At 58.8% G+C, this 56,403-nt stretch carries 52 protein-coding genes and 2 riboswitches (1 of these 54 only partly in view); of the genes, 25 read left to right on the plus strand and 27 right to left on the minus strand.

Annotation, left to right across the window (positions count from 1 at the left end; translation table 11 throughout):
* Positions 1 to 235: 235 nt before the first annotated feature.
* The 9 genes from LC354_RS09925 to LC354_RS09965 form a co-directional block, all read right to left on the minus strand.
* Positions 236 to 1,168, minus strand: a complete 933-nt coding sequence (locus LC354_RS09925) for a 2-hydroxyacid dehydrogenase (RefSeq protein WP_223423400.1) — start codon at positions 1,166 to 1,168, stop codon at positions 236 to 238.
* On the minus strand, positions 1,165 to 1,575 hold the full coding sequence (locus tag LC354_RS09930) for a VOC family protein (protein ID WP_223423402.1): 411 nt from the start codon (positions 1,573 to 1,575) through the stop codon (positions 1,165 to 1,167). The genes LC354_RS09925 and LC354_RS09930 overlap by 4 nt, the downstream gene beginning before the upstream one ends.
* A 75-nt stretch (positions 1,576 to 1,650) precedes the next feature.
* The gene (gene rodA, locus LC354_RS09935; RefSeq protein WP_223423403.1) at positions 1,651 to 2,790 is read right to left on the minus strand and encodes a rod shape-determining protein RodA; all 1,140 of its coding nucleotides are present in this window, start codon (positions 2,788 to 2,790) and stop codon (positions 1,651 to 1,653) included.
* Positions 2,787 to 4,730, minus strand: coding sequence for a penicillin-binding protein 2 (gene mrdA, locus LC354_RS09940; RefSeq protein WP_223423405.1), 1,944 nt, complete (start codon positions 4,728 to 4,730; stop codon positions 2,787 to 2,789). Before mrdA ends, rodA begins: the two co-directional genes overlap by 4 nt.
* Positions 4,727 to 5,266, minus strand: a complete 540-nt coding sequence (locus tag LC354_RS09945; RefSeq protein WP_223423407.1) for a rod shape-determining protein MreD — start codon at positions 5,264 to 5,266, stop codon at positions 4,727 to 4,729. The genes mrdA and LC354_RS09945 overlap by 4 nt, the downstream gene beginning before the upstream one ends.
* Positions 5,263 to 6,153, minus strand: a complete 891-nt coding sequence (gene mreC, locus LC354_RS09950) for a rod shape-determining protein MreC (RefSeq protein WP_223423409.1) — start codon at positions 6,151 to 6,153, stop codon at positions 5,263 to 5,265. The genes LC354_RS09945 and mreC overlap by 4 nt, the downstream gene beginning before the upstream one ends.
* Positions 6,154 to 6,241: 88 nt before the next feature.
* On the minus strand, positions 6,242 to 7,288 hold the full coding sequence (locus tag LC354_RS09955) for a rod shape-determining protein (RefSeq protein ID WP_223423410.1): 1,047 nt from the start codon (positions 7,286 to 7,288) through the stop codon (positions 6,242 to 6,244).
* Positions 7,289 to 7,552: 264 nt separating this feature from the next.
* Positions 7,553 to 8,389 carry an amino acid ABC transporter substrate-binding protein gene (locus LC354_RS09960; protein ID WP_223423412.1) on the minus strand — a complete coding sequence of 279 codons (837 nt, stop codon included), beginning with the start codon at positions 8,387 to 8,389 and terminating at the stop codon, positions 7,553 to 7,555.
* Between the two features lie 125 nt (positions 8,390 to 8,514).
* Entirely contained in the window at positions 8,515 to 10,071 is a 1,557-nt protein-coding gene (locus tag LC354_RS09965) for a 2-isopropylmalate synthase (RefSeq protein ID WP_223423414.1), read from the minus strand.
* Positions 10,072 to 10,355: 284 nt separating this feature from the next.
* Here LC354_RS09965 and LC354_RS09970 point away from each other — a divergent pair, with 284 nt between their 5' ends.
* From LC354_RS09970 to LC354_RS09980, 3 genes are all read left to right on the plus strand, one after another.
* Complete coding sequence (locus LC354_RS09970; RefSeq protein ID WP_223423487.1) at positions 10,356 to 11,018, plus strand: SDR family NAD(P)-dependent oxidoreductase; 663 nt, start codon at positions 10,356 to 10,358, stop codon at positions 11,016 to 11,018.
* A complete protein-coding gene (locus LC354_RS09975) occupies positions 11,015 to 12,541 on the plus strand; it encodes a cryptochrome/photolyase family protein (RefSeq protein WP_223423416.1) in 1,527 nt (508 codons plus the stop codon). Before LC354_RS09970 ends, LC354_RS09975 begins: the two co-directional genes overlap by 4 nt.
* 89 nt (positions 12,542 to 12,630) lie before the next feature.
* Positions 12,631 to 13,386 (plus strand): hypothetical protein, encoded by a 756-nt coding sequence (locus LC354_RS09980; RefSeq protein WP_223423418.1) that lies wholly within the window; start codon positions 12,631 to 12,633, stop codon positions 13,384 to 13,386.
* A gap of 94 nt (positions 13,387 to 13,480) precedes the next feature.
* Here LC354_RS09980 and LC354_RS09985 read toward each other — a convergent pair whose 3' ends face one another.
* Positions 13,481 to 15,436 (minus strand): bifunctional 2',3'-cyclic-nucleotide 2'-phosphodiesterase/3'-nucleotidase, encoded by a 1,956-nt coding sequence (locus LC354_RS09985; RefSeq protein WP_223423419.1) that lies wholly within the window; start codon positions 15,434 to 15,436, stop codon positions 13,481 to 13,483.
* Between the two features lie 501 nt (positions 15,437 to 15,937).
* On the opposite strand from LC354_RS09985, the gene LC354_RS27685 reads away from it, so the two are divergent.
* Together LC354_RS27685 and LC354_RS09990 are read left to right on the plus strand one after the other, a co-directional pair.
* Positions 15,938 to 16,069, plus strand: a complete 132-nt coding sequence (locus tag LC354_RS27685) for a hypothetical protein (protein ID WP_263289375.1) — start codon at positions 15,938 to 15,940, stop codon at positions 16,067 to 16,069.
* Positions 16,070 to 16,249: 180 nt separating this feature from the next.
* Positions 16,250 to 16,789 (plus strand): GNAT family N-acetyltransferase, encoded by a 540-nt coding sequence (locus LC354_RS09990; protein ID WP_223423421.1) that lies wholly within the window; start codon positions 16,250 to 16,252, stop codon positions 16,787 to 16,789.
* Between the two features lie 120 nt (positions 16,790 to 16,909).
* On the opposite strand, the gene LC354_RS09995 is transcribed toward LC354_RS09990, so the two are convergent.
* The 3 genes from LC354_RS09995 to LC354_RS10005 all read right to left on the minus strand — a co-directional run bounded on the left by LC354_RS09995 (position 16,910) and on the right by LC354_RS10005 (position 19,975).
* Entirely contained in the window at positions 16,910 to 17,737 is an 828-nt protein-coding gene (locus tag LC354_RS09995) for an SDR family NAD(P)-dependent oxidoreductase (protein WP_223423422.1), read from the minus strand.
* A 139-nt stretch (positions 17,738 to 17,876) separates the two neighbouring features.
* The gene (locus LC354_RS10000; RefSeq protein WP_223423424.1) at positions 17,877 to 18,581 is read right to left on the minus strand and encodes a hypothetical protein; all 705 of its coding nucleotides are present in this window, start codon (positions 18,579 to 18,581) and stop codon (positions 17,877 to 17,879) included.
* Between the two features lie 5 nt (positions 18,582 to 18,586).
* Positions 18,587 to 19,975 (minus strand): MORN repeat-containing protein, encoded by a 1,389-nt coding sequence (locus LC354_RS10005; RefSeq protein WP_223423425.1) that lies wholly within the window; start codon positions 19,973 to 19,975, stop codon positions 18,587 to 18,589.
* A 262-nt stretch (positions 19,976 to 20,237) separates the two neighbouring features.
* Here LC354_RS10005 and LC354_RS10010 point away from each other — a divergent pair, with 262 nt between their 5' ends.
* Entirely contained in the window at positions 20,238 to 21,896 is a 1,659-nt protein-coding gene (locus LC354_RS10010; protein WP_223423427.1) for an NAD+ synthase, read from the plus strand.
* Positions 21,897 to 22,055: 159 nt separating this feature from the next.
* On the opposite strand, the gene LC354_RS10015 is transcribed toward LC354_RS10010, so the two are convergent.
* The gene (locus LC354_RS10015; RefSeq protein ID WP_223423429.1) at positions 22,056 to 22,985 is read right to left on the minus strand and encodes an MBL fold metallo-hydrolase; all 930 of its coding nucleotides are present in this window, start codon (positions 22,983 to 22,985) and stop codon (positions 22,056 to 22,058) included.
* 376 nt (positions 22,986 to 23,361) lie between these two features.
* Here LC354_RS10015 and gltX point away from each other — a divergent pair, with 376 nt between their 5' ends.
* A complete protein-coding gene (gene gltX / locus LC354_RS10020; protein WP_223423431.1) occupies positions 23,362 to 24,687 on the plus strand; it encodes a glutamate--tRNA ligase in 1,326 nt (441 codons plus the stop codon).
* Positions 24,688 to 24,975: 288 nt separating this feature from the next.
* Here gltX and LC354_RS10025 read toward each other — a convergent pair whose 3' ends face one another.
* From LC354_RS10025 to LC354_RS10040, 4 genes are all read right to left on the minus strand, one after another.
* Complete coding sequence (locus tag LC354_RS10025) at positions 24,976 to 25,515, minus strand: gamma-glutamylcyclotransferase family protein (RefSeq protein ID WP_223423433.1); 540 nt, start codon at positions 25,513 to 25,515, stop codon at positions 24,976 to 24,978.
* A complete protein-coding gene (locus LC354_RS10030) occupies positions 25,512 to 26,381 on the minus strand; it encodes an inositol monophosphatase family protein (protein WP_223423434.1) in 870 nt (289 codons plus the stop codon). Before LC354_RS10030 ends, LC354_RS10025 begins: the two co-directional genes overlap by 4 nt.
* A gap of 70 nt (positions 26,382 to 26,451) precedes the next feature.
* Positions 26,452 to 28,980 carry an ABC transporter permease gene (locus tag LC354_RS10035; protein WP_223423436.1) on the minus strand — a complete coding sequence of 843 codons (2,529 nt, stop codon included), beginning with the start codon at positions 28,978 to 28,980 and terminating at the stop codon, positions 26,452 to 26,454.
* Positions 28,977 to 29,666, minus strand: a complete 690-nt coding sequence (locus tag LC354_RS10040) for an ABC transporter ATP-binding protein (protein ID WP_223423438.1) — start codon at positions 29,664 to 29,666, stop codon at positions 28,977 to 28,979. Before LC354_RS10040 ends, LC354_RS10035 begins: the two co-directional genes overlap by 4 nt.
* Positions 29,667 to 29,717: 51 nt before the next feature.
* Here LC354_RS10040 and LC354_RS10045 point away from each other — a divergent pair, with 51 nt between their 5' ends.
* Positions 29,718 to 30,353: an arylesterase gene (locus LC354_RS10045; protein ID WP_223423440.1), complete on the plus strand. Its 636-nt coding sequence runs from the start codon at positions 29,718 to 29,720 to the stop codon at positions 30,351 to 30,353.
* On the plus strand, positions 30,353 to 30,967 hold the full coding sequence (locus LC354_RS10050) for an SOS response-associated peptidase (RefSeq protein ID WP_223423441.1): 615 nt from the start codon (positions 30,353 to 30,355) through the stop codon (positions 30,965 to 30,967). Before LC354_RS10045 ends, LC354_RS10050 begins: the two co-directional genes overlap by 1 nt.
* Positions 30,968 to 31,023: 56 nt before the next feature.
* On the opposite strand, the gene LC354_RS10055 is transcribed toward LC354_RS10050, so the two are convergent.
* Complete coding sequence (locus tag LC354_RS10055; protein WP_223423443.1) at positions 31,024 to 31,230, minus strand: cold-shock protein; 207 nt, start codon at positions 31,228 to 31,230, stop codon at positions 31,024 to 31,026.
* Between the two features lie 286 nt (positions 31,231 to 31,516).
* On the opposite strand from LC354_RS10055, the gene LC354_RS10060 reads away from it, so the two are divergent.
* The gene (locus LC354_RS10060; protein WP_223423444.1) at positions 31,517 to 32,839 is read left to right on the plus strand and encodes an NAD(P)-dependent oxidoreductase; all 1,323 of its coding nucleotides are present in this window, start codon (positions 31,517 to 31,519) and stop codon (positions 32,837 to 32,839) included.
* 99 nt (positions 32,840 to 32,938) lie between these two features.
* Positions 32,939 to 34,243: an NAD-dependent dihydropyrimidine dehydrogenase subunit PreA gene (preA, locus tag LC354_RS10065; protein WP_223423446.1), complete on the plus strand. Its 1,305-nt coding sequence runs from the start codon at positions 32,939 to 32,941 to the stop codon at positions 34,241 to 34,243.
* A gap of 42 nt (positions 34,244 to 34,285) precedes the next feature.
* Here preA and LC354_RS10070 read toward each other — a convergent pair whose 3' ends face one another.
* The gene (locus LC354_RS10070; RefSeq protein ID WP_223423448.1) at positions 34,286 to 34,519 is read right to left on the minus strand and encodes an N-(5'-phosphoribosyl)anthranilate isomerase; all 234 of its coding nucleotides are present in this window, start codon (positions 34,517 to 34,519) and stop codon (positions 34,286 to 34,288) included.
* A gap of 47 nt (positions 34,520 to 34,566) precedes the next feature.
* The gene (locus LC354_RS10075) at positions 34,567 to 35,175 is read right to left on the minus strand and encodes a TetR family transcriptional regulator C-terminal domain-containing protein (protein WP_223423449.1); all 609 of its coding nucleotides are present in this window, start codon (positions 35,173 to 35,175) and stop codon (positions 34,567 to 34,569) included.
* Between the two features lie 190 nt (positions 35,176 to 35,365).
* On the opposite strand from LC354_RS10075, the gene LC354_RS10080 reads away from it, so the two are divergent.
* The 7 genes from LC354_RS10080 (at position 35,366) to LC354_RS10110 (ending at position 42,544) form a co-directional block, all read left to right on the plus strand.
* Positions 35,366 to 36,616: a Zn-dependent hydrolase gene (locus LC354_RS10080; RefSeq protein ID WP_223423451.1), complete on the plus strand. Its 1,251-nt coding sequence runs from the start codon at positions 35,366 to 35,368 to the stop codon at positions 36,614 to 36,616.
* A gap of 465 nt (positions 36,617 to 37,081) precedes the next feature.
* Positions 37,082 to 38,542, plus strand: coding sequence for a dihydropyrimidinase (gene hydA, locus LC354_RS10085; RefSeq protein ID WP_223423453.1), 1,461 nt, complete (start codon positions 37,082 to 37,084; stop codon positions 38,540 to 38,542).
* A gap of 25 nt (positions 38,543 to 38,567) precedes the next feature.
* On the plus strand, positions 38,568 to 39,374 hold the full coding sequence (locus LC354_RS10090; RefSeq protein WP_223423454.1) for an ABC transporter ATP-binding protein: 807 nt from the start codon (positions 38,568 to 38,570) through the stop codon (positions 39,372 to 39,374).
* 54 nt (positions 39,375 to 39,428) lie between these two features.
* On the plus strand, positions 39,429 to 40,289 hold the full coding sequence (locus LC354_RS10095; RefSeq protein WP_223423456.1) for an ABC transporter permease: 861 nt from the start codon (positions 39,429 to 39,431) through the stop codon (positions 40,287 to 40,289).
* Complete coding sequence (locus LC354_RS10100; RefSeq protein WP_223423457.1) at positions 40,289 to 41,134, plus strand: ABC transporter permease; 846 nt, start codon at positions 40,289 to 40,291, stop codon at positions 41,132 to 41,134. The genes LC354_RS10095 and LC354_RS10100 overlap by 1 nt, the downstream gene beginning before the upstream one ends.
* Positions 41,135 to 41,183: 49 nt before the next feature.
* A complete protein-coding gene (locus LC354_RS10105) occupies positions 41,184 to 42,164 on the plus strand; it encodes an ABC transporter substrate-binding protein (protein WP_223423459.1) in 981 nt (326 codons plus the stop codon).
* A 125-nt stretch (positions 42,165 to 42,289) separates the two neighbouring features.
* Positions 42,290 to 42,544, plus strand: coding sequence for a hypothetical protein (locus LC354_RS10110; protein ID WP_223423461.1), 255 nt, complete (start codon positions 42,290 to 42,292; stop codon positions 42,542 to 42,544).
* Here the strand turns inward: LC354_RS10110 and LC354_RS10115 are convergent, their stop codons facing one another.
* Both LC354_RS10115 and ettA read right to left on the minus strand, forming a co-directional pair.
* Positions 42,545 to 43,099, minus strand: a complete 555-nt coding sequence (locus LC354_RS10115; RefSeq protein ID WP_399203323.1) for a L,D-transpeptidase — start codon at positions 43,097 to 43,099, stop codon at positions 42,545 to 42,547.
* 220 nt (positions 43,100 to 43,319) lie between these two features.
* Positions 43,320 to 44,975, minus strand: coding sequence for an energy-dependent translational throttle protein EttA (gene ettA / locus LC354_RS10120; RefSeq protein WP_223423462.1), 1,656 nt, complete (start codon positions 44,973 to 44,975; stop codon positions 43,320 to 43,322).
* Between the two features lie 362 nt (positions 44,976 to 45,337).
* Here ettA and LC354_RS10125 point away from each other — a divergent pair, with 362 nt between their 5' ends.
* Complete coding sequence (locus tag LC354_RS10125; protein WP_223423464.1) at positions 45,338 to 45,952, plus strand: nicotinate-nucleotide adenylyltransferase; 615 nt, start codon at positions 45,338 to 45,340, stop codon at positions 45,950 to 45,952.
* A gap of 47 nt (positions 45,953 to 45,999) precedes the next feature.
* A complete protein-coding gene (gene dacB / locus LC354_RS10130) occupies positions 46,000 to 47,490 on the plus strand; it encodes a D-alanyl-D-alanine carboxypeptidase/D-alanyl-D-alanine endopeptidase (RefSeq protein ID WP_223423466.1) in 1,491 nt (496 codons plus the stop codon).
* Between the two features lie 129 nt (positions 47,491 to 47,619).
* Here dacB and LC354_RS10135 read toward each other — a convergent pair whose 3' ends face one another.
* Together LC354_RS10135 and LC354_RS10140 are read right to left on the minus strand one after the other, a co-directional pair.
* A complete protein-coding gene (locus LC354_RS10135) occupies positions 47,620 to 48,852 on the minus strand; it encodes a D-amino acid dehydrogenase (protein WP_223423468.1) in 1,233 nt (410 codons plus the stop codon).
* Positions 48,853 to 48,909: 57 nt separating this feature from the next.
* A riboswitch (glycine riboswitch) is annotated at positions 48,910 to 49,020 on the minus strand.
* A 14-nt stretch (positions 49,021 to 49,034) separates the two neighbouring features.
* A riboswitch (glycine riboswitch) is annotated at positions 49,035 to 49,122 on the minus strand.
* Between the two features lie 172 nt (positions 49,123 to 49,294).
* Entirely contained in the window at positions 49,295 to 49,720 is a 426-nt protein-coding gene (locus LC354_RS10140) for a tellurite resistance TerB family protein (protein WP_223423470.1), read from the minus strand.
* 175 nt (positions 49,721 to 49,895) lie between these two features.
* On the opposite strand from LC354_RS10140, the gene LC354_RS10145 reads away from it, so the two are divergent.
* Complete coding sequence (locus LC354_RS10145; RefSeq protein ID WP_223423471.1) at positions 49,896 to 51,473, plus strand: lysine--tRNA ligase; 1,578 nt, start codon at positions 49,896 to 49,898, stop codon at positions 51,471 to 51,473.
* Between the two features lie 99 nt (positions 51,474 to 51,572).
* Positions 51,573 to 51,974 (plus strand): DUF4864 domain-containing protein, encoded by a 402-nt coding sequence (locus LC354_RS10150; RefSeq protein WP_223423473.1) that lies wholly within the window; start codon positions 51,573 to 51,575, stop codon positions 51,972 to 51,974.
* A gap of 19 nt (positions 51,975 to 51,993) precedes the next feature.
* Here LC354_RS10150 and LC354_RS10155 read toward each other — a convergent pair whose 3' ends face one another.
* Positions 51,994 to 52,392, minus strand: a complete 399-nt coding sequence (locus LC354_RS10155) for a c-type cytochrome (RefSeq protein ID WP_223423474.1) — start codon at positions 52,390 to 52,392, stop codon at positions 51,994 to 51,996.
* Between the two features lie 234 nt (positions 52,393 to 52,626).
* On the opposite strand from LC354_RS10155, the gene LC354_RS10160 reads away from it, so the two are divergent.
* Positions 52,627 to 54,909, plus strand: a complete 2,283-nt coding sequence (locus tag LC354_RS10160; RefSeq protein WP_223423476.1) for a glycosyl hydrolase family 28-related protein — start codon at positions 52,627 to 52,629, stop codon at positions 54,907 to 54,909.
* 34 nt (positions 54,910 to 54,943) lie between these two features.
* Here LC354_RS10160 and LC354_RS10165 read toward each other — a convergent pair whose 3' ends face one another.
* Positions 54,944 to 55,594, minus strand: coding sequence for a hypothetical protein (locus LC354_RS10165; protein WP_223423477.1), 651 nt, complete (start codon positions 55,592 to 55,594; stop codon positions 54,944 to 54,946).
* 105 nt (positions 55,595 to 55,699) lie between these two features.
* On the opposite strand from LC354_RS10165, the gene LC354_RS10170 reads away from it, so the two are divergent.
* Positions 55,700 to 56,170 (plus strand): DUF427 domain-containing protein, encoded by a 471-nt coding sequence (locus LC354_RS10170; protein WP_223423479.1) that lies wholly within the window; start codon positions 55,700 to 55,702, stop codon positions 56,168 to 56,170.
* 70 nt (positions 56,171 to 56,240) lie between these two features.
* Positions 56,241 to 56,403 carry the 5' portion of a TFIIB-type zinc ribbon-containing protein gene (locus LC354_RS10175; RefSeq protein WP_223423481.1) on the plus strand. The gene runs 113 nt beyond the window's last position, so 163 of the gene's 276 nt are visible here — the first part of the coding sequence; its start codon is at positions 56,241 to 56,243; its stop codon lies beyond the right edge, outside the window.

Below are 56,403 nucleotides of genomic sequence, written 5' to 3' on the forward strand. Positions count from 1 at the left end.
GCCACATACGTGCAAATCCGTTCCCGAAGGTCCAAAGAATATGGTTTGCCCATGATCCACCTCCCAACGGAAGTGAATCAGACAAAAAGCTTCCTGTGAATCCCTTTCGATTCAGATCAAACACAAAACGCTTTAGGCGGGGGATGCCTGTGTTTGGGCGCGGCGGATGCAGAATGGCGGCGGTGTCGACTTGTGTCCGGACCGTGGTCGTGCCTGTGGCGCGTTGGCCGAGTTTTTAATACCCGGCCGCTTTGTCTACCTGATGGACAAACGCCTCGCCCGCCTCGCCCCGCCTGATGTTTTCCGCCACCGTCGCACAGGAATAGGCCGCGCGTGTTTCTGATGCCACATGTGGCGTGACCGTGACATTGGGCTGGGTCCAGAAGGGGTGATCCCTTGGCAGCGGCTCGACCCGGAACGTGTCCAGCGTCGCATGACCGATCTGGCCAGTTTCCAGCGCAGCCAGCAGGGCGTCATCATCGATCAACGGTCCGCGTCCGGGGTTCAGGATGCGCGCACCCTTCGGCATCAAAGCGAGGGTTTCGGCGTTCAACGTGTTTTCCGTTTGCGCGGTCTTGGGCAACAAGAGCACACAGTAATCTGCCCGCTTCAACGCTTCTTCGAGCCCTTCCGGTCCGGACAGGCACGTGATGCCGTCGATATCCTTGGCGCTGCGGCTCCAACCCGTCACGTCGAATCCAAGCGTACTCAGCGCCTGTGCACAGGCGGTGCCCAATTCGCCCAAACCCAGAATGGTAACGCGCGTGTCAAAGGCCAGCGGCGGAGCAGTTGGCTCCCATGTGCCCGGTGCCGCGCCGATATGCGCATCCATGCCAAGATGCAGACGCAGGATGTGGCCCGTGACCCATTCGACCATCCCTTGGGTCAGAGCCGGATCAACCATCCGGCACAGCGGGATGTGCAGCGTCGGGTTTCCGACGATGGCCTCAACCCCGGCCCATAGATTCAACACTGCCTTGGCACGGGTGTAAGGCGTGAAATCTTGCAATTCGGAGTTTGGGGCGTAGACGATGTAATCGACATCGCCAGGCGGAATGTCGGTGCCGACATGTGCGGTCACACCGATCTCTGCAAGCGCCGCGCGCAAGGGGGCCTCGTATTCGGACCATCTGTTTTCCGTGGCGGCAAAAAGGACATTCACGTTCATGTCGCGAACGCCGTATCGAGGCTGGCCAGTCCCTTGATTTCGACCGGGTTGCCGGAGGGGTCGGTGAAGAACATCGTGCTCTGCTCCCCCGGTTCCCCCTCAAATCGCACCTGTGGGGCGAGGACGAAATCGACGCCCTCAGCCGTCAGATGATCCGCCAGCGCGCGCCATTCAGCCATCGGCAGCACAGCACCAAAATGTGGCATCGGCACCTTGTGCGCGCCAACCAGCCCGGTGGGCGCGCTGGCAAAAGGGTCTCCCAGATGGCATGAGAGTTGATGCCCGAAAAAGTCGAAATCGACCCATGTGTCCGTGCTCCGCCCTTCGGTACAGCCCAGAAGACCGGAATAGAAGGCACGCGTGCTGTCCAGATCGCTGACGTTGAAGGCGAGGTGAAAGATTGACATGAGAGAACTCCGTTCGGTGGTGCCTACGTCTAGCGCGACCTGTCGCCGAAGGGAATTCTGATTTACAGCTGACGGCTACCGCGGGCGGTGCACATGCGCGCTTTGTGCCAGCCCAAAGGCCAGCATCAGAACCAGCATGGCCGATCCGCCATAGCTGACCAGTGGCAGGGGCACGCCGACAACCGGTGCCAATCCCATGACCATCGACATGTTGACGGCAAAGAACAAAAAGAAATTGAGCGCGATCCCAAGGGTCAGCAGCGACGAGAACCGGTCTTTGTTGGCGAGCGCGGAAACGACGCAAAACACGATGATCAGCGTATAAAGCGTCAACAGCGAAAACGCCCCTACAAAGCCAAATTCTTCGGCCAATGTGGTAAAGATGAAATCGGTGTGCTTTTCCGGCAAAAAGTTCAGACGTGATTGCGTGCCTTGCATGAATCCCCGCCCGGTCCAGCCACCCGAGCCCAGTGCGATCTTGGATTGGGTGATGTGATAGCCTGCCCCCAGCGGGTCTGAGGAGGGATCAAGGAAGGTATCGATCCGGCGGTACTGGTAGTCTTCCAGCAGTTGCCAACTGGTGCCGCGTGATTGAAACACAGCTGTCAGCAGGCCAAATCCTGCGGCAATGACCGCCGCAAAATATGCCCAGTGCACGCCCGCCAGGAACATAAGCCCGCCCCCGGCCGCCAGCAACAGGATCGATGTGCCCAGATCAGGCTGGCGCAGCACCAACGCTACGGGCAACAGGATCAGCAGCACGGGCAGGATCACCCAAAAAAGACGCGATTTGCGCGCAGGCGGCAACCAGTCGTAATAGGCGGCCAGCATCAGAACCAGCGTGACTTTCATCAACTCGGAGGGTTGCAGGCGCATGAATCCCAGATCGATCCAGCGTTGTGCGCCCATGCCGACGGAGCCAAAGAACTCGACCGCAACGAGCAGCATCAAAGACACCGCATAAGCAAAGCCCGCGACGCTGCGCCAGAACCAGATCGGTACCATTGCCACCATCAGCATCAGCACAAAGCCCAGGGCAAAGCGTTTTATCTGTGGTTCGGCCCATGGTGTGAACGACCCGCCGGCAACGGAATAGAGCATCAGGAACCCGATCCCCGCCGTCGCCGTCAACAGCAGAGCCAGCGGCCAGTTCAGGTAGAGCAGCTTGCGCGGCCCTACCGGAACATATTTGACCGTGTACTCAAGATAACTCATGCCTGATTTTTGCCCGACACATTAGCGACGGGGCGGACGCTGCGCAGCGCGCGTTGTTGTTCGGTTATGCGGTCACGATCTTTGGTCGGATAGGCTTCGATCGGGGGTTCTCCGCCGGAAAGTGCCTGAAGCGTGATGTCGCGGGCAATCGGGGCGGCAGCCGTGGAGCCGCCACCGCCATGCTCGACCACCACGGATACCGCGTATTTGGGATTGTCATAGGGCGCGAAGTTCACAAAAAGCGCGTGGTCGCGCCGTTCCCATGGCAGATCCTGGTTGCGGGTCACTCCGCGGGCGCGTTCGGCTGCGGAGATGTTGCGCACCTGGCTGGTGCCGGTCTTGCCGGCCATGCGCATGGCGTCATCGATGATCCGGCTGCCATAGGCCGTACCGCGCCGGTCGTTGACCACATCAAACATGGCCCGTCGCATCTTGCGCAGGTTGTTCTCGTTCATACCGAGGCTTACGGCCTCCGGCGCAGGCTGTTCGATGCCGTCGATATTCTTGATCAGGCGCGGCGACACCGCATTGCCAGAAGCCAACCGGGCCGCCATCACGCACAGTTGCAGGGGTGAGGCCAGCATGTAGCCTTGCCCGATGGAGGCGTTCACGGTGTCTCCGATCACCCAGTCTTGCCCGTGGGTCCGGACTTTCCAGTCCTTTGTCGGGGTCAGGCCCTGCACCACCGCAGACATTGGCACGTCGTGGCGTTCCCCCAGACCAAAGCGGTTCGCCATGGCCGAGATTTTTTCGATCCCGACCTTGAGCGCCAGATCGTAGTAATAGACGTCGCAGGACTGTTTGAGCGAGTTTTGCAGATCGACCCAGCCATGGCCCGCTCGTTTCCAGCAATGAAACTTGCGCCCGGCAACCTCAAGGTGCCCCGGGCAATAGACCGTATCATCCGGGCCAATCAACCCTTCCTCCAAAGCGGCCATGGCCGTGATCATCTTGAAGGTCGAGCCGGGCGGATACGCGCCTTGCACCGATTTGGATGCCAGTGGGCGATACTTGTTGTCGGTCAAGGCGTTGTAATCACGCGATGAAATTCCGCGCACAAACAGGTTGGGATCGAAAGTCGGAGCCGAGGCAATCGCGACCAGATCGCCCGAGCGGACATCCATGATGATGGCGCTGGCGCTTTCATCGGCAATGCGCGCCTGAACATAGCTTTGCAGATCCGCGTCCACGGTCAATTGCAAGTCGGAGCCCGGCGTGCCCTCGCGACGGTCAAGCTCGCGCATGACGCGGCCCGTGGCGTTCACCTCGACGCGTTTGGCACCGCCTTTGCCCCGCAAAGCGGTCTCCGCCTTGGCTTCGACCCCGACCTTGCCGATCTGAAAGCGCGGGATCCGCAGCAATTGATCGGGATCCTCCAGCTTGTCGAGGTCATAGTCGCTGACGGGCCCGACATAGCCCAGGACGTGGGCAAAATCCGATCCACGCGGGTAAACGCGGCTGAGGCCCACCTCCGGCGTGACACCGGGCAGGGCAGGCGCGTTGACCGACACGCGGCTGAGGTCTTGCCATGTCACCTCGTCGGCAACGGTTACGGGCAGGAACGGAGCGGAGCGTTTCATCTCGGCGCGTGCCCGCTCTGTTTCGTCGGGGTCAAGGGTCACGACCGCGGCCAGCCGTTCCATCACGTCGTCCAGGTCGCCCGCATCCTCACGGACCATGACGATCCGGTAACTGGGCACGTTGCGCGCAAGCGGAATGCCGTTTCGGTCGAATACTTCGCCGCGGGCCGGCGGGATGATCCGGATATTGATCCGGTTTTCTTCGGCCAACATGCGAAACTGATCCGCCTGATCGACTTGCAGGAACTGCATCCGCGCCCCCAAAGCGCCGATAAACAACAGCTGAGCGCCACCCAGCAGCGCCGCCCGCCGGGTGATCTGACGATGGTTGGCTTCGGTATCGATGCGGGGCCGTTTCATGAGCGTGCTCCCTTGCCGCCAATGTCATTTGGGGTTGCCTTGCGTACACCCATAAAAGCATGTGTGATCCCCATCACAAGGGGATAGGCCGCAACGGTCACCGCGATCTGGATCAGGGCGGGGCCGATGGGTGGCATGTCGACCATCAAAATGGCCAGAACTATGCGATAGGCCAGACCAATTCCGACGATCCAGGCCGTCACGGAAGCAAGCTCTGTCGCGAGGCTGGCGTCCCGCAGGCTCCGCGATTGCAATTTGATCCGTTCGCAGGCGATCAGGGCCAGCACGGCCCAAAGGCCGGGGGGCCGCTGCAGCAACAGATCGGTCAGCAGGAACATGCCAGCGAGCAAGACCGCAGGCACATATTGCGGGCGACGGACCGACCAGGCAAGCGCGAAGGTCAGGATCAGATCAGGCCAGATCAGGCCACCCGTCGCCGTTTGCAATGGCAACAGGTGAAAGAATAGGATCGTCAGAACCAGAAGCACAAATGCGGCTCGTTTCATCCAGAGGCGGGAAGGGGTCAGCTCACTCATTCCGTGACCTCTTCGGAGAGCAGGGCGGAGGGCGTTGGCCCCAACACTTGGGTGGTATCGGAGACAGGTTCGGTGCCGTAGTGGCGCAATACGCGCAGGAATTCGAGCCGTTCGTAGTCGGCGGACAACCGGACTCGCAATCTCCCGCCCGGATCGGCGGCGACCTGCCCGATCAACAGCCCGGCTGGAAAGACACCGCCGTCCCCGCTGCTGATGACACGGTCACCGGGGCGCACCAGATCAGGGCTTTCCAGAAAGTCGATGGGCGGGGCCGCAGAGTTGTCCCCCGCTACAATCGCCGTTTGTCCGGAGGGCTGGATCACGGCCGGAATGCGGCTTGAGGCATCTGTCGCCAGAATGACCCGCGCGGTGTTTTGCGCAACACCTGAAATCCGGCCCACAAGGCCGATGCCGTCCATCGTGGCCCATCCTTCGACGATACCGTCCCGCGCACCCACGTTCAGCAACACTGATTGGCGAAAGGGCGAGCCGGAATCAGCCAACACAACACCGGTAATATAGGTCAGGCGGGGATCGAGACGGACATTGTTGAGGTCCAGGAGCCGGGCGTTCTCCTGCTCCAGCTGGAGCGCGGCTTCTTTCCACGCCTGCATCTGGCGCAACTCGCGGCGCAACTCTGCGTTTTGTTCTGCAATACGGATGTAACTCTGAAAATCCCGGAGCAGATTTACGGTTCCGGTGACCGGGGCCATCGCCCAATCCATGTTGGGGACAATCTGGTCCGTGACCTGTGCGCGAAACCGTTCGACCCGGGGACTGTCGATGCGCCACAGCAAGAAGACCCCAACAAGGCCCAAGACCAGCACAGCAAGAACCAGCCGCCGAAGCGGGCCTCCATAGTCCACGGCATTGCGGTCCTTGGCCAAGGCGATCTCACCTTACTTTGGGTCGCGTGGGGCGGATGGTCCGACATTTGGCCCCGCGGGGCAAGTCTTGCACCCCATACGCGGCGACTTAACTCTCGTAATCGATAGCGTGGCGCAATTGTTTCTCAAATTCCAAGGCCTTGCCGGTTCCCAGAGCCACGCAGCTCAACGGCGCGTCGGCAATGGACACAGCCAGACCCGTCTGCTCGCGCAGCGCCAGATCCAGATCGCCCAGCAGCGCACCGCCGCCGGTCAGCATGACGCCCCGGTCCACGATATCCGCTGCCAGATCGGGCGGCGTGGTTTCAAGCGCCGTCATCACCGCTTCGCAGATTTGTTGGACGGGTTCGGCCAGCGCTTCGGCAATCTGGGCCTGTGTCACTTCGATTTCCTTGGGCACGCCGTTCAACAGGTCGCGGCCACGGATCTGCATCGATGTACCGCGCCCGTCATCGGGCATACGGGCGGTCCCGATCGAGGTTTTGATCCGCTCGGCCGTCGTTTCGCCGACCAGCAGATTTTGCTGACGGCGCAAATAGCTGATGATCGCCTCGTCCATCCGGTCGCCACCGACACGGACAGAGCGTGCGTAAACGATGTCACCGAGCGACAAAACCGCGACTTCGGTGGTGCCGCCACCGATATCCACGACCATGTTGCCGGTGGGGTCCGTGATGGGCATGCCCGCCCCGATGGCCGCCGCAATCGGTTCGGCAATCAGGCCTGCACGGCGCGCGCCTGCGCTCAGCACGGACTGGCGGATCGCACGTTTTTCAACGGGAGTCGCACCATGGGGTACGCATACGATGATCTTGGGCTTGGAAAAGGTCGAGCGTTTGTGGACCTTGCGAATGAAATGCTTGATCATTTCTTCGGCGGTGTCGAAATCGGCGATCACACCTTCGCGCATCGGGCGGATCGCTTCGATGCTGCCTGGTGTCCGGCCCAGCATCAGCTTGGCGTCTTCGCCTACAGCCAGTACTTTCTTGACGCCATCCTTGATGTGGTACGCCACAACCGACGGTTCAGACAGCACGACGCCCTTGCCTTTGACGTAGATGAGTGTGTTGGCGGTTCCCAGATCAATCGCCATATCTGAAGAGAACAACCCTCCAAGATTTCCAAATATCGACATGGCTCAAAACCCCGAAAGCATTATTGGCACCCCGACTCGGAGCGCATTTAGCCGTTGCCTTATAAGGTCGGCTTGGCGTGGGTTAAAGGCCGTAATCAGGACAGTGTTGGCGCAAACGCGCCGATCAAAACCGAAAGCCGAAGGCTTTGACCTGACCGTTCCAGAATTTCCAGGTCAACTGTGCGGACATCCCAGAACAAATGGCCCGAACATTTCTGTCCGGGCCATGATTGTGAGGTTTGCAGTGTTACAGCTTTGAGACGCTCAGGGCAGTGTGGGCGACAGAAGAAACATCGCTTCGATCGCAAAACCCGGTCGCGCGCCTGGAATTGTGTTTTTGTATACTTCTTCAAAATCGCCCTGCTCAAACAGGACCGAAAGCCCCGCATCGACCGCCAGACGGAAATCCGTATCGCCGCGCTGCATCGCAAACCCTTGTTTTTCGACAGTGAGAATCTGGTCAAAGACCTTGAAGTCCGCGGCATCCTCTCGGGCCAGAACCAGGTTCATCAGGATCGACTGGTCCGCGAAATATGCGGTTATCTCATCGGCTTCCAAGGCTGCCATACCCTCGGTATGATCTGCGAATTCGACAACTTCGGCGTCGATGTTTGCAGCTGCAAGGGAGTTGTTGAGCGCATCAAGCGTCGTGGTGCCGCTGCGCACGCCGACCTTTTGGCCGGCCAGTGCTTCGAAGCTTTCCGGCGCGTCGACCTTGAGAGCGATCGTCGTGCCATCGACATAGGTAATCGCCGAGAAGTCGACGAGTTCGCGACGCGACAGCGTAATCGTGGCAGCACCGCAGAGCAAGTCAATCTCACCGCTTGCAACCTTTTCAAAGCGGTTTTCCGTCGTTACGGGTTCAAACACCATGTCCATCGATTCCAGACCGGCTGCCGTCGCGATGCTCGGCGCCAGACGGACGCAGATTTCCGGGGAATAGCCTTGCGGGCCATTGTCTGAGAGGAACGACAGCGGAGCGGCATCGGTGCGAAAGCCCACAACGAACTCGCCGCTCTCTTTAATCCTGTCGAGGGTTTGACTGAATGCGAGTGTCGGCAAGAGCAACGTCGCCGCAAGGGCAGCAGATAATATGCGCATGGATTTGTCCTGTTATATGTGTCTGGGAATTACTTAACGAAGATTTTTCGGGAAATCAAAAAAGATGCGACGCACAGGCGCCACATCTTTTGAGGTGTTTGGCTGGGTTTTGCCTGCTTTGGCGATCAGCTTACGTCCTTGTAGCTGATTTCGCGCCTGTCCGTGCCGGACTTGCCGCGCCGCACGATCAAGCGGTTCAGCGCATGCACATAGGCCTTGGCCGAAGCGACAACCGTATCGGTGTCGGCTGATTGGCCGGTGACGATCAGACCGTTTTCTTCCATGCGCACGGAAACCGTCGCCTGTGCATCCGTCCCTTCTGTCACCGCGTGCACCTGATACAGTTGCAAGCGCGCCTCGTGGGGGAAAAGTGCCTTGACGGCATTGAACGTCGCATCGACCGGACCGTCTCCGGTTTGGGTCGTCATCTGACGGTCGCCATCGATGACCATGACCAGATCGGCAACCTGTGGGCCTTCGGTTCCGCAGCGTACGGCGAGCTTTTCGATTTTCAACCGTTCGTCTTCGGGGTCGGCGGTGGTGCGCATCAAGGCGATCAGGTCATCGTCATAGATTTCCTTCTTGCGATCGGCGAGCGCCTTGAAGCGGACAAACACGTCCTTGAGTTGGTTGTCTCCCAACTCAAAGCCGAGATCTTCGAGCTTGGAGCGCAAGGCCGCACGACCCGAATGTTTGCCCATCACGATGTTGGTTTCGGACAGGCCCACATCTGCGGGGCGCATGATCTCGAAGGTTTCCGCGTTCTTGAGCATACCGTCCTGGTGGATGCCGGATTCGTGCGCAAAGGCGTTCTTGCCCACGATGGCCTTGTTGAACTGCACCGGAAAGCCACTGACGGCGGCCACGCGGCGTGAAATGTTCATGATCTTGGTGCTGTCGATGCCGGTTTGGTACGGCATAATATCGTTGCGCACCTTGAGGGCCATCACCACCTCTTCGAGGGCTGTGTTGCCCGCGCGTTCGCCAAGGCCGTTGATCGTGCACTCGATCTGACGCGCGCCTGCCTCAACAGCCGCGAGGCTGTTGGCGGTCGCCATGCCAAGGTCGTTGTGACAGTGCGTGGCAAAGACCACCTCATCCGCACCCGGCACGTTTTCGAGCAGCTTACGGATCAGTTCCGCACTTTCGCGTGGGGCCGTATAGCCGACCGTATCGGGGATATTGATCGTTGTGGCACCGCATTTGATCGCGATCTCGACGACACGGTAGAGATAGTCGAGCTCCGTTCGTGTCGCGTCCATCGGTGACCACTGGACGTTGTCACACAGGTTGCGCGCATGGGTCACCGTCTGTTCGATCCGTTCGGCCATCTCGTCCATGGTCAGGTTCGGAATAGCGCGGTGCAAGGGCGAGGTGCCGATGAATGTGTGGATACGTGGTTGTCTGGCGTGTTTCACCGCATCCCAGCAGCGGTCGATATCGCCCAACTGCGCACGGGCAAGGCCGCAAATCACGGAGTTTTCCGCATTCTTGGCAATCTCGGAAACGGCGTTGAAGTCGCCGTCGGAGGCGATGGGAAAGCCCGCTTCGATGATGTCGACGCCCATTTCATCGAGCAGCCCTGCAATTTCGAGCTTTTCTGCATGGGTCATGGTCGCACCAGGCGATTGTTCGCCGTCGCGGAGTGTTGTGTCGAAGATTACGACGCGATCTTGTGTCATGTGAGTTCTCTTTTTTGATCTGTTCCTGAAGCCAATGGCGCGCGGGCTATCCTCTGAGCGGGCGCGCCAACGGGCTGCGCTCAGAGGCGAATTAGGAGCAGTAGGCCACGCAGAGCGACGCCGGAAAGGCGCAGGCTTGGGATATGCGTGGCATGTGTCATGCGCCCATTTATATCCGCTGCTTTTCAAATGGAAAGAGTGGATTTCAACCCAGTGGCGCTTTGCACATCAAAAAAGACCGGTAACTGTGGAAGGGCGCATTTGGGGAGCTAGGTCCCATGCCTATGGAAAGAGTATTGATTTTAGGCGCATCGGGCGGCATCGGCGGGGCACTGGCATCGGGCTTTGCAGAGCGTGGTGCGGAAGTGGATCGCCTGTCACGATCCGGCGACGGTCTGGATGTAACGGATGCTGCGTCCGTCGCAGACCATTTGGCGGGGCGCGCGCCCTATGACCGCATTGTGGTGGCCACCGGGGCGTTGGAAATATCCGGCGCGACGCCGGAGAAAACCATCAAAGGGCTGGACCCGCGCGCGATGCTGGATCAGTTTGCACTGAACGCCGTGGGCCCCGCGCTGGTGCTGAGCCACGCGCATGAGTTGTTGCCGCGCGACCGCCCTTGCGTTTTCGCGGTCTTGTCGGCGCGCGTCGGCTCCATCGGGGATAACAGGATGGGCGGCTGGATCAGCTATCGCAGCGCGAAGGCCGCGGTGAACCAGATCGTGCGGACCGCATCGGTCGAATTGGCCCGCACGCATCGGGAAGCGGTGGTTGTGGCCCTGCATCCGGGCACGGTTGCCACGGCCTTCACCGAAAAATACGTGGGTCGCCATCCATCCGTACCGGCCGCCGAAGCGGCGCAGAACCTGATCGATGTCATGGACGGGCTTGGCCCGGCGCAAACCGGAGGCTTCTTCGATTATTCCGGTGCCGAGGTGTCCTGGTGAGCCGTCTGATCCTGGTGCTGGGTGACCAGTTGAGCGTGCAGAGTGCCGCGCTGAGGGCCGCGGACAAGGACCGTGACGTGGTGGTGATGGCCGAAGTGATGGAAGAGGGGACCTACGTCGCGCACCATCCCAAAAAGATCGCTCTCATCCTGTCGGCCATGCGCAAGTTTGCGGCCCGCTTGCGCGAAGCGGGCTGGACTGTGGCCTATTCCGAGTTGGACGACACCGAAAACACGCAGTCGATCCCGGGGGAATTGATCCGCCGGGCCGATCAATACGGCGCAAGCGTGGTGGTTGCCACGCGCCCGGGCGAGTGGCGTCTGATCGCGACGCTGGAAGACTGCCCGCTGACTGTCACGATGCTGGAGGATGACCGCTTTGTCGCCAGCCACGCAGATTTCGAAGGCTGGGCTGAGGGGCGCAAGGCTCTGCGGATGGAATATTTCTATCGTGAGATGCGCCGCAAGACCGGACTGATGATGGACGGCGATGAACCGGCGGGCGGCCAGTGGAATTATGACCACGACAACCGGAAACCCGCGCCGAAAGAAATTGAGTATAGCGGGCCGATGCAGTTCACGCCGGATGCCATCGTCGAAGATGTTCTGGCCCTTGTGGAGCGACGTTTTGACGATCACTTCGGCGATCTGCACCCGTTCTGGTTTGCCACGGATCAAGAGCAGGCCCGGCGATCTCTTACGCATTTCGTCAAATATGGACTGGCAAAATTTGGCGATTATCAGGACGCGATGCTGGCCGAAAACCAGTTCCTGTATCATGCACTGGTCGCGCCCTATCTCAACATCGGCCTGCTGGACCCGCTTGAAGTCTGCCAAGCGGTCGAAGCGGCGTGGAAAGCAGGAGATGTCCCGATCAATGCGGCCGAAGGATTCATCCGGCAGGTGATCGGATGGCGCGAATATGTGCGCGGTATCTATTTTCTGGAAGGGCCCGATTATGCCCGCCGCAACGGGTTGAACCACCGGCGCACCCTCCCGAACATGTTCTGGGGCGCGGAGACGCGGATGCGTTGCGTTCAAAAGGCCGTCGCGCAGACAAAGACCGAAAGCTACGCCCATCACATTCAGCGCCTCATGGTCACGGGAAACTTTGCGCTGCTCGCCGGGATCGATCCGGGCGAGGTTTCCGATTGGTATCTGGCGGTCTATGCCGACGCGTTCGAGTGGGTCGAGGCCCCGAATGTCGTGGGCATGTCGCAGTTTGCGGACGGGGGTGTAATCGCCTCGAAACCCTATGTGTCGTCCGGGGCCTATATCAACAGAATGTCGAATTACTGCAAAGGCTGTGCCTACAAGGTCAGCGTCAAGACGGGCGAGGGGGCCTGTCCGTTCAACCTGCTCTACTGGCATTTTCTGGATCGCAACAGAGAGCGTTTTGGAAATAACCCGCGCATGGGCAACATGTATCGGACGTGGGATCGGATGGATGCGGAAAAGCGGACAACGGTGTTGCAGGACGCGGACGCCTTTTTGACCAGGATGGAGGCGGGCGACGTCGTTTAACCAAGCCACCGCCCGCGATTTGACGTAACCGCATGCCGCACTAAAACCATTGAGACCTGAATGGCCTTTCCGAAAGTGACATTTTATTCATGAATACGACCAAACCGGTTCTGGTTCTTGGCAGCGCGCCAAATGTGATGGCCAGCCGGTATTTGCCAAAATCTTTCTTCTCATCGATCGTTGCGATCAACAATGCATGGCAAGTGCGCGACGATTGGGATTACCACATCGCACCGGATGACTTCGCGCAGGATCGCATGCCACAGGGCTTGAGCGCGGGTCAGGCGTTGATCAGGTCCGATGCTTACGTGCCTGCCAACAATGCCTATGGCGGGATCATCTATGCCGGTGCCACGATGGCGTTTACGGCGGGCTATTGGGTGCTTTCGGCTTTGCGGCCTTCGGCGATCATCTTTTGGGGCTGCGACATGATGTATCCCGCGCAAGGAAAGGGGCATTTCTATGGCGCGGGCACAGCAGACCCTCTGCGCGATGACGTGACGTTGCGCAATCTTGAGGCCAAGTCGGCACGGCTGATGCAACATGCGGCAATGCAGGGCTGTGCGTGCCTGCGCGCGCCCGAAGGCGACAGTCGGTTGGTGTTCCCAACAGTGGACGTGCGCAAGCTGAGTTCAATGACCATTCTTCCCGCCTTGCCCGATCCAAAGGCGTTTCAACGTGCACTTCAGCAAGAGGCCGAGCTTGGCTATTTCGTGCGCTCGGGACGTTATTGGGACAGTGACATCGAGTATTCCGGCGAAGCTCTGGATACGGTCGACCAAATGTGGATCGAGGCTTCGCAAAAGGGGGGCGCCGCCCTCGATGGTATGAGGGCCCGGGCCTGACGCTGACAGGCCCCGGTTGACGGTTTGTTGGGTCGAACCGGGGCCTCTTATGCCTATTTTTGGGGCATGCTTGCTTAAAATTGCATGCAGCCTGCTATAGCGAAATACGGAACCGGGCAAACCCGTCGGGGCCGTCGCCTGCTTCTTCGATATTGAGGTTCACCTGATCCAGATAGGCTTTGGCCGCCGGACCCGTATCAAACAGAACGGTCGTGCCCGCCATCGGGGCGAAGGACCAGTTGCTGTCGGCCCGCGGACTGATCGTCCCCTTTTCAACGATGTAGCGCACGATGACGTCCCGGTTGGTGTCCGGTCCTTCGAACACGGTCGTTTCCGCAGTCGCTCCGGGAAAGCTGCCACCGCCGCCGGCCCGGTAGTTGTTGGTGGCAACTATGAATTCGGCCGACAGGTCCAGAGGAGCACCGTCGTAGGTCAGATTGACGATGCGGTTTGCCGAGGCATCCATCAGTTCCCCCTTGGGGTCGTATTTCGAGGGCTGGGAGAGATCGATCTGATACGCGACTCCGTCGATCACATCGAAGTTGTAGCTCGGGAAGTCCGGGTTCAGAAGCACGACATCCTGCGCTCCGGGCGTGACCTGATTGAAGATCCCGGCAGAGCGTTCGAGCCAGTCCTTGACTTGCTGTCCGGTGACCCGGACCGCGCGGGCCGTATTGGGATAGAGGTACAGGTCGGACACGTTCTTGATCGCCACGTCGCCCTTGGGGACATCGGTGAAATACTCGGGGCCGCCGCGGCCGCCGGCCTTGAAGGGCGCTGCTGCGGACAAAATCGGCAGGCCTTCGTGCTCTGTCCCCTGCATCATCTGTTCGATGTACCAAAGCTGGGCGATGGACACGATTTGCACCGACGGGTCGTCGGCCACCAAAGCAAAATAGCTGTGCAAGGCTGCGTCGGTCTTGCCGACGGCGCGGCGCACATAGGTCAGCGTCTCGTCATGCTCTGTCTGCACCGACGCCAACACTTCAGGATCGCTTTCGACAAGCGCCGTGATTGATCGGTCTTCGTTGCGTCTTGAGATCGGGCGGGCCTCTGACATGGCGGACACGACACGCCATTCATTGCCGTCCTTCTCGACCAGCAGGTCGATGAGGCCCATATGGCTGCCCCAGAATCCGCCCATCGTGGCGGGCGTGCCCATCAGCGTGCCCGCATCCACATCGGCGCCCGCAAATTCCGCGTAGGTGGGGGATGGAAAGACCAGATGGCTGTGACCAGTCAGAATCGCATCGACACCCTCGACGCCCGCCAAGGGAACAGAGGCATTCTCCATCCCGTCCGTCGCATCGGCCGCGCCGATCCCGGAGTGGGACAGGACCACGATGATGTCCGCGCCCTGTTCCTTCATCTGCGGGATATAGGCCTTGGCAGTCTCGACGATATCGCGAGCCTGTACCTTGCCTTCTAGGTGGCGGCGATCCCAGTTCATGACCTGCGGCGGCACGAACCCGATCAAACCGACCTTGATCGGATGCGCGACCCCGGACCCGTCCGTGACGTTGTGGTCGAGGATCACATAAGGAGGGATCAGCGTTTTATCCTGCGTGGGGTCACTGCCCATTTCCAAAGCGACATTGGCATTCACGACCGGGAAATTCGCGCCCGCCAGAGACTTCATCAGGAAATCGAGCCCGTAGTTGAATTCGTGATTGCCCAAAGTGGACGCGTCAAACCCCAGCGTATTCATGGCCGCAATGACGGGATGGATGTCACCGTCCCTCATACCGCGTTCGTAGGCAATGTAATCCCCCATCGGGTTGCCTTGCAGAAAGTCACCATTGTCGATCAGCAGCGAATTGGACGCTTCGTCGCGGATACCCTGGATCAGCGCTGCCGTGCGGGCCAACCCGACTGTGTCTCGCGGTCTGTCGGCGTAATAGTCGTAGGGGAATACGTGCACATGCAGGTCCGTGGTTTCCATGATCCGCAAATGTGCCTGATTGCTTGCTGCATTGGCCGAGAACGGGTGCAGCGCGATGAAGCCTGCGGTGCTGGCCAGAAACCCGCGGCGATTGAGCGTGATGGACATTGTGGAACCCTCAAAGGTTGAATGGTCGATTGGATACCGCCAGAGTGTATTGGTTTGATGACATCTCGCAAGACAAGACATCAGGCTGACCCAGTTCTGCTGGACATTGTGATGCTGTGGGGGCTGGACCAGAGAGGCATGGGCACCCGGCAGCGGAAGCTGCGCGCCAGGGTTGGCACAAGCGCCTGTTCAATTTTTGGGAATGTTGCCCTGAAGTGGGATTTGAAATGACGCTGTGTGGGTATCGAACCGGGCTGATCATGGATGTGTCCCGGTCCAACTGGCAGAACGATGCGGATCGCCCCATTGCATAGTCCGCATGGTATCCGACCGATGATGCATTGACGACCAAACGGTCCGATCCGTCTTTCTTTGAAATGGGGGATGTGAGTCCCAATGCCGCTCTTGCCACGGCAAATGAATTTCCCTTTGTCTTGATGTCCCATGGTACCGGCGGCACGGCAGAGCGCCTTGGGTGGCTCGCAAGGGGACTAGCACGCCATGCTTGAAGCATTGCAGTCCTTTCGGACCTCATGGGCGCGTCAAGGCGATGACTTCAACGATTCGCGCATCACGTCGGTTGTCGCGCTCGCCCCGCCGCCGCCCGTGTGGGCGTTTACCGCAGCCATCTGACAAGGACCTGATCGGCAAGCTCGATATATTTTGGGATCATGAGTCCGTGGACCGAGCATAGGTGCATCGGTTCGCGGCCCGGATTGTCGTGAGGGCATTCGAGGACAGCAGCAAAGACTGTTCAGCCTGTGGTTGAGCGGGTATCAAACGAACATGAGCATCAGGGGGTCAAAGAGCATTTTGCACTTCATTTCAGGCCATAGCGGCAGAGAACAGGAAATATCCCGTCTGTTCACGGAAACATTCACCGCGTCAGACGGAGCCGATGAAGGGCTGCTGATCGGTGCCTTGGTCGACACGTTCATGCAATCAACGCCTGCTTCGGACCTGTTCGTCTTTTCGGCCTGCGTAGATCAGACACTGGTGGGTGCGATCTTTTTTTCCCGTCTGACCTACAGCGCGGATGACCGAACGGTGTTCATCATGTCGCCTGTCGCCGTCAAGACGCAGGAACAGAGGAAAGGTATCGGGGAAAAGCTTATCAATCACGGGCTTGCGCACGTGCGCGACAAGGGCGTGTCAGTTGCCGTGACCTATGGCGACCCGAATTATTATTCCAAGGTCGGCTTTCGTCCGATGACCGAAGATTTTGCCCGAGCCCCTCTGAAGCTGAGTTTTCCGCATGGATGGCTGGGACAGTCACTGACGGCCGAAGACCTGACCCCGTTGCAGGGAACGGCACGATGCGTCGATGCGCTGAACCAACACGATTTGTGGTAAAGGCCGTTTTTCCGGCAACCCGCCTTGCGAAATCGCCATGTGTTTCATCGAACTTCCGTACGTGATGCTGCCGCACCGTGCCTGCGATGCATTCAAATCCTTGCGGGGTCGCAGGGTTGATCAAATGCCAGTGGGCACGCCGCCTGTCACGGGCAGATTAATGCCGGTGACATAGTTTGCCTGCGGTCCCGCCAGGTAGGCCACGGCATTGGCGACATCTTCTGGCAAGCCTGCGTCACGCAGGGCAACGTTGGCATAGCGTTCGGTTTTGACCGCGTCGAGGGAAATGCCACGCTCTGTTGCCAGCCTTTGATTGGCCGCCGCATGCATGTCCGTCGCGATGAAGCCGGGACAAACCGTATTGCAAAGGATGCCGTCGACGCCAAATTCCGCCGCGAGCGTTTTACTAAGACCGACGAGGCCATGTTTCATTGCCGTATAGGCCCCAAAACCCGGCTCTGCACCAAGGCTGCCTGTCGAGCCGATATTGATAATCCGGCCCCCACCTATTTGGCGCATTTTCGGGATCACGGCTTGCGCCATCATCATGGGCCCCAACAGATTGACGCGAAAGCTGGTTTCCCAGTCTTCCGGTCGTGTCGACAGGAAATTGTCCGATCCGGCCAGAGACCCTGCGTTGTTGACCAGAATGTCGATGCGACCAAAGGCGGATACCGTCCGGGCAATGCACGCGGCCACATCGGTCTGTTGGGTTACATCGAGATTGACGGAAATTGCCCGGCCCTGGCCCTTGTTTATGTCTTCAACGATCCGGTTGCGGAAGTCCGACCTTGAGACTTGTGCGCCCGCGATCTCGACCATGCCGTCCATGTCAGCAACGACGACATCGGCCCCGTCACGGGCCAGCCGCAACGCAATCGCCCGACCAATGCCCCGAGGGGCCGACGCGCCTGTGACGATGGCAGTTTTTCCGGTAAGTGCGCCCATCGGCTTTCCCCGTTGGCTGGCATGTGCACCACCATCGCTAACAGAACGGTCACCGCAAACAAGGCGAGTGTCACTCAAAGGGAGGCGCAAGAGCGATAAGCGATCATTCGAGCCGCAGTGAATTGCAGGTGATGACAGGTCAATCGGTACTTTCGGATTGGCCGATGCACGCTTCAAACGCGTCTATGTTGCGGTCTTCACTGATTTTGCTACTGCAATTTGTCACTTGCTGAACGCATATCATGTCCAGTTTCGGGAATTGACAGGCGGTCATGGCGGCCATCAGGGAGCGGGACGCGATCCCTTCCCAATCCGGTCCGGCTGCGATCCCCTTCACTTTGATCCCAAGAGCCTGCGCAATCGGAAGGCCTGCGCCCTCCAAAGACCAAACGGCGTCCAACATGCTACCATCGGCAAGCCGGAAGGTGCCCGTCACGGTCTCGGCGTCGATCAGGTCGCGCAAGGTTCCCACGGTGGGGGCTTCATCCTGGCCATGCCACAGTCTGGTGCGCAACACGCGGCCATCGGTGAACCCGAATTCGACAAAGCGGCCCGGTTCTTCGCGCAGTTCGATTTCCTTGGTTTCAAAGCCATTTGGCGTGATTTCGCCAACCACGCCAGTGTCCGCAAAATCAGGAGTGCCTTCGGGCAATGTAAACAGAGCGTAAACGCGGCCGGCCGGGTTACGATAGAGGTTCAGCGTCACGCCGGTATCGCTGACGGTTTCGGCTGTGCGTAATTCGAGCTTGTTGATTGGATCGACCCAGGCTTCCCTGAATTCCCATTCCGCAAGGACAGGCAACGCCCAGAGGCACAGGAACAGGCCGAGGCTCAAGGCACGCATGTCGCTTACCCGCCCTCGGGTAGTGCGCCGTTTTCCCACTCGCCCGTCGTCGTTTCGCCCGTTGCATAGCGCATGGTGCCAGTGCCCTGACGCTTGCCGTTCTGGAAGGTGCCTTCGTAGACATCGCCATTCGCATAAATGGCAGTCCCCTGTCCGTCGATTTCACCGCGAACCCACTCCCCTTCGTATTCAAACCCCGACGCCATGACGATCTTGCCCGTGCCATGGCGCTGCCCGCTCTCGAAGGTGCCGACGTAAACAGTTCCGTCCGGATAGGTGGCGGTGCCTTGTCCCGCGCGCTGGCCCTCGACCCAATTGCCTTCGTAACGGTAGCCGTCCGAATATGTCATGACGCCCTGGCCGTGGTTTTGTGCATTCTTGTAGCTGCCTTCATAGACGACGCCATTGGCATAGGTCGCGCGGCCCTCGCCCTCGATCACGCCGGCGATCCAATCGCCTTCGTAAGTGGAGCCATCCGTATAGGTGATCTTGCCCTTGCCATGCGCCAGATCATCGCGAAACGCGCCTTCGTAGACGGCACCGTCGGGATAGGTGACGCGGCCTTGTCCCTCGATCTGTCCGGCGACCCACTGGCCGATATAGGTATAGCCGTCATTGCCGATAAAAGTGCCCTGACCCTGGCGCCGGTCATCTACGAACTCGCCGTCATAGATGTCGCCATTGGCGTAGGTTACGCGGCCTTTGCCTTCGCGTTTGCCCGAGACCAGATCGCCTTCGTAGACATCGCCGTTGGGCTGGGTCAATGTGCCTTGGCCATCAATCTGGCCTGCTTTCCACAGGCCGACATAGACCAGGCCGTCCGGCATGGTCAGCGTGCCGGTCCCGTCGCGTTCGCCCGCCACGATCTGACCGTCATAGACCGCCCCGTCGGGATAGGTAATCGTCCCCATCCCCTGCTTGATACCATCGACCCAGTCGCCTTGGTATTCGTAGCCCCCGGGGCTTTGCATCGTGCCTTTGCCGTGGTGTTTGGCGTTGCGGAAGGATCCTTCGTAGCGCACTCCATTGGCATAAAGCGCCACCCCTTCGCCGATAATCGCCCCGGCCTGCCAATCGCCCTCGTAGACGCCGCCGTCAGCAAAGACGATCCTGCCAAATCCGTCTGGCTTGCCTTTCAGGAACGTGCCTTCATAGACGGATCCGTTCGGGAAGCGTGCGGTGCCTTCGCCCTTGATCTCGCCATCGACCCAGTCGCCGGTATATTCATAGCCATTGGGCAGCCGGTATGTTCCGGTGCCGTGCTGAAGCCCGCCACGAAAGGTGCCTTCGTACATGCCGCCGTCTTCATATTGCTTGGTCAGCACAGCGCCGCTTTGGGCGAGTGCGACGGCTGGCACCAGGGCAAGACAAAAGATCAGACTGCACAGGCGCATCGCGTACCTCGGTAGATTCGTTGGCCCGAACCGAATATGGCGGGCGGTGAGAGGTTAGGACAGGGGGCCGGGCGGGGCAATGGCCTTTGGCCTGTGCGTGCCCGGTCGGCAGAAAGGGGGCTCTGCCCCCGGCGCATGCGCGCCTCCCCCGGGATTTCTTGGAACAGAGAAGGAGGGACGGCCCGATGCGCTTTGCGTCGCAGGTGGGTTCCCTTGGCTTGGCTTTCTGCTACATCTCGCCGAACGTTGAAGGAGAGCTACCATGGCCGACAGGTTTCGCATCACTTTGGGCCAGCTGAACCCTACTGTCGGGGACATCGAGGGCAATGCCGCCAAGGCGCGCGCCGCCTGGGACGCTGGCAAGGCCGCGGGCGCGGATATGGTGGCGCTGCCGGAGATGTTCATCACCGGCTATAACGCGCAGGATCTGGTGATGAAGCCCGCGTTTCACGTGGCCGCGATGCAAGCGGTGGAAGCTTTGGCCGCGGATTGTGTCGATGGCCCGGCCCTCGCAATCGGGTGTCCATGGGCCGAAGGGACGGAGTTGTTCAACGCCTATCTGATTTGCAAGGGCGGCAAGATTGCCAGCCGTGTGCTCAAGCACCATTTGCCGAATGAAACCGTCTTTGACGAGGTGCGCATTTTTGATTCCGGCCCTCTGGGTGGCCCGTATTCTGTCGGCAACACCCGCGTCGGATCGCCCATCTGCGAGGACGCGTGGCACGGGGACGTGTCCGAAACGCTGGTGGAAACCGGCGCCGAGTTTCTGTTGGTGCCGAACGGGTCGCCCTATTACCGCAACAAGTTCGAGACCCGTTTGAACCACATGGTGGCCCGCGTCGTCGACACGGGTTTGCCTCTGATCTACCTCAACATGGTGGGCGGGCAGGACGATCAGGTTTTTGACGGAGCGTCTTTTGCGTTGAACCCCGGCGGGGTTCTGGCGATGCAGCAGCCTGTTTTTGACGAAACCGTGACCCATCTTGATCTTGAACGCGGTCCCGAGGGCTGGCGTGTCATGCCCGGAGAGATTGTGCATCATCCGGGCGAATGGGAACAGGACTACCGCGTTATGGTGACCTCCTTGCGCGACTACTGCGCAAAGACGGGGTTCAAGAAAGTCTTGCTTGGGATGTCTGGTGGCGTTGACAGTGCGTTGGTCGCGACCATCGCCGCCGATGCGCTGGGCGCGGACAATGTGCGCTGTGTCATGTTGCCGTCGGAATATACCTCAGGCGACAGTCTTGAAGACGCGGAAAGCTGTGCCAAGGCGTTGGGCTGTCACTATGATTATGTCCCGATTGCGGAGACGCGCGCGGCCGTGACTGGAACCCTTGCGCCGCTTTTTGCCGGAACCGAACCCGGATTGACGGAGGAGAACATCCAGTCGCGCATTCGTGGGTTGCTGCTGATGGCCTTGTCGAACAAGTTCGGAGAGATGCTTTTGACCACGGGCAACAAATCCGAAGTGGCCGTTGGCTATGCCACGATCTATGGCGACATGGCCGGGGGCTACAACCCGATCAAGGACCTCTACAAGACCCGCGTGTTCGAGACTTGCCGCTGGCGCAATTCCAATCACCGCGATTGGATGATGGGCAACGCGGGCGAGGTGATTCCGGATCGGATCATCACCAAGCCTCCCTCCGCCGAACTGCGCGAAGACCAGAAAGACAGTGACAGCCTGCCGGACTACCCGGATCTTGACGCCTTGCTGGAAATTCTGGTGGACCGGGATGGATCGATTACCGACTGCGTCGCCGCAGGGTTTGACGCAGATGTGGCGCGCAAGATTGAACGGCTGATCTTTCTGAGTGAATACAAACGGTTTCAATCTGCTCCGGGCGCGCGTCTGACCAAGCATGCGTTCTGGTTGGATCGGCGTTATCCGATCGTGAACCGGTGGCGCGATCCGTCCTGACGGTGTGCCGCGACCTGTCGCGAATTCAGCCAGTGCAGGTTTGCGCCGGGGTTTTGGCCACAGCGTTTCCCAAACATAAAAGGCGCACCGAGGGTGCGCCTTACGGGCTTTTGTCAAGCCGTGTCAGAGGCGGAGAGATGACCCGCCTGTCGTCAGGCCTTATCCGCCAACGGTCAGCTGGTAGCTATGCGGGACATAGCGGTATCCGCCATCGCCATTTGTCTCAACATAGCCAATTGCGGGCCAGGGCATGTGGTAGCCCACAAATGCGGTGCGATCTGCCGCCAGCATATCCAGCAATCTCCGGCGGGTGGCGGCCGCGGCGGGCTTGTCCATGTCAAAGCGGACTTCCCAATCCGGGTGAGCCAAGGACCACACATAGTGGTTGGCAAAGTCCGCGCCCAAGACCAACTGCGTGCCGTCGCTTTCCAGCATATAGGCCATGTGCCCGGGGGTGTGGCCGAACATTGCCATTGCCGTGATGCCGGAGGCAGGCGCGCCGCCATCATCCAGCATGGTCATGTTCTCGGCAAGTGGGCGTACCTTGCCTTCGAAGTTTTCGTTTTCGGCCTTGGCCCAGTGATCAAATTCGGCGGCGCCGGTCATATAGGCCGCATTGGCAAAGGTCGGTGCGTCATCTGTCATCAGGCCGCCGATATGATCGCCGTGCATGTGGGTGATCACGACCTTGTCGATCTGATCCGCTGTATACCCTGCAGCTTTGATCGCGCTGACCGTGGCGGGGCCTTGCAGGCCGGTATCGAACAGGACCAGTTCGGATCCGGTGTTCACCAGCGTTGGAGTGAAAAAGAACTGTGCCGTATCAGTCGGCAGGCCGGCCGCCGCGGATACGCTGTTGAATTCGTCCGCATCGACGTTAAGGCCGAAGATTGAATGCGGGTCGGGCCTTGCACTCGTCCCGGCAAGCAACGTTGTGACCTCGAAAGCGCCGACCTTGACCCGCTTGAAGTTGTTTTGGCTGACGCCGAGCATCGGGGCTGCGGCACGCGCGGTGGTCCCTGCGATCAATGGCAGGGCGGCAGCGCCCATCAAGGCTGTGCGACGATTGAATTTCGGTGTGTTGATCATGGGGCTATCCTTGTGTTCTGATAAGCTAGTTATAGCGCGTTTTTGAGACAGTCACGAAAAAAATCGATTTTTTCGATCAAATTTGGGTGAAGCCTGCGCCACCGCGCGCAGCGAAGGCAAGTCGGCCTTCGCGTCGAATGACCCGGCATTAAATGAAGCGTATGCCGGTCCAATGTGGATGTTTGGTCTTGTGTGTTGAACAACGGTGGGCGCGTTGCAGGCACTGCGCGCAAGGGCCAATTCTTGACTTTGTGCGCAGTAATCCAGACGCTGGATCAAATACCTGCACAGGCAAGACCCGAGCTGCCTTGGCGGCCTCATGATCTGGACAAGCCAACGCCCCTGTGACAAGGCAAGGCCAACCCCGGAGAGAACAATGACAACCACTCGTTTTGCCCCTTCGCCCACTGGCTATATCCACGTCGGCAACCTGCGCACCGCCCTGATGAATTATCTGATCGCGCGTAAAGCAGGCGGTACTTTCATCCTGCGCATCGACGATACAGACCCGGACCGGTCGAAAGAAGAATATGTTGACGCGATCAAACAGGACCTGGAATGGCTGGGGTTGCATTGGGACCGGGTCGAACGCCAGTCCGCGCGGTTGGATCGCTACGCCGAAGCCGCGGACACTCTGCGAGCGAAAGGCCGGTTTTACGAAGCCTTCGAAACGCCGACCGAGTTGGACCTCAAGCGCAAGAAGCAACTGAACATGGGCAAGCCGCCGGTTTATGATCGGGCGGCGCTGGCACTGAGCGAGGCAGAGCGGGATGCGCTGCGCGCCGAGCGGGGGCAGGGCGTGTGGCGGTTCAAGCTGGACCAGGAGCGCATCGAATGGAAGGATGGCATTCTGGGCGATATCAGCATCGATGCGGCCAGCGTCAGCGATCCCGTTCTGATCCGTCAGGACGGCCAGGTGCTTTATACCATCGCCTCCGTGGTGGACGATACTGACATGTGCGTCACGGATATCGTGCGCGGATCGGACCATGTCACCAATACGGCGACGCAAATCCAGATCATTGAAGCACTGGGCGGCGCGGTACCGCGCTTTGCGCACCATTCCCTTCTGACGGGCCCTCAAGGAGAAGCCCTGTCCAAGAGGCTTGGAACATTGGCGCTCCGCGATCTGCGCGAACAGGGTGTGCAACCGATGGCTTTGCTGAGCCTGATGGCGCGTCTGGGATCGTCCGACCCGGTCGAGTTGCGTACGGACATGGCCGAATTGATCGATGGGTTTGAAATCGGGCATTTCGGCTCTGCGCCGACAAAGTTCGACGTGGCGGATCTGTTCCCGCTGACGGGCAAATACTTGCAGTCTTTGCCTTTGAGCGCAGTGCAGGCTGATATCGCGGCGCTGGGTGTGCCTGCGGATCTCGCCGACGCTTTCTGGATGGTGATGCGCGACAATATCGAGACGCTGCATGATCTTGAAGGATGGTGGGTGTTGTGCCGCGACGGTGCCGATCCGGTCATCGACGACGAAGACGCGGCCTTTGTGTCCGAAGCGATGGAGCTGCTGCCCGAAGGGGCATTCACCGCTGAGACCTGGGGTGCGTGGACCACTGTTGTCAAGCAGGCTACGGGCCGCAAGGGGCGTGGATTGTTCATGCCATTGCGCAAGGCGTTGACGGGTCAGGCCCATGGGCCGGATATGGCGTCGCTGATGCCACTTTTGCAGGTGGTCAAGGCGCGCCCCTGATCCTGTCGGAGGGCAATGGGTTAACCCAGCCCTCCGGGGGGGATTTTTCAGGAACAGAGAATTCGGATTGCAGTGGTCCCAGCGGGCGTTTGGCTCAGGTAGCGATCACGTATCCTGGGCCTTGACCGCTGGTCTTGACCGAAGTCCGTGCTTTGATCTGACAGGCGCGGCGCCGCTTTATGTTTTGATCTCTGCGCCGCTCCCGATCATCCGCCATCAAGCTGGGTGAGCTTTCGGAGTGTTAAAGTGCTGGCACGCCGGGTCGCCGAACCGAACCGCCGGATACCGCTATTGAACCTGCGCCAGCAGGCGGTCAACAAGGGATTGTTCGTTCCGGGTCAGGGTCTGAGCCCGCGCATATAAAGGGGCGGCGCGATCATCGCGTACGGGCAGATCCCAGTTGTCGGTCGTGGCAAAAAACGCCTCGGCCCCTTCTTGCCCGAATTCTGTCAGAAACCCTTGTATGACCACATCGAGATAGCTCAGAAGCATGAAATGGGTGCCGTCCGACTGCTGGTGTTCGGTGGGCACCTGATAGGCTGCGATGTCAGAGGCGTCTGATCCGTGCGCGATATGGTCCGTCGCCGCAATCCGGGCGTAAGCGGCTTCGCGGGCGTCCAATGCGGCCCAGTCTGCGCCGGGCACAGCCGCGATCAGCCCGTCAATACTATGCCCCGGTGCGGGATGGATCGACAGGAAAACCACCTCGCGCAGACCGGTCCGTACCCATGTGCGACGCCAGTTGTTCAGCGTGGCCTTTTGCGCCAGCGGATAGGTGTGCGTGCTGCGATTGACCAGACTGCCATAGCCGAAGAACCATGGTGTCATGTGTCGGACATCAAGTCAGCGAAATGCGCCGCCAGATCGTTCCAGACCGCCTCGGAGGAGGCGCAGAGCAGATACCCGCTGGATGTAGTAGCAGTGTAGGGCGCGCCATCCAGCATGGCGGACTTGCCGCCAGATTGGGCGCAGATCAGAGCGCCGGCGGCGTGATCCCAGGCATTCAGCATGCCGGACATCACAAAGTCGATGCCACCGGTGGCCAGCATCCGGTATTCATGTGCCGAACAGCGCAAGGACCCCACATGGCCCAATGCATGCAGCTTGGAGAAGGTCAGGGCGCGGTCCGCAGGCGGCATCAGGCGGATGTGCATGTAACCGTACAATTGATCGAGCGGTTTGGCCTTGGCGGTCTGGATCGGCTTTTGTCGCCCTGTGATCGTTTGCCAGAACGCGGGCGTGGTATTGTCGGCCATGATCACGTCGTCGCCTACGGGGTCGTAGATCAATCCAAGCACGGGTTGGCCGAACCGGCATACGGCGACCATCGTGCCAAAGAGCGGCATGCCGTGGGCAAAATTCCATGTCCCGTCGACGGGGTCGATGATGAAACTCAGTTCGGCATCGCCGACGCCGTCCATGAGGCTGGGCTGCTTGGAGATCGCCTCTTCGCCAATGACCAGCGCGTGGGGGAAGGCCATTTGCAAACCGCGCGTGATCATCGCCTCGGCGGCGGTATCCGCTTGCGTGACCAGATCGGTTTCGTCTTTCTTGGTGTCCACCTCGCCCATGTCGAGTTTGCGAAACCGCGGCATGATCTCGGCCTTGGCGGCCCGGCGCACGAGGTTCAGAAGCTGTGTCCTCTGGGCATTGCTGAGCGGGGCGGTAACGGGCATGGGCAACTGGTCTGTCATGGCGCGGCCTTCGGTGATTCCATTGCGTGGGTGGGGTGTGCCATGGTCCCGAAGCCTCGGCAACGCCTTGTCATTCCCGTCCGCGCAAAACCTGGGCTGGCCGGGCCGAAAGCGGACCCCATGCGAATGCAAGCCCCGCCAGCAACGTGGCGAGGACGCCCCCCGCGATAATCGCGAGGGCAGAGGGCCAGATGACGGAGTAATCCGTTTCCATCACAAAGGTGCTGACCGCCCAGCCACCCGAAATCCCGGCGGCGAGTGCGACGACGCCCGCCCCAAGCCCCAGCAAAGCGGCGCGGGTGGCAAAACTGAGCAGAATGCGGCGACGGGTGGCCCCAAGCGTCTTGAGCACGGCGGCCTCATAGGTGCGCGCCTGCGTGCCTGCCGCGGCGGCCCCGATCAGCACCAGAAACCCTGTGAGCAAAGTCGCCGCGGCCCCGTAGGAGGTGGCCGCCGCGAGCCCCGCCAGAACGTCGCTGACCCGGTCGATCGCATCCTTGACCCGGATTGCGGTGACGTTGGGATAGGCGCTGGCGATGTCGCGCAAGATCTGGGTTTCGGCGGCGGGATCTGCATAAACGGTGGAGATGAATGTATGGGGTGCGCCGCGCAGGGCCGAGGGGTTCATCGTGAGGATAAAGCCGATCCCGGCTGTCGAGAAGTCAACTTCGCGCAGCGAGGTGATCGTGCCGGTGATGTCGCGGCTCAGGACATTGATTGTCAATGTGTCCCCAAGGCCCAAGCCCATTTCCTCGGCTTCTTCCGCCGCAAAACTGATTTGCGGGGGGCCGTTGTAATCCTCGGGCCACCATTCTCCGCGTGTGATCCGGGTGGCTTCGGTGGGCCGCTCGGCATAGGTGACACCCCGATCCCCTGAGACAACCCAGTGGTCGCCTGCAACGTCGCGCGCGGGCTTGCCGTTGATTTGCGTGACCACGCCGCGCAGCATCGGCGCGGTGTCGATGCGGGTGACAGCCGGGTCGCTTCGCAGCCGTTCTGTATAGCCCGCGATCTGATCCGGTTGAATGTCGACAAAGAAATAGCTGGGGGCGATCTCGGGCAGGTTGCCTGAGATCGCATTGCGCAGGTTGCCGTCAATTTGCCCGACGGCCGCCAGAACCGAAAGCCCGAGGCCCAGCGACAGCACGACTGAGGCCGCGCCCTCCCGCGTGCCCGAGATCGCGCCGAGCGCCCAACGCAGCGCGGGGCGTCCTTTGGCATGCGGTGCCGCGCGCCGGGCCGCCCAGCGGATTCCAACGGCTGCAAGGGCCAGAAGACCTAAGGCAAAGGCAATGCCGCCCGCCGTCCATAGCGTTAGCCGCCAGGTTCCGGAAAAGAGGCCCGCAAGCCCGATCAGCGCCGCAAGTCCGATCCCGATCCACAGCAGATACCGAGGGGCGGGCAACATGCGCGTGCTGCCCAATGCGTCCCGAAACAATGTGGCCGCCCGCACATCTTCGGCCCGCGCCAGCGGCCAGAGCGTAAAGATGAAAGCGGTCAGAAGTCCGTAAATCGCGGCTTCGATCAAGGGGGCAGGATAGACGGTGAATTGCGCGGGAATGGGCAGGCTCGCTTCGATGATCGGGCCCAAGGCAATGGGAGCCATCGCCCCCAGAAACAGCCCGATGCTGATCCCAAGCAGGGACAACACGCCGATCTGGATGAAATAAGTCTGAAAAATCGTACTGCGTTCGGCACCGAGCGTGCGCAGCGTGGCGATCACCGATGTCTTGTCTGCCAGATAGGCCCGCACGGCGGCCGACACGCCGACCCCGCCGACGGCCAGGCCCGACAAGCCGACCAGAACCAGAAAGGACCCCAGCCGGTTCACGAATTCCGAGACACCCGGTGCGCCATTGCGCGAATCCGTCCAACGCAAGCCGCTGTTCTCGAACCGCGCCTGCGCGTCCGCTTCGGCTTGGGCCAAGTCGGTGCCGGGCGGCAGGGTCATGCGATATTTTGAGCTGAACAGGGTGCCTGCGGCCAGCAATTCTGCGTTCTCGAGGCTTGAGCGGAGCACGATTGTGCGTGGCCCGAGGTTGAAGCCGCCTGCCGCTGCGTCGGGTTCACGCTCCAATATGGCAGAAAGAATGAACGCCTGCGTGCCCAGTCGGAACGTGTCTCCGACGCTGAGGCCCATGCGGTCGATCAGTGCCCGTTCCATCACGCCGCCCGGCAGTCCATTCTGGTCGCCCAGCGCGTCCGCCAGCGGGATATCCGGTGACAATCCGACCGTTCCGATCAGGGGATAGGCGCTGTCAACGGCCTTGATCTGGGTCAGGCCGCGTTCGGCACCTTCGGGACGATCCACAACGGCCATGGACCGAAAATCGGCAATTTCGGAAACCTCAACCGCGATACTGTCGATCCATGCGCGCTCTTCCTCGGAGGCAAAGCGGTAGGTAAAATCCAGTTCGGCGTCGCCGCCCAGGATCGATGCGCCTTCGCGTGCAAGCCCGGCCTCGATCCCGGTGCGCACGGATCCGACGGCGGCAATGGCCGCGACCCCGAGGGCGAGGCAGGCGAGGAAAATACGAAAGCCGGAGAGGCCGCTGCGCAATTCACGGCGGGCAAAGCGGGCGGATGTTGCAAGGCTCATTCCGCGGCGGCCCGTTCCGGTGCGACGCGGCCATCGGCCAACTGGATGACACGATCACACCGCGCGGCGAGTTCGGGCGCGTGGGTGACCAGTACGAGGGTCGCGCCATGGCGGTCACGCAGGGCAAAGAGCAAATCCATGATCGCGGTCCCGTTGGTGCCGTCCAGATTGCCGGTGGGTTCGTCGGCCAGCAAAATCTCGGGCCGTGTCACAAGGGCGCGGGCGAGCGCCACGCGCTGTTGCTCACCGCCGGACATCTGGCTTGGATAGTGCCCGGATCGGTGCGCCAGACCGACGGCGCGCAGTTCTTCCTCGGCGCGCTCGAACGCGTCACGTACGCCCGCCAGTTCCAGCGGCGTCGCCACGTTTTCCAGCGCAGTCATGGTTGGGATCAAGTGAAAGGATTGGAAGACAACTCCCATGTGGTCGCGCCTGAAACGGGCCAACGCGTCTTCATTCATCGCCGTCAGATCGTGACCCAGTGCGGTAATTGTGCCGCCTGTCGCCCGCTCGAGGCCCCCCATGATCATCAGCAGGGAGGATTTGCCGGACCCGGATGGCCCGACCAGCCCGACCGTTTCACCGCGGGCAATCTCCAGGGAAATTCCATGCAGAATATCGACACGCCCGGCATTGCCATCGAGTGACAATGCTGCATCTTTGAGGCTTAGGACGGGATCGGACATTGGGTGCGGCCTTTTTCAAGTAGTACGAAGTCATATGGAGGTCAGATCATCATGGGCAAGGTAGTAGGTGCGATTGTCTTGGTTTTCTGGGCGGGGATGTCCTGGGCGCAAGAGGTCACGATCGCCGCATTGGGGGATAGTTTGACCCAAGGATACGGGTTGCCGGCCGAAGATGGATTCGTGCCACAACTCGAAGCCTGGCTGGCGGCGCAAGGTCAGGATGTGACGATGATCAACGCCGGCGTGTCCGGGGATACCACGGCCGGCGGGCTGTCCCGGGTGGCCTGGACGCTGACGCCGGACGTTGATGCGATGATCGTGGCCCTGGGGGGCAATGATTTGCTGCGGGGCCTCGATCCTGCTGTCAGCCGTGCCAATCTGGAAGGCATTTTGCAGGCGGCACGTGAGGCCGACGTGCCTGTGCTTTTGATCGGCATGGAAGCACCGGGCAATTACGGGCCGGAGTACAAAGCCACCTTTGACGCGATGTATCCCGAACTGGCCGCCGAATTTGATGTGCTCTACCTCGACAGTTTTTTCGCAGGGCTAGGTGGGCCGGGCCTTGATCCGGCCGAGGCGCGCCCGTTCATGCAGGCCGATGGTATCCACCCCAATGCAACGGGTGTCAGCCGCATTGTCGAGGCGATCGGACCGCATGCTGCCGACCTGGTCGCCGCGGTCCGGTAATGCCCGGTCGGTTCTTTCTGGAGAGCCCGATATCGGAGGTGGGTGCAACCCTTGATGCGCCTTTGGGATCGCTTTCCGATGAGCCTGCCCGCCGCAACATTGCACCGGGTCAGAACGTCGTGGTTTACGACGGTTCATTGCGACATATGCGGTGGGGTATCGTTCCGGTGGGCCGCGTTAACGCCCGCGGTCGCCCTGTGATGGAGCAGATCATCAACGCACGATCCGAAACGGTGTTCGACAAGTCTGCCTTTGAAGGGGTGGGGCGCGCGGTCATTCCAGTGAACGGCTGGTATGAATGGACGGGCGAGAAACGGCGCAAGACAGCGTGGCGTATTGCGCCCAGGGCGCAGGCCTTCCTCTTTTTTGCGGCGATCACGGATATTTGGACGGCACCGGGTGGGATTGAGGTGCCGCAGGTGGCTGCCGTCACATGCGCGCCAAACGCCGATGTCGCGGAAATTCATCATCGCATGGGCGTTTTGCTGGAGCTTCATGCGCTCAAGGTGTGGATGGGTGATGATCTGGATGCCGCCAAGGCGCTGATGCGGCCATGGCCAGACGGACGGTTAAGGATCAGTGAGGCCAGCGATGTCGACTGGAACGGGCCATAAGCCCAAACGGAAACGGGCGCCAAAGGCGCCCGAATACGGATCGTGAAGGTGGCGGGTTACGCCAGTGCGATGTTCACGGCGCTTTCGCGGCCATCGCGACCTGATTCCAGATCAAATGTGACTTTTTGATTGTCCGCAAGACCTGTAAGGCCGGACCGTTCTACTGCTGAAATGTGCACAAAAATGTCTTTTCCACCATCTTCAGGTGCAATGAAGCCGTAGCCTTTTGTCGTATTGAACCATTTGACTGTGCCGCTGGCCATAGTCGTGTCTCCTAATCGTTCTGCCCGCGTTATGCGGCAGCTTGGCTTGGTCATTAGATCGAGTGACTGAGCCGATAGGAGCAGTGGGTCGTTAATGATTTAGCGATTTTAGTTAGAATGCGATCCAGAAATTTTGCAAGTATTCTTTGCTGCCATTCGCGTGATTGGCGAAGTGTCGCTTCTTTGAGCAAATGCAAAAAACTGTCTGCGAATTGAATTTTTACCAGTTGATAAAAAATTCAACCTGTGTGACCGTTTTTTGAAATGTTGATGCGATGGAGCGGTCATGACGCAATCTCCTTTCTCCCCGGGTGTGACGGCGGGCCGTTTGGACGCCGAAGAATATTCCAGCAACTTTTCTGACCTTCACCCTGCGCTGGACCCTCACGAAGCACTTGTTGCGGCGGACCGGTGCTATTTTTGCCATGACGCACCTTGCATAACGGCCTGCCCGACCGACATCGACATCCCGTTGTTCATTCGGCAGATTGCGACAGGAACGCCGGACGCCGCAGCCAAGACGATACTCAGCCAGAATATCATGGGCGGCATGTGCGCGCGTGTGTGTCCAACCGAAACGCTTTGCGAAGAAGCCTGCGTGCGCGAAGCAGCCGAAGGCAAACCCGTGCTGATCGGCCAGTTGCAGCGCTATGCGACTGACCATTTGCAGGCTCAGAACGTGCACCCGTTCGTGCGTGCCGAGGCTACAGGCAAGACGGTGGCGGTGGTCGGGGCGGGCCCGGCAGGGTTGAGCTGTGCGCACCGTCTGGCCATGCTGGGGCATGAGGTGACTGTCTATGATGCGCGGCCAAAGCCCGGTGGCCTGAACGAATACGGCATTGCAGCCTATAAAACACCCGAAGGATTTGCACAGGCCGAAGTGGACTGGCTGTTGCAGATTGGTGGAATCACGATCGAGCACGGCAAGGCATTGGGTGCAGAGATCGAGATGGCCGGGCTGAAAGACACGTTTGACGCTGTGTTTCTGGCCATGGGTCTGGGGGGCGTGAACGGCCTCGATGTTGAAGGCAGCGATAAGTCGGGTGTTCTCGATGCGGTTGATTTTATTTCTGATTTGCGTCAGGCCGATGATTTGGCGGCCTTGCCCGTAGGGCGCGACGTGGTCGTGATCGGGGGCGGAATGACGGCGGTGGATGCAGCTGTTCAGTCAAAGCTGCTGGGCGCGCTGAACGTGACACTTGCCTATCGCCGCGGGCGGGACCGGATGAATGCCAGCAGGTTTGAACAGGATTTGGCGGCATCCAAGGGTGTCCGCATCATGACCCATGTCGTCCCGGTCGCCGTTCATGGCAACGGTGCGGTGCGCGAGATCGAGTTCGAATATGTAAACGCGGACATGAGCGGCACCGGCCAGATGGTCCGGGTGCCGGCAGATCAAGTTTTGCGCGCGATCGGACAAACATTGGTCGGCGATGATCTGCCAGCACTTGAGCACGGTAAGATTGCAGTGACCGGCGCAGGCCGGACGTCTGTTGACGGAGTTTGGGCGGGCGGAGATTGTGCGATGGGCGGTGATGATCTGACCGTGACGGCTGTTGCCGAAGGGCGCGATGCGGCCATGGATATTCACGCCAGCCTTGTGGGATGACACGGCAGTGCGTTGGTCTGGCGACCGGGACAGTTTCTAAAGCCAGAAATGCGGATTTCGGGTCTTGCTGGATCCAGACAGGAATAAGAGGGACAAAGAATGGCCAACCTTCAAAGTGACTTCGTGGGTATCAAAAGCCCAAATCCGTTCTGGTTGGCCTCCGCGCCACCGACGGACAAGGAATACAACGTTCGCCGGGCCTTTGAAGCCGGATGGGGTGGCGTCGTCTGGAAAACGCTGGGCTCCGAAGGCCCCCCCGTTGTCAACGTGAATGGTCCGCGCTACGGCGCAATTTATGGGGCGGACCGGCGGTTGCTGGGCCTCAACAACATCGAACTGATCACGGATCGCGATCTGTACACCAATCTGGAAGAGATCAAGCGCGTCAAAGCGGACTATCCCGATCGGGCCGTCATCGTGTCGATCATGGTCCCGTGCGAAGAGGCTGCCTGGAAAGCGATTCTGCCGCTGGTCGAGGAGACGGGCGCGGACGGGATCGAGCTTAATTTCGGCTGCCCGCATGGTATGAGCGAACGCGGCATGGGGGCTGCTGTCGGGCAGGTTCCGGAATACATCGAAATGGTGACACGATGGTGCAAGCAATACTACTCCAAGCCAGTGATCGTAAAACTGACACCCAACATCACCGATATCCGCAAACCGGCCGCAGCGGCCAAGGCCGGTGGTGCCGACGCGGTTAGCCTGATCAATACGATCAATTCCATAACAAGCGTCAATCTGGACAGCATGTCGCCTGAACCATCGATTGACGGCAAGGGGTCACATGGAGGTTATTGCGGTCCTGCGGTCAAACCCATCGCGATGTCGATGGTGTCAGAGATCGCGCGCGGTGCCGACACCCGGGGGATCGCCATTTCAGGTATTGGCGGAATCACCACATGGCGTGATGCCGCTGAATTCATCACTTTGGGCTGCGGCAATGTGCAGGTCTGTACCGCCGCGATGACCTATGGATTCAAGATCGTGCAGGAGATGATCAGCGGCTTGTCGGAATGGATGGATGAGAAGGGATATTCCGACATCAGCCAGTTCCGCGGTGCGGCTATACCCAACGTCACGGATTGGCAGTACCTGAACCTCAACTACGTTGCAAAAGCCAAGATCAACCAGGACCTGTGCATTTCTTGTGGTCGTTGCTTTGCCGCCTGTGAGGACACCTCGCATCAGGCGATCTCCATGTCAGAAGACCGTGTGTTCGAGGTGATCGACGGCGAATGTGTGGCGTGTAACCTCTGTGTGAATGTCTGCCCTGTCGAGGACTGCATCACGATGGAAGCGATGAGCCCCGGTACCGTCGACCCGCGCACCGGCAAGGTCGTCGAGCCCGAATATGCCAATTGGACAACGCACCCCAACAATCCATCAGCGACCGCTGCCGAGTAGGGCACGAGATTTTTCGTACGAAAAATCTTGACGCCTGTGCGGTCAAAACAGCATCCGCACGGGGCCGTTGTGGCAGATTATTACGTATTGATCTGCTGTTTGGAGCAGGTGGTAGCCGCGCCTTTTGACTTCTGCTTCAAAAATATCGCGTCCGACTTCGCGGTACACCCAGGCCGTCGAGCGTCGCACCACGGCACCTTTGCGCGCTGCCTTGGTCCCAAAGAGTTGTTGTATCCAAGGATGCACTGGCGGGTTTGACGGATCGTTTTTCATCATGCAGCTTTGTCATCTGCTTTTGGTAAATTTCGTGTTAAACTCAGCATTTACTTGCGCAGAATGCTAGAAAACAAAGCTTGAAGATGGGCATCGGCTGCCTCAACATTCGGGCCGATCAGAAGATCTATTTGTGCTGCAAAATCTGCATAGTGCTGCGTCGTGGCCCAAATTGAGAAGATCAGATGTTGTGCATCGATGGGTGCGATTTTACCCGTGTCACTCCACTCCTGAATAACGACACACTTCTCGTCGAAAAGTGGTTTGAGATCTGCTGTTAGGTGAGGCCGCATCCGTGGGGCGCCTTGCAGTATCTCGTTCGCGAAAAGCCTGCTTTCGCGGGGCAGTTCCCGTGCCATGTCCAGCTTGCGTTGAACATAGGCCAGTATCTCGGTCACGGGATCGCCTGATGCATCCATATCCACCAGTGGGTCGAGCCAGGTTTCCATGAGTTGACTGAGCAATGTGACATGAATTTCTTCCTTACCCGAGAAATAATACAGGATATTGGGTTTGGAGAGGCCCGCCGCTTCGGCAATCTGATCGAGCGTCGCTCCGCGATAGCCGTGGGCAGAGAAGACATCCAATGCCGCGTCCAGAATGCGATATCTGTTGCGCTGCTGGATGCGACTGGATTTTTTTGGTTTTGCATCCGGCATGGGCGATCCTTTGCGCCAAATCAAGTCACCCCGATGGCGTTGTCTGCTACAAGTCTAGGCAGATGGTCAAACATCATGCAATTCCGGTCAAACCAGTTCTTGACAGAAATGCACAGCATGGCAATCGTGGCTTTACCAATTGGTCAAAAAGTGATCGATCAACATGAATGTATGGTCGAGAAGGAGTACTATGGCAGCACCGGGTCAAAACCTGCGCATCAACGCGGACCGCCTGTGGGACAGTTTGATGGAAATGGCCAAGATTGGCCCCGGCGTGGCTGGTGGCAACAATCGGCAAACGCTGACCGATGAGGACGCCGAGGGTCGGGCGCTCTTTCAGAGTTGGTGCGAATCGGCGGGCTGCACAATGGGTCTGGATCAGATGGGCAATATGTTCGCGATGCGCGCAGGCACGGATCCCGAGGCTCTGCCAGTCTACGTCGGCAGCCATCTCGATACCCAGCCTACGGGTGGAAAATATGACGGTGTTTTGGGGGTGCTGGGCGGGCTGGAGATCATCCGAACCTTGAACGATCTGGATGTCAAAACGAAACATCCGATCGTCGTCACGAATTTCACCAACGAAGAGGGCACGCGCTATGCGCCCGCCATGCTGTCTTCGGGCGTGTTTGCCGGCATCCATACACAGGACTGGGCCTATGACCGCGTCGATGCCGAAGGCAAGTCCTTTGGCGACGAATTGAGCAGGATCGGTTGGCGGGGTGAGGAAGTCGTGGGCGCGCGCAAGATGCATGCATTTTTTGAGTTGCATATCGAGCAAGGGCCGATCCTTGAAACTGAGGGAAATGACATTGGCGTGGTGACCCACGGCCAGGGTCTGAGTTGGACGCAAGTGACGATCACGGGCAAAGACAGCCATACAGGCTCTACACCGATGCCCATGCGCAAGAATGCGGGTCTTGGTATGGCCCGGGTTTTGGAAAAAGTAGACGAGATCGCCTGGTCTCATGCACCACACGCCGTGGGCGCTGCGGGCCATATCGATGTTTACCCGAACTCGCGCAATGTGATCCCCGGAAAGGTCGTGTTTACGGTTGATTTCCGGTCGCCCAATCTGGACGTCATTCAGGACATGGAGGCCCGGTTGCAGGTCGAGGGGCAGAAGATCGCAGATGACATGGGGATGGAAATCGCGTTTGAGAAAGTGGGCGGATTTGACCCGGTTGCATTTGATGAAAGGTGCGTGGCTGCTGTTCGCGCGGCAGCGGAGCGTCTCGGTTATAGCCACCAGAATATCATATCGGGCGCTGGCCATGATGCGTGCTGGATCAATCAGGTTGCACCTACGGCAATGGTGATGTGTCCATGTGTTGATGGCCTGAGCCACAATGAAGCGGAAGAGATCAGCAAGGAATGGGCGATGGCGGGGGCGGATGTTTTGATGCACGCCGTCGTGGAGACGGCGGAGATCGTGTCGTGAAGGGTGCGTTTTCCGACACGGAAAACGGCCGGAAACCGTGTCGGTTTCCGGTGTGGCGAGGTTGGCGTGCTGGAACCTGACCTGAATGCCGTCTACCGAATATCGGAGTTGATCGCTGAAGAGGTGAGTGCTGCGCCGTGCGAGAGTCGACGGGACCGAGCTGCATTGGATGCGTTTCGGGCAGCACTTGTTCCACCGCACGAAACGGTGGTGAATTTCAGCGGCGCTATACGCCAGCGTTGTTGGACCGTCACGCATACTGATGGAACATACCGCGTCGTTTTCTTACCGGTGGCAGGATATTTTTCGTTATGCGTCGAGAGTGAATTAGGACCCTTGGATATTGGTGTTCACGGGCCTGCGATGGGGTGTTTTGCATCGGTCTGACAAGGGGGGTCTCCCCCGACACTGCCTCCCCGGAAGTGTTATTGGCCAAGGTCGTTTGGTCGACGAAAGGAGTGAAAAATGAGCAAGGTGATCAAAGGCGGGATGGTCTGCACAGCGGACCGCACGTGGAAAGCGGATGTGCTGGTGGAAGGTGAAGTCATCAAACAGATCGGCGAAGACCTGTCTGGCGATGAGTATATCGACGCTGAAGGCGCTTATGTCATCCCCGGTGGCATCGATCCGCACACCCATCTGGAAATGCCATTCATGGGCACAACTGCTGCGGAAACATTTGAATCCGGCACCTGGGCTGCTGCGGTTGGTGGCACCACCATGGTCGTGGATTTCTGCCTGCCGGGTGCCGATGGCAGCATCAAGAACGCCATCAACGAATGGCACCGCAAATCGGCACCGCAAATCTGCTCGGATGTCGGCTATCACATGGCCATTACGGGCTGGAACGAGAACGTCTTCAACGAGATGAAGGATGCCGTCGATATGGGCGTCAACTCGTTCAAGCATTTCATGGCCTACAAGGGCGCGCTCATGGTCGAGGATGACGAGATGTTCGCCTCGTTCCAGCGTTGCGCCGAACTGGGCGCGCTGCCTATGGTCCATGCCGAAAACGGTGATCTCGTGGCGGCCTTGCAGGAGAAGTACTTCAACCAGGGCATCACCGGCCCGGAAGGCCATGCCTATTCCCGCCCGCCAGAGGTCGAGGGCGAGGCTGCCAACCGCGCCATCACCATCGCGGACGCGGCAGGCGTGCCGCTTTATATCGTGCACGTGTCGTGCGAACAGGCCCATGAGGCGATTCGCCGTGCCCGCCAAAAGGGCATGCGGGTTTATGGTGAGCCGTTGATCCAGTTTCTGACGCTGGACGAGTCCGAATATTTCAACAAGGATTGGGACCATGCGGCCCGGCGCGTGATGTCGCCTCCGTTCCGCTCGAAAGAGCATCAGGACGGGCTTTGGGCTGGGTTGCAGGCGGGGTCTTTGCAGGTGGTTGCAACAGATCACTGCGCTTTTTCGACAGAGCAAAAGCGCCGGGGCAAGGATGATTTCCGTATCATTCCCAATGGCTCAAACGGGCTGGAGGAGCGCCTCGCAGTGCTCTGGACCCAAGGGGTCGAAACAGGTCGTCTGACGCCGAATGAATTTGTTGCGGCGACCTCCTCCAACGTGGCGAAAATTCTGAACATCTACCCCAAGAAGGGCGCGATTGTGGAAGGGGCGGATGCGGATATCGTCGTATGGGACCCCAAGATCACCAAGACGATATCGCCTGCGAACCACCATTCGGTTCTGGATTACAATGTGTTCGAAGGTTTCGAGGTAACGGCACAGAGCCGCTACACCCTGTCGCGTGGCGAGGTTATCTGGGCATGGGGCCAAAACTCGCAACCGGCGCCGGGTCGGGGCAAGTTCGTGCCGCGGCCGGCGTTCCCATCCGCATCCCAGGCGCTTTCGAAGTGGAAAGCCCTGACGGCTCCGAAAATGATACAGCGTGACCCTCTGAATATTCCGGCGGGGATTTGAGGACGTGCCAAACGGCGAACTTCCGATGCCAGGCTTATCCTCAGCCCATGCAAGTGGTGCGCCGGTCATTTCGGCGCATCATCTCGACCTGACCTTTCAAACAAATGATGGGCCGGTGCATGCGTTGAAGGATGTTTCGCTGGATATCGAAAAAGGTGATTTCGTCAGCTTTATTGGTCCGTCCGGCTGTGGCAAGACGACGTTCCTGCGCTGCATGGCGGATCTGGAGCAACCGACGGGCGGGACAATCACCGTAAACGGAACCACGGCCGAGAACGCCCGCAAGGCGCGCGCTTACGGGTATGTTTTTCAGGCGGCCGGGCTTTACCCGTGGCGCACGATCGGTGGAAACATCAAGCTGCCGCTTGAAATCATGGGATACAGCAAGCCCGAACAGACAGAACGCATGCAGCGTGTTCTTGATCTGGTTGAGTTGTCGGGATTCGAGAACAAATTCCCATGGCAATTGTCCGGCGGGATGCAACAGCGCGCCTCGATCGCCCGGGCGCTTGCCTTTGATGCAGATATCCTGCTGATGGATGAGCCGTTCGGTGCCTTGGACGAGATCGTGCGGGATCACCTGAACGAGCAATTGCTCAAGCTTTGGGCGCGGACGGAAAAGACTATTGCTTTTGTCACACATTCCATCCCCGAGGCTGTCTATCTGTCCACGAAGATCGTGGTGATGTCGCCGCGTCCCGGGCGCATCACCGATGTGATCGAGAGCCCGCTGCCCAAGGAGCGGCCCTTGGATATTCGGGAAACCCCGGAGTTCCTCGAGGTGGCCCACCGGGTCCGCGAGGGATTGCGGGCGGGGCACCAAGATGACTGAGCGGCCCTCCGGGGGGAGTTTTTCTGGCAAGATGAAGCATCGCGGGCAGATGCGATGAAGAGTTTTGTGCCCGTCTGTACCGTCGTGCTTTTTATCTTCGGATTTTGGTATCTGGCTGCGATCTGGCTGAATGCGCCGTGGGCCTACGACAAGGCGACGCGCGCGGGTGTTGAACTGACGACCTCCGAGCTGGTCGCGGATACCTGGTCACAGGAAAAGCCCAAGCTTCCGGCACCGCATCAGGTCGCTGTCGAGATCTGGAACACCACTGTCGAAAAGAACATCACGTCAAAGCGCTCCTTGATTTATCACTCATGGATTACGTTGAGCGCGACTTTGTTGGGCTTTGTTCTGGGAACAGGGCTAGGCATTCTTTTGGCGGTTGGCATCGTCTATAATCGGGTTATGGATCGTTCGGTGATGCCATGGGTAATCACCAGCCAGACCATTCCGATCCTCGCGCTTGCACCGATGATCATCGTTGTTCTGAATGCGGTCGGGATATCGGGGTTGCTGCCCAAGGCGATGATATCAATGTATCTTTCGTTTTTTCCGGTCGTCGTCGGCATGGTCAAAGGGTTGCGCAGCCCTGAAGTCATGCAACTTGATCAGATGCGAACTTGGAACGCCAGCGCTTCCCAGACTTTCTGGCGGCTCAGGCTGCCTGCATCGATGCCGTTCCTCTTCGCCTCCTTGAAGGTGGGTGTTGCGGCCAGTCTGGTCGGTGCCATCGTGGGCGAGTTGCCGACCGGAGCCGTGGCAGGGCTGGGTGCCCGTTTGCTGGCAGGCAGCTATTATGGGCAGACGATCCAGATCTGGTCCGCCTTGATCATGGCGGCTGCGTTGGCGGCGTTGTTGGTGTCACTGGTCGGGATCGTACAGCGGGTCACTCTCAAGCGGATGGGGATGGTCTGATGGGCTGGATCGTCTTTGCCATGGTTGCCTGGATCATCGGCTGGGGCCTGAACATCTGGCTGTCGCGCCAACCGCCGACGGGCCCGGTGCGCCTTGCGATGCCGATCATCTTTGGCTTGACCCTGATTGCGATATGGGAGGGCGTTGTGCGCGGTTTCGACGTCTCTTCCGTACTGTTGCCCGCGCCGTCGGCAATCGGCGTCAGATTTGCAGCCTCGGGGGCCATCCTGTGGGAAGATTTCGTCCAGACTGTGATCAAGGGTGCGCTGACCGGGTACGTCATTGGCTGTGGCAGCGCTTTTTTGACGGCTTTGGTCATCGATCGCTTTCCGTTCTTTCGGCGCGGATTGCTGCCGGTCGGAAATTTCGTGGCAGCGTTGCCCGTGGTGGGCATGGCGCCCATTCTGGTCATGTGGTTCGGGTTTGACTGGCAATCCAAGGCGGCTGTCGTCGTCATTATGGTATTTTTCCCAATGCTGGTAAACACGGTACAAGGGTTGCAGGCGTCGAATGCGATGCAGCGCGACCTGATGCAAACCTACGCTGCGACACCGCAGCAGACGCTGCTGAAACTGCGTTTGCCCATGGCGATGCCGTTTGTGTTCAACGGCCTCAAGATTGCGACGACGCTTGCATTGATCGGTGCGATCGTTGCTGAATTTTTCGGCTCACCCATTCGCGGAATGGGCTTTCGTATCTCGACCTCCGTGGGGCAGCTTGCGCTTGACCTTGTCTGGGCGGAGATTGTTGTCGCAGCGCTCGTGGGATCCGCCGCTTATGGCGCCGTTGCCCTGATTGAACGCGCCGTGACGTTCTGGCATCCATCACAACGGGCTCGCACGTAAAATGACGTCCGAAGAAAAACCAAGAAGAAAAGCAACAAGGAGTACACAAATGAAAACGATAGCAACCTTTGCCACCAGCATGGCCTTTGGCCTTGCAGGCGTTGCAGCCCAAGCGGCCGATGATATCACGTTGCAGCTCAAGTGGGTCACGCAAGCCCAGTTTGCGGGCTACTACGTGGCGCTCGACAAGGGATTTTACGCCGAAGAAGACCTGGAGGTTACCATCAAACCCGGTGGACCGGATATTGCGCCAGTGCAGGTGCTGATGGGCGGCGGCGCTGACGTCATGGTAGACTGGGTGCCTTCCGCATTGGCAGCACGTGAAAAGGGTGCGCCGATCGTGAATATTGCACAACCGTTTGCATCGTCGGGCCTCATGCTGACCTGCCTCAAGGAGCACGGGATCAACAGCCCGGCCGATTTCCCGGGTCATACACTTGGCACGTGGTTCTTTGGCAATGAAATCCCACTGTTTTCCTGGATGGGCAAGCTTGGGATTGCAACGGATGGATCAGAGGGTGGTGTGACCATTCAAAAGATCAATTTCAACGTCGATCCGTTGCTCCAAAAGCAGGTCGAATGCGCGACAACCATGACGTATAATGAGTATTGGCAGGTGATTGATGCGGGTCTGACCCCGGACGATCTTGTCATTTTCAAATACGAGGATGAGGGGATTTCGACGCTTGAGGACGGGCTCTACACAACCGAAGAAAACCTTGCCGATCCGGCGATGGAAGACAAGCTCGTTCGGTTTGTTCGCGCCTCGATGAAGGGTTGGAAATATGCTGAAGCCAACCCGGACGAGGCTGCAGACATCGTGCTTGAAAATGATCTTTCTGGCGCACAGACCGAAAAACACCAGAAACGCATGATGGGTGAAATTGCCAAGCTGACCGCTGGGTCGGATGGGACATTGGATGTATCGGCGTTTGACAGGTCGGCAGAAATCACAATGGAAGGCGGTATGATCTCTGTGGCACCCGAAGGGGCATGGACACATGCGATCACGGATAAGGCGCTGCAATAAGCGTATTTTGGCCTCTCGGGAAAAGGCTGGCCGCAGGGCTGGCCTTTTTCATTTTTTTTCTAGACATTTAAATGGCTCGCCCCATTTCGTAACTTCTCGACGGGAGTAAGACAAGAATGACCAACATGGAAAACCTGCAGCCGCATTTGGATGAACAAACGCGCCAAGATCAGATTTACAATGATGCGATGCTATCCCTTCAAGCAGCCAAGCGTGATGACGAACGGAATGGCTATGCCGTGATGTCGGCCGCGATGGGCTATGGCGAGGGATCTATGGGCAACGGCATCTTTGCCAAGATCACCCACGGCGCACAGCTGTTTTGCATCGCCTTTGCGTGCGCTGCGCCCCCGTTTCTTGTCTGGTACGTGCTGCTCTGATCACAAGACGGTAACGACGGTGCCGATTGGTACGCGCTGATACAGATCAGCGACGTGTTCGTTCAACATTCGGATACATCCGTTTGAGACGGATGTACCGATCGTATTCGGCTGTGTTGTGCCATGTATCCGGAAATAGGTATCAACGCCATTCTGGAACAGATAGAGCGCCCTTGCGCCAAGCGGATTGTTCGGCCCGCCGGGCATGATGTCCTGATTTCCTGCAAATTGGCCATATAATTCCGGACTCCGCTCGATCATTTCATCGGTCGGGCGCCAGGTGGGCCATTCTTTCTTGACATCAATTGTCGCGCGGCCGGTGAATTCAAGGCCCGCACGTCCAACCCCGACGCCATAGCGGATCGCTTTGCGTTCTTCCGTCACCCAATAGAGATAATAGCTGCGCGGCAGCACGAGGATTTGTCCGGGCGCAAAATCCTTTTTGATGCGGACTTCCTGTGGGGTTGGGTCGAACGCAAGTTCGGCCTGCGTCGGCATTGTGGTTGCGGTCAGAGTGGCGGCGGCGCTCAGGCCAATAAAACGTCGACGATCCATACATGAGGCTCCTTACTTTTACAGAACAAGAATGCCCGAATGGCGTTATGGGTCAAGAGGGAGGCGGTGATTGAAACGGCCGCCCTTTGAACAGCGCGCTTCAAAAGGATCTATGTGTTCAACCAGCAGGGGCAGGCTTCGCGCTTGGCGAGTATGCGGGCCATCTGTGCCAGCTCGCATACTCATCTCCTGCCTGATCGGGCCTTGGAAGCGGCCAGTGTCAGCGAGCGAATTTCTTGTGCTTCATCCGCTTTGGTTCCAGCGCATCCGGCCCGAGGCGGCGCTTCTTGTCCTCTTCGTAGTCTTCGAAATTCCCTTCGAACCACTCCACGTGGGCGTCGCCTTCGAAGGCGAGGATGTGTGTGCAAATCCGGTCAAGGAAGAAGCGGTCGTGGGAGATCACCACTGCGCAGCCGCCAAAATCGACCAGCGCGTCTTCGAGGGCGCGCAGTGTTTCAACATCCAGATCGTTCGTCGGCTCATCGAGCAACAGGACGTTGCCGCCTTCTTTCAGAAGTCGCGCCATGTGAACACGGTTGCGTTCTCCGCCCGACAAAAGACCAACTTTTTTCTGCTGGTCGCCACCCTTGAAATTGAAGGACGAGCAATAAGCACGCGAGTTCACTTCCGCATCCCCCAATTGGATCAGTTCGGCTCCGCCCGAGATGGCCTCCCAGACGTTATCATCCGCGTTCAGGTCATCGCGGGATTGGTCGACATAAGACAACTCTACCGTATCACCGACTTCGACGGTGCCCGCATCAGGCGTTTCCTGACCGGTGATCATTTTGAACAGCGTCGACTTGCCTGCACCGTTGGGTCCAATGACTCCAACGATCGCGCCGGGCGGGATGGAGAAGTCGAGGTTCTCCATCAACAGTTTGTCACCCATGTGCTTGGACAGACCTTCGACGTCGATCACCTTGGAGCCCAGCCGTTGGCCGTTGGGGATGACGATCTGGGCGTAGGCCAGTTTCTCGCGCTCGGATGTTTCCAGCATGTCGTTGTAGGAGTTGATCCGGGCCTTGGATTTCGCCTGACGGGCCTTGGCCCCCTGACGCATCCACTTGAGTTCGCGTTCCAGTGTTTTCTGGCGGCTTTTGTCTTCGCGGGCTTCCTGTGCGAGGCGTTTGGCCTTTTGTTCGACCCATGAGGAATAGTTGCCTTCCCATGGTACGCCCTTGCCGCGGTCCAGTTCCAGGATCCAGCTTGTGATGCTGTCGAGGAAATAGCGGTCGTGGGTGACGATCAGGATCGTACCCTTGTAGTCGATCAGGTGCTGTTGCAGCCAAGCGATGGTTTCCGCGTCAAGGTGGTTGGTTGGTTCGTCCAGCAACAGCATTTCGGGCGCTTCGAGCAGCAGCTTGCACAACGCCACGCGGCGGGCTTCACCCCCCGAAAGTGTCGTCACATCGGCATCGTCGGGGGGGCAACGCAGCGCTTCCATCGACACATCGATCTGACTGTCGAGGTCCCAGAGGTTTTCGGCGTCGATCTGATCCTGAAGCTTGCCCATCTCGTCGGCAGTCTCGTCGGAGTAGTTCATCGCCAACTCGTTGTAGCGATCCAGCACGGCCTTTTTCCTGGCCACGCCCAGCATCACATTTTCGCGCACGGTCAGCTCCGGATCGAGCTTGGGTTCCTGCGGCAGGTAGCCGACTTTGGCCCCCTCGGCGACCCATGCTTCACCGGTGAAATCAGTGTCTATCCCCGCCATGATCTTCATCAGCGTGGATTTACCCGCGCCGTTGACGCCCACAACGCCGATCTTGACGCCGGGCAGAAAGTTTAGGTGTATGTTTTCAAAACACTTTTTTCCGCCCGGATAGGTCTTGGACACGCCGGACATATGATAGACGTACTGATAAGCGGCCATGAGAGGGCTCCTTCGGAAAAGCGGATCGGTTTCCCGTCAGATACAGGCGCACTCTTGCGTGTGCAATGGCGTGTCGCACCTTTGCTTTTGCGGGGTTGCTGTTTGTCTGGTCGCGCCATCGTACTGGACGACTTTGGAGCAGATAGACCAAGTTACTCAGAGCAAACGTGACGGCGCGATATGGCATTCTGCGGACTGACGCGATGATCCTTGGAGCCTTGTCCGTGCGGTATGGAATCGGCCGGACCTGTAAAAAGGCGGCACGCCTGCATCCTTTTGAAGTGGGTTTGGTGGGTTGATAATCGGCGGCGTCTGCTGTTGTGTCCTGACGTGATAATCTGATCCCAACCGGACGGTCGTTGATGCGCCATGCCTTTCCCATTGCCCGACCCGGCCAGATCATCGGCCTGCTGGGGGGGTCGTTTGATCCGGCTCATGCGGGCCATGTCCATATCACCTGCGAGGCGTTGAAACGGTTTGGCCTTGGTCAGGTGTGGTGGCTGGTAAGCCCTGGCAACCCGCTGAAAGCCAACGGTCCTGCTGCTCTGGAGCATCGGATGGAGCATGCCCGGCGCGTCATGCGCCACCCGCGCGTCAAGGTGACGGACATCGAGGCGGAATTGGGAACGCGGTACACCGCGCAAACGCTGGCCGCTTTGTTGCCGCTTTATCCCGGTGTGCGTTTCGTGTGGCTGATGGGCGCGGATAATCTTGCCCAACTGCATAAATGGCAAGACTGGCGCTGGATTATGGATACTGTGCCCGTTGGTGTTCTGGCCCGCCCGGGTGATCGGATATCGGCCCGGCTGAGCAAGGCCGCGCGGCTCTACGCGGCCCACCGGATTTCGGCCCAGAACAGCCAAATGCTGGGAACTGCAGAGGCTCCGGCCTGGTGTTTCGTGAATGTGCCCATGTCATCGCAGTCATCAAGCGCCATCCGCGCATCCGGGTTATGGGGCCACGCCAACGAAAAGTGATGTTTTGACCGCTTGTTCGTCGGGTTCGGCTGCGCTTAGATACGCGTATGAAGAGAACCATTTCGAGACGTTTGTTTTTGGCGGCGACGGCGAGTGTTGTCGCGCAGGCCGTAGTCGCAGCGCCACCGGCCGTTTCCCTGCGCCCGGTTGTGCGCGGGGCGGACCATTTCAAGAAAACGGTCAGTGGCGGTGAAGCGATTGTCGCTGCTGCCAAACTGAATGGGCGCGTGAGTTTCACGGTTGCGGATGCCAAAACGGGATTGCGCCTCGAAGGGCTCGATAGCAAGACCGGGCTACCTCCGGCCAGCGTCGCCAAGGCGGTGACCGCGTTGTACGCGCTTGATACGCTCGGGCCCTCTTATCGATTTGAGACACGACTGGTCGCGACGGGCGGCGTGTCCGGCGGGGTGGTGCAGGGCGATCTCGTGTTGGTCGGCGGCGGTGATCCGACGTTGAGTACAAATGATCTGGCCGCTCTGGCGCAGGCTCTGAAGGACAAGGGCATTCGGGAGGTGCGCGGTGACTTCAGGGTCGCCGAAGGCGCCTTGCCGTACACACCGACGATCGATCGTGATCAACCCGATCACGTGGGCTATAGCCCGGCTGTCAGTGGCATCGCGCTGAATTTCAATCGTGTCCATTTCGAATGGCGTCGCGCGGGCAGCGGGTATGGTGTGACGATGGATGCGCGTTCGGACCGGCTGCGGCCCGCGGTGGCGATGTCCAAGATGGAAGTCGTCAACCGTAGCTTGCCGGTTTATACCTATACGGATGGCGGCCGTGTGGACACTTGGACAGTGGCCCAACGGGCGTTGGGCAACGGCGGCGCGCGCTGGCTCCCGGTACGCAAACCGGCTATGTATGCGGGCGATGTTTTTCAGACGCTCGCCCGGTCTCAAGGTATCGTCCTGAAAAACCCCGAAGTTGTGGACGTAGCCCCCGCTGGGACAACATTGGCAACCCATCAAAGCGATGATTTGCGCAGTATCCTCAAGGGGATGCTTCGGTATTCCACGAATATCACGGCCGAGATGGTCGGCATGTCAGCGACGGCCAAACGCATCGGCAAGGTGCCGAGCCTGAAAGCATCAGCGTCGGAGATGAACCGCTGGGCCAATGCCACAATGGGAACGCACAATATGGCTCTGGTGGATCATTCGGGATTGGGCAGCAGCAGCCGGATGACATCCGATGACATGGTCACTGCCTTGGTCAAAGTCCACAGCAACGAAACGCTTCGCCCGATCCTGAAACCGGTGGTGATGCGTGATCAGCAGGGCCGTCCGACAAAAAGCCACCCGATCAAGGTGGATGCCAAGACGGGGACGCTCAACTTTGTGTCCGGGTTGGGCGGCTATATGACCGCGCAGGATGGGACGGTCATGGCTTTTGCAATTTTTGCCGCGGATGAGGAAACGCGGGGGCGGCTGTCCAAGGCCAACCGCGAGGCGCCGAAGGGGGCGCGGCCCTGGAACCGGCGCGCCAAGACGATGCAGCAAAAGCTGATTGAGCGGTGGGGTGTGCTCTACGGCACGTAACGCCGCGTGGATTGCGTCCATGGAGGCGATACCAGCGGCCCGCTCAAACTCGGATCTGAGTCCAGTAGAATTGCCGCCCTGACAAGCGGCAATTCTGGACAGGTTGGCTTACCCCGTGCCGACCTGCAATCAGGCGGCGTTGCGCATTCTTTCTGAATCGACAACATCAGCGGTCAATTGCGCCGTTGCTGCGGAAAGCGTCCAGCCCAGATGCCCGTGCCCGGTGTTGTAGTAGACGCCGGGTTTCGACCCCGGGCCGACCTTGGGCATCATTGATGGCAACATGGGTCGCAGTCCCGCCCATGGCACGCAATGCTCGGTCGAGACATCCGGGAAGAACGTTTCGCACCAATCGCGCAGCGGTTTGACCCGATCGTCGCGGATGTCGAGGTTGTAGCCGTTGAATTCGGCCGTGCCCGCGATACGGAACCTGTTTTTGCCCAAACGGCTGGTCACGACCTTGGCCTCGTCATCCAGCAGGCTGACCCAGGGTGCTGCTGCTTGGCTGGCGTCGTCATCAAGGTTGACGGTGATCGAATACCCCTTGACCGGATAGATGTTCACGCGGTCACCCAGTTCGGCCGCAATGGCCCGGCTGCCGACGCCTGCGCACACAACGATACCGTCAAAGTGCTGCTGCTCGTCACCATCCTTGCAGGTCCAGTCCAGACGGATTCCGGTGCCCGTGTGGTGGATGTCGGTGACCTTGGATTTGTAGTGAAAGATCACGCCAAGCTTTTCGCAGCCTTCGCTGAGCTTGCGGGCATAACGGTGAATGTCACCGGTGAAATCGGTTGGCGTGTAAAATCCACCGATGGTTTCGGTTTTCAAAGCTGGTTCCAGCTTTTGGACTTCAGCTGCGGACAGTTCCTGGCGCTCAAGCCCGCCCTTTTGCAGCATGACATTGACGCGACGCGCGTGATCAAACTCGGATTTCTTTTTATAAACGTGCAAAATGCCACGTTTTTCGATGTCGAACTCGACACCGACCTCTGCTGCAAATTCAAGAAGGTGTTCGCGCGACGCGATGGCCAGTTCGGTGGATTTGATTGTGTTGGCTTCGTAGTTGGGGATATTGCCCATGAATTCGGCCATCCACGACATTTTATGCCAGCTGGGTCTGGGATTCACCAACAGGGGCGCATCCTTTTTCATCATCCATTTCAGACCCTTGAAGATCGTCCCCCAGCGGGTCCAGACCTCGGCATTGGAGGCGGAAAGTTGGCCGCCATTGGCGAAGGATGTTTCCATCGCCGCATAGCGGTTGCGATCGAAAACAGAGACGTCATAGCCACGGCGGGCCAGAGCGTAGGCGGTTGTGATGCCGGTGATACCGGCGCCGATTACGGCGATATGGGTCATTGGGGTTCCTCCCAAGGGACGCAGATGACATGGACACACCCGGCGGAATGCCGGATTGCGTCCCCATCTGTTGCGTGACCTGAGAGTTTGACACAGGATCAGATGCCTGCGCTTTCTCCGTCGGTGGATCAGGGGCGTTAAGCCTGACCGCTCTCCAGATTGTCGATGTTCCCGTTGCAGGGGCGGCTGGCACGGTTCGTGGTGCCTGAGAGTTTCCGGGGCGTTGCTCCTTCGGCGGCGGAGTTACCCGCTCTCTCCCATGTCAGCCTTATCGACTGCGCGTGCTATAGGAGTGCTTGGTGAGTCGGGTCAACGAAATTCGAGGACCACGAGGCAGAAATATCATACTGCATAGCCGAGGAGTCAGTTCCGATGTTCATTAAGCACACCGGCAATCTTTCGCTTCGGCTTTTGCGCCACTTCCCAGCGGGAAGGGCCGGTATTACACCGTCATGTGTCTGGCGCGTGCGCCACGTTCGATAGCTGCCGCATGCAGGCGGTCAATGTTCAATTCATACCTGATTTCTTCGAGCAAGCGCAGTTCTGCATCCCCGAGCATTCCATCGGCCGCGGCCACGTCGCACGACAGGGCATAGGCGGTTTCAAACAGGCGTTCGGGCAGGGCGGTTCGGATGAGGCCAAAGAGCGCATCAAGCCCGTCTTCCTGCTCAAAAAGGTCAAACACGATCTGCATAACCACATTGAACCGATCAACGTCATAGCCTGCAAAAACAGGCAGATTGTTGACGGTTGAATTGATCTTGACCAGTTCCGCGGTCCGAATGTCTTCGTCCGAGGCCGAAACAGCGATCATCAAGGCCACGAGGGCGTCCTGAGATGTGAGCGAAAGCGAAGTGGAAGTGGGCATTGGGGTATCCTGTGCGACGAACCTGTCACCTCCTCAATATTGACGCTATGGCTTGCCCGCAATAGGTAGCGGCGGGATCACGCCGGATGGGCGTGGATTCTGCCGTGCCGGAGCGCGCGGCCTTTTGTGAGGATGCCGCGGATGATCTGCGGCACAAGAATTTAGGACATACCTGATGTCGAGTTTGCGTGACGCTGCGATGACGAGCAAAGCATGGCCCTTTGAGGAAGCCCGCAAAGTGCTCAAACGCTATGAAAAAGCGCCGCCGGAGAAGGGGTATGTTCTGTTTGAAACGGGATATGGTCCGTCGGGCTTGCCGCATATCGGGACCTTCGGGGAAGTGGCGCGGACGTCGATGGTCATGCGGGCCTTTCAGGAAATGAGCGATATCCCGGCCAAGCTGATCTGTTTTTCGGACGACCTTGACGGGATGCGCAAAGTTCCGGGCAATGTCCCCAACCCTGAGGCCTTGCAGCCGTATTTGCAGATGCCGCTGACCTCTGTGCCTGATCCGTTCGGCACCCATGAGAGCTTTGGCCATCATAACAATGCAATGCTGCGGCGGTTCCTCGACACTTTCGGCTTTGAGTATGAGTTCATTTCGGCCACAGACTTTTACCGGTCTGGACAGTTTGATGAAGTGCTCGTACGGGCTGCGGAAAAGTATGATGAAATCATGAAAGTCATGCTCAAGTCGCTGCGCGAGGAGCGTCAGCAGACCTATTCGATCTTTCTGCCGATCCATCCCGAAACGGGGCGGGTGATGTATGTGCCGATGAAGTCCGTCAACGCGGCCGAAGGGACAATCACGTTCGACGACGAGGATGGCACAGAGATGACGCTGCCTGTCACCGGTGGCAAGGTAAAGCTGCAGTGGAAGCCCGACTTCGGAGCGCGCTGGGCCGCCCTTGGCGTTGATTTCGAGATGTATGGTAAGGATCACAGCACTAACACGCCGATCTATGACCGCATTTGCGAGATATTAGGCCAGCGCAAGCCTGAGCATTTCACCTATGAGCTTTTTCTGGATGAAAACGGCCACAAGATTTCGAAGTCTTCGGGCAATGGCGTCAGCATCGACGAATGGCTGACCTATGCCAGCGCCGAAAGCCTCTCGTATTTTATGTATCAGAAGCCAAAGACGGCAAAGCGGATGTATTTCGACGTAATTCCTAAAGCGGTTGACGAATATCATCAGCAATTGCGCGCCTATGTCGGCCAAGACGAGAAAGCCCGCCTGAACAATCCGGTTTGGCATATCCACGCCGGCGATGTTCCCGAGAGCGACCTCGTTGTCCCGTTCGCGATGCTGCTGAACCTTGCATCGGTAAGTTCGGCTGAGACGAAAGAGACCCTGTGGGGCTTTATCCATCGCTATGCGCCCGACACCGGCCCCGACAGCCATCCCGGGATGGATCAGGCCGTCGGCTTTGCGGTGCGGTACTATAATGACTTCGTCAAACCCGCGAAGACCTACCGCTTGCCCACGGATACCGAACGTGAAGCGCTTACCGCGTTGCGCGACGCGCTGGCGGCCTATGATGGGCCGGTGGAGGACGAGGCATTGCAGTCTGTGGTTTATGCCGTGGGGCGCGATCGGTTCGATCCGCTGCGAGGCTGGTTCACGGCCCTTTACGAAGTGTTGTTGGGGGCAAGTCAGGGTCCGCGGTTTGGCGGTTTTATCGCGCTTTATGGTGTCGACGAGACCGTTGCGTTGATTGATGAGGCGTTGGCCGGGAACCTGGTGGACTAAGTTAAAAGCGCCGCGTTAGTGCGCGAGCATTGTCAGCTTGATTTGCCCTGTTCCCCGATCGCTCTATGCTTCTGGGGAGAGGGCATAAGGGAGCGGGACATGCGAAATTGGATGTTGGCAGTGGTGTTGGCCGTTGGTCTGACAGGTGCCGTAAACGCGCAGGATGCTGAAATCGAGGGTGTGATTGGCAGCCAGATCGAGGCATTTCAGGCGGATGATTTCATTGGCGCCTTTGAGTTTGCGCACCCATCCATTCGCAATATTTTTCGCACGCCCGAGAATTTCGGGCGGATGGTCACCCAAGGCTACCCCATGGTTTGGCGACCCGCCGAGGTTACCTATCTGGAACTGCGCGATGTTGGCGGCGACCTCCGGCAAAAGGTGCAGATCGTGGACATGGACGGCGCCGTGCACCTTTTGGACTACCGCATGAGAAAAACGGCCGATGGTTGGAAAATCAGCGCTGTACAATTGTTGGCGGCTTCCGAATTGAGCGCCTGACATTGTCGGCGTCCCGGACCTATTTTTGAATTGTCTCTAACCAGGCGACAATATCGGCGACCGGTACACTGGTCATGATGTTTTGGCCAGATTGCGTTCTGAGCGCGATATTGCGCCCTTCGAAAAAGTCGCCAAACACCGGCATGGGTGAGCCATGGCTGACCAGCGGGTCGCGTCCGTCGATCCGGCGAATCACCCGGACCAGGGGAAACACGCCGTCGTTTTCGGCCTGGAGCTCGGTCAGATTTGTGGGCTGCAGAACAAGAGCGGGCCCCATCGGCCCTTTGCCATCAGCGTCGAGACCGTGGCACGTGGCACAATAGGTAAGATACAGGCTTTTACCTTCTTCGGTATCCTGCGCCACCGCCGAAGTTGTCAGAGACGCTGCGAGCAGTAGTCCGGCAAATACATGTTTCATGTCCGACCTCCAGTTTGACAAATTCAGTCTACGCCAGCCAGCGGGTTGTCGTCTTGATCAGGATCAATGCGGCGCGATGTTGCCCGTCGCCCGGGCTTCGCGTGCGGTGCTGTGAGCCGACGTTAACGCCTCGTTGATATTTATCCTGGCCGAACGGGTCGAAACAACCCCGACCGATGCGGGGTGTCCGTCATTACCGGGCGCGAGTGTCCGAGCTGGAAAAGGGATAGTTGGATGAACAAGGCGATCACTGATGGCGTGCTGCTGATGCCGCCAGCCTTTGCAAATGGTCTGGATGTCTGGTCAAGCGGCGATGGAACGCCGGGGTCTGACACCTATGAAAACGCGACCAATGCGGCCTTTGTGCCGGCGGATCAGGACTTTGGTGGAAGCCTTGAGCTGCAAAAAACGAACAACACCACGTCGCTGCGCTATATGGGCGAAACGCCCATATTTCCGGGGTGCTATCTTCGGGTCACGGCCCGCGTCAAAGCGATCAGCGGCAGCTTGCCCGCTGTGCGCATCGCGGCCTATGCCGCCCGAGGCAACGGACAGCCTGTTTCTGGCGTGACGACCGTGGGAGGATATGTAACACTTACCACCTATGGATCGGTTGTCCAAGTATCGGCCATCATCGGAACCGGCAACCGGAATGGCGTAGACATGGTCTGGGGGCCCGACGCGGTTTACGGCCACTTTGGTCTTGACCTGACAGGCCCCAATGGTGGCATCGTTCGCATCGACGATATCGTCATCGAAGATATCACGTCGGTTTTCTTGAGGGATATGATCCCCTACGTGGATGTGCGTGACTATGGCGCTGTCGGGGATGGTGTCACCGATGACAGCGATGCCTTTGATGCTGCCAGCGCTGCGGCCAATGGGCGGACGATTTTGGTGCCTGCGGGCACATTCCGGCTGAACAAGGATGTCGCTTTCGAAGAGCTGGCCAAGTTCGAGGGCACGATCAGCATGCCGACGGACAAGATTTTGCTGCTGCGCAAGTGCTTTGATCTGCCAACATACATCGAGGCATTCGGTGACGAAGAACTCGCCTTCAAGAAGGCGTTTCAAGCTTTGCTGAACAGTTCGGACCACGAAAGTCTGGATTTCGGTGGGCGCCGCGTCGCCGTTACCAGCCCGATCGACATGCAGGCCGCAGTGCCAAATCGCACGACCTTTGCCACCCGCCGCATAATCCGAAATGGTCAGCTGGAGGCGCAGGGCGAAAACTGGGAAACGTCCGTTGCCTACAGCAAAGCCACATATAGTGCGTCAAACTCGCGTAAATTGACCAATGTCCTCAATATCGCAAATATTGAGGTCGGATCTCTTGTTGAAGCCAATGGCGTCGGGCGTGAGATCTATGTTCGTAGCAAGAACGTGGGCGCGCAGGAAATTGAGTTGAACGCGCCTCTCTACGATGCCGAAGGTACGCAGACCTTTAAATTCAGTCGTTTCAAATATCTGCTGGATTTCAGCGGCTTTACCAAGTTTTCGAAGTTCATCATCTCGGATATCGAATTTCAGTGTAATGGAAAATCCAGCGGTGTCATGCTGGCACCGGCAGGACCGGTTTTTGAATTTCAGGACTGTTTCATCAGCCGTCCATTGAACCGTGGCGTGACTTCAATCGGTGGTGGCTGTCAGGGGATGTTGATTGACCGCTGTCAATTCCTGTCGAACGAAGAGTCATTGGAAGTCTCGGACCGCGTGTCCATTGCACTGAACGTCAACTCCAACGACGTCAAGTTGCGCGAATGCCGGGCAACGAAGTTCCGTCATTTCGCCATCATGGCAGGTCAGAATCACCTGATTTCCGGAAACCATTTCTTTCAGGGCGACGGTGTCGCAAACGGATTCCGCACGGCCGGCCTGGTGCTGAAGGATAATTTCACCTCAACCGTCATTTCCGGCAACTACATCGACAACTGTTTTGTCGAGTGGACCAACGAGGAAGACCCGACGCCCGCCTTCAACGAAGGCTTTTCCTTCAGCTCTTTGAGCATCACGGACAACGTGTTCCTGTCAGGCGACGTAGCGCCGTGGTTCTCTTATTTCGTGGTCAAGCCGCATGGAACCGGGCATTTCCTCAACGGTGTGACTGTGTCGGGCAACCGCTTTCGCTCGATCAACGGCACGATTGACAGGGCCGAACGTGTCGATACGAGCTTTTCCGATCTGGACCATAGTCGGAACCGGGAGGTCTATTTTGATGGCAACTCGTACCACAATGTGACCGAACAGGCACATAACCCGTTGATCGTGGAGCACACGCAAAACAACAACGCCAAGACCTGGACGATCGGCACCAACAAGCAACTGCCCTTTGATGGGTATTGCATGTTCGTGGATTCGGTTTCGCTGTCGGGTGACCTTCGAAATTCCGCAAGTGTGAAACAGTTCGAGATGCCTGTCGCCAAGGGTCGGATTGGATCGACTGAAGAAGAATTCAGCCTGGAATGGAGCACCGAAATGCGCGGCCAGATTCGCGCAACGGTTCGGATGGACAAATAAGCGCTGCTTGAGCGCGGCGGTTTGTTCATGCCGATCAAAAAGAGCGCCAGACCCCGAATTTGAGGGCCAAGGTACCGCTTTCTGCCTCGATGCCCAGCTGATAGCTGGCCTTTTCGGGGCGGGGCTGCCAAATCACGGAAGGGGCCAGCGTCGTCGCGCTGGCCTCGTCTGTTTGGCTGTGGAACACTTGCATCATCACTTTGAATTTGTCCGAAAGCGTCAACCCAAGGGTGGTGTCGAGTTTGGCAATGGTGCTGGTATCGCCCGCCGACCATTCGACCGCGCCGTCGATTGCCAACCACCCATTGCGTGATCCGACGGAAATCCCCCGCCCGTAGCTCAGTCCAGTCAGCAGCAAAAGGTCATTGCCTGCTCCGAACGTACTGCCAATGCCGACTTCGTAAGCCAGCTTGAAAGGGCGTTCATCCATCTTGATCGGCCTGCGCAAAAAGACAAAGCCGGTGCTGTTGCCGATCTGTTGGAGGGTCATATCCGCATCGAATTTGGCACCTATCGTCAGGTTTGGGCGGACCCCGTATTCGACATAAAGGCTGCCAGTCAATCGCCCGGTTTCCTCATAGACCGGGCCAAAGGCCAGAAAACCGGTGCCCGGCTCGCGCATCCATGCGCCGCCCATGGCCGGGCTGGCCAGCATCAGCATCGCGGTGAGAAAAAGGGGGCGCATACCGACGCTCCATTGGGGGAAAGACGTCCCGACTTGGCCTGATCTTGGTTAATAATCCGTTATCACGCCCTCGTCCTTTGGCGTGACCGGCTTATGTTTTTACCCATGGAACTTATAAGCGAAAATGTTCAGTCCTACCCCCGGCCTCCGGCATTGGAACCTGTGCCGCAACGCGTTCATGTGATCTTGGGCGGGGCGATCGTGGCCGACAGCACGGCCGCTTTACGGGTGCTCGAAACCCATCATGCGCCAACATACTATTTGCCGCGCGGAGATGTGATGGCGTCGCTGGTCCCTGCCTCAGGCACGTCGTTTTGCGAGTGGAAGGGGGCTGCGCAGTATTGGACCGTCGAAGCGGGCGATACGCGAGCGAACGGTGCCGCCTGGAGCTATGCCACTCCAAGCCCGCGGTTTGCGGCGCTCAAGGATCACGTTGCATTCTATGCGGGTAAAATGGAGGCTTGTTTCGTGGGCGACGAACGCGTGATGCCGCAACCGGGCGACTTTTACGGTGGCTGGGTGACGTCAAACCTGCAAGGGCAGATCAAAGGCGGGCCGGGGACACGCCATTGGTGATACCCAATTTTGCGGATGAATTTGCCGAACGCCCCCCTACCTTCGAATAGAGCAAAACAGGAAACACGCCATGCAATGCCCCATAGACGGAACCCCCCTCGTGATCACCGACCGCAGTGGCGTCGAGATAGACTATTGTCCGACCTGTCGCGGTGTCTGGCTGGATCGGGGCGAGCTGGACAAAATCATCGAACGCGCGGCGGCCTACACCACGCCCCCGCCTCCTCCGGCGG

It is taken from the genome of Tateyamaria pelophila (assembly GCF_019966495.1).
GTDB classification, from domain to species: Bacteria; Pseudomonadota; Alphaproteobacteria; order Rhodobacterales; family Rhodobacteraceae; genus Tateyamaria; species Tateyamaria pelophila.

What these genes read in the sequence shown, in the direction of transcription:
- LC354_RS09925 (WP_223423400.1), bottom strand. Translation starts at nt 1,168, where the DNA reads ATGAACGTGAATGTCCTTTTTGCCGCCACGGAAAACAGATGGTCCGAA.
- LC354_RS09930 (WP_223423402.1), bottom strand. Translation starts at nt 1,575, where the DNA reads ATGTCAATCTTTCACCTCGCCTTCAACGTCAGCGATCTGGACAGCACG.
- rodA (WP_223423403.1), bottom strand. Translation starts at nt 2,790, where the DNA reads ATGAGTTATCTTGAGTACACGGTCAAATATGTTCCGGTAGGGCCGCGC.
- mrdA (WP_223423405.1), bottom strand. Translation starts at nt 4,730, where the DNA reads ATGAAACGGCCCCGCATCGATACCGAAGCCAACCATCGTCAGATCACC.
- LC354_RS09945 (WP_223423407.1), bottom strand. Translation starts at nt 5,266, where the DNA reads ATGAGTGAGCTGACCCCTTCCCGCCTCTGGATGAAACGAGCCGCATTT.
- LC354_RS09955 (WP_223423410.1), bottom strand. Translation starts at nt 7,288, where the DNA reads ATGTCGATATTTGGAAATCTTGGAGGGTTGTTCTCTTCAGATATGGCG.
- LC354_RS09960 (WP_223423412.1), bottom strand. Translation starts at nt 8,389, where the DNA reads ATGCGCATATTATCTGCTGCCCTTGCGGCGACGTTGCTCTTGCCGACA.
- LC354_RS09965 (WP_223423414.1), bottom strand. Translation starts at nt 10,071, where the DNA reads ATGACACAAGATCGCGTCGTAATCTTCGACACAACACTCCGCGACGGC.
- LC354_RS09970 (WP_223423487.1), top strand. Translation starts at nt 10,356, where the DNA reads ATGGAAAGAGTATTGATTTTAGGCGCATCGGGCGGCATCGGCGGGGCA.
- LC354_RS09980 (WP_223423418.1), top strand. Translation starts at nt 12,631, where the DNA reads ATGAATACGACCAAACCGGTTCTGGTTCTTGGCAGCGCGCCAAATGTG.
- LC354_RS09985 (WP_223423419.1), bottom strand. Translation starts at nt 15,436, where the DNA reads ATGTCCATCACGCTCAATCGCCGCGGGTTTCTGGCCAGCACCGCAGGC.
- LC354_RS27685 (WP_263289375.1), top strand. Translation starts at nt 15,938, where the DNA reads ATGCTTGAAGCATTGCAGTCCTTTCGGACCTCATGGGCGCGTCAAGGC.
- LC354_RS09995 (WP_223423422.1), bottom strand. Translation starts at nt 17,737, where the DNA reads ATGGGCGCACTTACCGGAAAAACTGCCATCGTCACAGGCGCGTCGGCC.
- LC354_RS10000 (WP_223423424.1), bottom strand. Translation starts at nt 18,581, where the DNA reads ATGCGTGCCTTGAGCCTCGGCCTGTTCCTGTGCCTCTGGGCGTTGCCT.
- LC354_RS10005 (WP_223423425.1), bottom strand. Translation starts at nt 19,975, where the DNA reads ATGCGCCTGTGCAGTCTGATCTTTTGTCTTGCCCTGGTGCCAGCCGTC.
- LC354_RS10010 (WP_223423427.1), top strand. Translation starts at nt 20,238, where the DNA reads ATGGCCGACAGGTTTCGCATCACTTTGGGCCAGCTGAACCCTACTGTC.
- LC354_RS10015 (WP_223423429.1), bottom strand. Translation starts at nt 22,985, where the DNA reads ATGATCAACACACCGAAATTCAATCGTCGCACAGCCTTGATGGGCGCT.
- gltX (WP_223423431.1), top strand. Translation starts at nt 23,362, where the DNA reads ATGACAACCACTCGTTTTGCCCCTTCGCCCACTGGCTATATCCACGTC.
- LC354_RS10025 (WP_223423433.1), bottom strand. Translation starts at nt 25,515, where the DNA reads ATGACACCATGGTTCTTCGGCTATGGCAGTCTGGTCAATCGCAGCACG.
- LC354_RS10030 (WP_223423434.1), bottom strand. Translation starts at nt 26,381, where the DNA reads ATGACAGACCAGTTGCCCATGCCCGTTACCGCCCCGCTCAGCAATGCC.
- LC354_RS10035 (WP_223423436.1), bottom strand. Translation starts at nt 28,980, where the DNA reads ATGAGCCTTGCAACATCCGCCCGCTTTGCCCGCCGTGAATTGCGCAGC.
- LC354_RS10040 (WP_223423438.1), bottom strand. Translation starts at nt 29,666, where the DNA reads ATGTCCGATCCCGTCCTAAGCCTCAAAGATGCAGCATTGTCACTCGAT.
- LC354_RS10045 (WP_223423440.1), top strand. Translation starts at nt 29,718, where the DNA reads ATGGGCAAGGTAGTAGGTGCGATTGTCTTGGTTTTCTGGGCGGGGATG.
- LC354_RS10050 (WP_223423441.1), top strand. Translation starts at nt 30,353, where the DNA reads ATGCCCGGTCGGTTCTTTCTGGAGAGCCCGATATCGGAGGTGGGTGCA.
- LC354_RS10055 (WP_223423443.1), bottom strand. Translation starts at nt 31,230, where the DNA reads ATGGCCAGCGGCACAGTCAAATGGTTCAATACGACAAAAGGCTACGGC.
- LC354_RS10060 (WP_223423444.1), top strand. Translation starts at nt 31,517, where the DNA reads ATGACGCAATCTCCTTTCTCCCCGGGTGTGACGGCGGGCCGTTTGGAC.
- preA (WP_223423446.1), top strand. Translation starts at nt 32,939, where the DNA reads ATGGCCAACCTTCAAAGTGACTTCGTGGGTATCAAAAGCCCAAATCCG.
- LC354_RS10070 (WP_223423448.1), bottom strand. Translation starts at nt 34,519, where the DNA reads ATGATGAAAAACGATCCGTCAAACCCGCCAGTGCATCCTTGGATACAA.
- LC354_RS10075 (WP_223423449.1), bottom strand. Translation starts at nt 35,175, where the DNA reads ATGCCGGATGCAAAACCAAAAAAATCCAGTCGCATCCAGCAGCGCAAC.
- LC354_RS10080 (WP_223423451.1), top strand. Translation starts at nt 35,366, where the DNA reads ATGGCAGCACCGGGTCAAAACCTGCGCATCAACGCGGACCGCCTGTGG.
- hydA (WP_223423453.1), top strand. Translation starts at nt 37,082, where the DNA reads ATGAGCAAGGTGATCAAAGGCGGGATGGTCTGCACAGCGGACCGCACG.
- LC354_RS10090 (WP_223423454.1), top strand. Translation starts at nt 38,568, where the DNA reads ATGCCAGGCTTATCCTCAGCCCATGCAAGTGGTGCGCCGGTCATTTCG.
- LC354_RS10095 (WP_223423456.1), top strand. Translation starts at nt 39,429, where the DNA reads ATGAAGAGTTTTGTGCCCGTCTGTACCGTCGTGCTTTTTATCTTCGGA.
- LC354_RS10100 (WP_223423457.1), top strand. Translation starts at nt 40,289, where the DNA reads ATGGGCTGGATCGTCTTTGCCATGGTTGCCTGGATCATCGGCTGGGGC.
- LC354_RS10105 (WP_223423459.1), top strand. Translation starts at nt 41,184, where the DNA reads ATGAAAACGATAGCAACCTTTGCCACCAGCATGGCCTTTGGCCTTGCA.
- LC354_RS10110 (WP_223423461.1), top strand. Translation starts at nt 42,290, where the DNA reads ATGGAAAACCTGCAGCCGCATTTGGATGAACAAACGCGCCAAGATCAG.
- LC354_RS10115 (WP_399203323.1), bottom strand. Translation starts at nt 43,099, where the DNA reads ATGGATCGTCGACGTTTTATTGGCCTGAGCGCCGCCGCCACTCTGACC.
- ettA (WP_223423462.1), bottom strand. Translation starts at nt 44,975, where the DNA reads ATGGCCGCTTATCAGTACGTCTATCATATGTCCGGCGTGTCCAAGACC.
- LC354_RS10125 (WP_223423464.1), top strand. Translation starts at nt 45,338, where the DNA reads ATGCGCCATGCCTTTCCCATTGCCCGACCCGGCCAGATCATCGGCCTG.
- dacB (WP_223423466.1), top strand. Translation starts at nt 46,000, where the DNA reads ATGAAGAGAACCATTTCGAGACGTTTGTTTTTGGCGGCGACGGCGAGT.
- LC354_RS10135 (WP_223423468.1), bottom strand. Translation starts at nt 48,852, where the DNA reads ATGACCCATATCGCCGTAATCGGCGCCGGTATCACCGGCATCACAACC.
- LC354_RS10140 (WP_223423470.1), bottom strand. Translation starts at nt 49,720, where the DNA reads ATGCCCACTTCCACTTCGCTTTCGCTCACATCTCAGGACGCCCTCGTG.
- LC354_RS10145 (WP_223423471.1), top strand. Translation starts at nt 49,896, where the DNA reads ATGTCGAGTTTGCGTGACGCTGCGATGACGAGCAAAGCATGGCCCTTT.
- LC354_RS10150 (WP_223423473.1), top strand. Translation starts at nt 51,573, where the DNA reads ATGCGAAATTGGATGTTGGCAGTGGTGTTGGCCGTTGGTCTGACAGGT.
- LC354_RS10155 (WP_223423474.1), bottom strand. Translation starts at nt 52,392, where the DNA reads ATGAAACATGTATTTGCCGGACTACTGCTCGCAGCGTCTCTGACAACT.
- LC354_RS10160 (WP_223423476.1), top strand. Translation starts at nt 52,627, where the DNA reads ATGAACAAGGCGATCACTGATGGCGTGCTGCTGATGCCGCCAGCCTTT.
- LC354_RS10165 (WP_223423477.1), bottom strand. Translation starts at nt 55,594, where the DNA reads ATGCGCCCCCTTTTTCTCACCGCGATGCTGATGCTGGCCAGCCCGGCC.
- LC354_RS10170 (WP_223423479.1), top strand. Translation starts at nt 55,700, where the DNA reads ATGGAACTTATAAGCGAAAATGTTCAGTCCTACCCCCGGCCTCCGGCA.